Here is a 57,671-nt window from a genome sequence, read left to right as displayed (position 1 = left end):
ATGTCCAGCGGCGCGGTGCCTCCGGAGCTGGTGAAACGGTTACGGTCGAGGGTGAACAAACGGGTACTCATTACTATCCGCGGGAAAGCTTCCTGCATCGCCGCCAGGCACTCCCAGTGCACGCTGCAATCGAAACCATCGAGCAGTCCGGCGCAGGCCAGGGCCCAGCTGCCGGTGCACACCGCACCGAGACGGCAGGCCTTGCGGGCCTGGCTTTGCAGCCAGGATACGTGTTCACGGGTAACGGTGCGCTGAATGCCGACGCCACCGCAAACGATGATCATGTCCATTGGCGGGGCTTTGTGCATGGAGGCGTCAGGGGTGATTTGCAGGCCATCACTGGCCCAGACCTGGCCGCCATCGACGGTGAGGGTGGTCCAGCGATACAGCTCGCGACCGGACAACTGGTTGGCCATCCGCAGCGGTTCTACAGCGGACGCCAGAGAAATCAGCGTGAAATTGTCCAGCAGCAGAAAGCCGATGGATTGAGGCGCACGGTTCTGGGGTTGGGCCCCGGAGTTGAACGTCGTCATCGCGGTATCTCCTCACACAAAGCGAGTGATTGGCCTCAGGCAAAGGCTCTTTTTATTCTCCCATCCAAAAGTTGGTGGGTTTGTTCCTGTTCAACCTGCAAAGGTCATACCCAGTTACATATGTTTGAACGGATCCAAAAACGACATCATCCAATGTCTCTAAGCTGAGGGTTTGCAGGGAGGGAGCCATAAGGAAAACGCTTGAGTTTGTGCCTGCGCTCATCAACGCTGTGCACTTTCGTAGCATATACGCGAGAGATGTCTATAAACGACAACTTACTTGTCACCGACATCCACATGTCGGTTTTTGAATAAAATAATGACCAATGCCCCGATTTGGGCTGGCACAAGCGCCATGCTCGATAAAAGTGCTCTGTGACCGGGACAAGGCGTACCAGTAACTACGCTCGAGGAAAACCCTGACATACGCCGCGCCTGCTTCATGCTGGCGCGGCACACCCATGTCCTGTGCAATGGAGGTATCTGAGTTCAACGATTTGGCGGTGGCGGTGGCGGTGGCCGCCCGTGTCTCACCTCAACCGAGGAACATCCATTGATTGATGGCCCGAGAAAAGTCGCAGGGCTTCGAGATCGCCGACCTGTCCCTGGACACGCCGCTGCACGAACAGATCGCCGCACTGCCCGGCGAACCGGAAGTGGATTGCGCCATCGACGCCGTCGGCTTCGAGGCCCGTAGTCATGGTCATGACGGCGTGAAGCACGAAGCCCCGGCCACCGTGCTCAACTCGCTGATGGGCGTGGTACATGTGGCAGGTATATTTCAAAGTCCGAAGGGACTGAGCCACCATGCGAAGGAAATCTAGTCATGTTGATAAAAGTCGAAAGACTGAGCACATCGGACGACTGCAAAGTTCAGGAAAGTTTCAAATTTAGACTTAGCTTGCAAACTTACCTCACTCAGCACGTTAAAAATTTAAGCCAATTTAAAGCAACTCAAAGTTAAACGTCTTGTGAGGCAAAAAGTGACACGAGGTACGTTCGACGCCACCACTTTTTAACTTACCTTGGCAGGTAAGGATTATGCATTAGAGCGGCTTGAGCTAACGTACTATCGACATATGGGATGTGACCTAAAGGTACTTTTTGAGTGATATGGTTCACCCCGTGGGCGACATGATTCACCTGAATGTTCGGTTTGTCAGCATAAAAATCGAGAAAAACCACATGACGGGTCTACGTACGACCATTGGTCGCATTCGCTGATGACAGGTAGCAAAAGATCAGAAATCCGCTATTACATTAGTAACTGCAACTTCATTCATTGCACATCGTCAGAGGAACGCCCCGCGATGCGAAACTCACTTAAGCATTCGAGACTTCGTTTTGGCTTTTTATTTACTGTTATCTCAATGGGGCTGACTGCTTGCACCAGTAACGAAAATATTATTACACCTGCCAAAGAAATTACTCGACCACCTATCGATGATAGCGAGACTTCGTCTGTGCGTGTCACTACTAGCTGGATACAACACTCGCTTAGCCAAACTGACTGCCTGAAGCACGCCGGAGCGGCTCTTACAAAAGCGAGATATTTTGTTGATGCTGGAGACAGATCAGTCTTTGGGTTTCGTGAAGGTATGACTTTTTCGATCCGCTGCGACTACGAAGGAGTTGCTTTTTTAGCAGTGGCTTATCGCCACAGACCAAGTACTCAAATCCAGGATCGGGTCTTGAATGAAATAACCAGGTTATTTTAAGGACTAAGGCTAGAGGTCTAGGAGCTCGTCCATAGCAAGATCAAATGCCAGTTCTCTTTTCTGAGGTAAAATCTTGGCTTACCCATCTCCCACCTATGCCACCAAATTCAAGGCGGCCAGTGGTGCTGTGCATGACTGCAATCAGCTGGAGGTCGTGCCGCCGCACCGTCGGAGCATCAAATACCGAGAGCCAGACGATATTTCTCCGACTTCCCCCTTGCATCACTTCCTGATCGGTTGAATCCACCGTCGATGGCCCCCTTCACAACAGGCAGCAATGAGCTGTGCAGTCATTCATTGTGAATGAAATCAGGGGCGATTTAGTCTTGGTGGCCTCCGATGCAGGTTTTGGTTTCTCTGTGTCTGCTGCGATAGCCTGGGTGGCTACTGCGATTGCCGCTACCAGGGAGCAGATAACCCCCTGCCATCCTGAGAGGCCGATACTCGGGTCGTTCTCTGACGGTCGTGGCAGGCCGCAATCAGCCAAAAGCGGCCGGTGGTCGTTGCGATACGACTGTCGCCAGCATTTGGCTAAGCTTAATAAATCAGGACGAACTGAAACCTAAAGTGATTGCGGCCATCAACGGATCTGGATTGGCACCAAGGCGGCACTCCCAAGGGAGACGACTATGTATGCGGTGATAAGAACCTACCTGGGTACTGGAGCGAAGCAGTTTTTCGAACTGTTGGAAGAGCGCAATGCCGACGTCGAAGCTACCCTGCGGACAGTGCCTGGCCTCGTCAGCTACACACTGTTGAATACGGGTGATGGTGGCACGTCGGTGACTGTTTGCACGGACAAGGCCGGCAGCGATGCAAGCCTGAAAGTCGCGCGTGAATGGATTCAGAAAAATGCATCGAATATCCACGCGAACCCGCCAATCGTGACGGAAGGTCCGGTCATTGTGCAGATCAGCTAGCGACCGGTATGCAGGATGGCGAGTGCTATACTTTTTTCAAATTGCACGGGGTGTGCAACGTTCCCCACAGTACAACTACCAACTGCTGCCGGACAGAGGAGGTCTACAGCTAACCCGAGACGGGAGGTGTGGCATGAACCGGCACTATTACATCAGTGACAATCTCAACGATCTTGAAACCGTTGAATATGAATTGGAAGCCAGCGGCATCAATTCCGAACAGATTCATGTACTAAGTGAAAAAGTCGCTGATGTAGAAGAACATCACCTCCACGAGATCAGTTCACTAATGGAACAGGATGCTGTTCACTCTGGTGAGATTGGTGCGGTGATCGGTGTGCCACTCGCGGCGTTGGTCCTGCTTGGCGCCTATTGGATGGGTTGGACCGAATCCCCCGCAGGCTGGATGCCCTTTATCTTCCTTGCCATTGTTGTATTGGGCTTCTGCATCTGGGAAGGCGGTTTTTTCGGGTTCCAGGTGCCGAACACTCACTTCCGCAATTTCAAGCAGGCAGTAAAAGAAGGCAAACATATCTTCTTCGTGGATGTTGAACCGAATCAGGAATCGGTACTGGACCAGGTCATCAATCAGCATCCGAAGCTGAAGATCGCCGGCACAGGAGCGGCAGCCCCGCACTGGACAGTGGCCTGGCAGCACAAATGGCATCAGTTCAAGCGAGTGATATCGGGTTAGTGCCTGGAGACTCAAGGCCATCCGAAAAGCTGCTTACTGGCCAAAGAAAATGACCCGGCTGAGGAAGACATAGTCTGCCTCGGTGGCCATCAGCCCGATGAGCACCAGTAAACACAGAGGCGGCACCAGTATGGCGTAGACCATGGCCAGGCGCTCCCATGCCATATGCATGAAGATGGAGACAATCAAACCTGCCTTCAACAACATGAAAGTAATAATCAGGGTCCACCGAAGGTAACCATGGAAGTGGAAATAGTCGACAAGGTACGACAGCGTGCTGAGGACGAATAACAGCCCCCAGATCTTAAGGTACAAACTGATTGGATGTTGCTGACCCTGAGCATGTGCCATCACCCGTGCTCCTCTACCATAAATAGAAGAATGCAAAAATAAATACCCACACCAGATCCACGAAGTGCCAGTAAAGCCCGGCTATCTCGACGTTCTGATAGTTCCCGGAGCGCTCATAATCTCCGCGCCTTACTTTCAGCGCCACAATGCTGAGGTAGAGGGCGCCGATTGACACATGAAGTCCGTGAAAACCGGTAATCATGAAAAAGCAGGCGCCAAATTGCGCCGCGCCCATGGGGTTCCCCCAGGGACGCACCCCCTCTGCGATGAGCTTGCTCCATTCGAATGCCTGCATGCTGACGAAAGTCACCCCCAGGGCAGCGGTCGCCAGCATCAGGGCCGTGGTTTTCGCGCGATCACGGCGATAGGCGAAATTGACGGCCATGGCCATGGTGCCGCTGCTGCTGATCAGCACAAAGGTCATGATGGCGATCAGGATAAGCGGGATTTCCCTGCCGCCGATCGTCAATGCGAACACTTCACTGGGGTTCGGCCAGGCGCTGGTGATGGTCATGCGTACCGACATGTAGCCGGTCAGAAAACAGGTGAATATAAACGTATCGCTGAGCAGGAAAATCCACATCATCGCCTTGCCCCAGGGCACCTGCTTGAAGGCCTCTTTATCCGAGGACCAATCGTTGGCGATGCCCTGCCATCCCGGTGCAGGCAGCGAACCTGGTGGATTGGATGAACTGATCTCGGCTTGGGCTTGGGCTTCGACTTGCGGGAGCAATGCCATGGATGTTCACCTCAGGCCGCAGAATCTGGCGATGACGTCATAGGTTTGTGGCGAGCTGGCCAGCAGCGCGAACAGCACGAACCAAAGGCCCAGCAAGTAATGCCAATAGATGGCACAGAGCTCTACGCTGGCGCTGAGTTGCGCCAGTGGCACATGACGCAGGAACTTAGCGACGATCCAGCACCAGGCGATCAGCCCGCCCAGCAGGTGGAGCCCATGCAGACCGGTCAACAGGTAGAAGAAACTGTTGGCCGGATTGCTGGCGACAAAGTAGCCCCAGGCGACAAACTGCTGCCAGACCCAGAGTTGCCCCGCCAGAAAGGCAATGGCAAAGACACCCCCCAATGCAAAACCAATGACAGTTGCGCCCAACCGAGCCTTTCGGGCGGCCATACGCGAGCACTGCAGTGCGATGCAACTCAATACCAGAAAAGCCGAATTCAGCCAGAGCGGTCGGAGATTGCCTAACGGCGCCAAAGGCTCTGTCAGGGGTAGCCAGTCGGCCATTTGTGAACGGGCGACAAAGGCGATCAGGAAGAGGAAGAATAACGAACTCACCACCACCAGAAACAAGCGCAGGCCTATCCTTGCGGTTTGCCTTCTATCGGCACCCTCGCCGGCCTGAATACCCTCAGGGTCGCGACTCCAGCTGCCGCCAGGATCAGCGCCGTCGGCGTTTCTCAATAGCAGCCTGTTCATGGCTTGACGTCCGCTATCTTGGTCCCGGCACTGAGTTGCCGCATGTGCTCCAGCTCCTCGGCGGAGACCGTTTGCGGCACGAAATCCTGCTCTATCCCCGGCACACTGTAGTCATAGGCCCAGCGATGCACGACCGGCAACTTCTCTCCCCAGTTACCGTGTTTCGGCGGGGTGTCCGGCGTTTGCCATTCCAGGCTGGCCGCGCCCCAGGGATTGCTGCCTGCGGGCTTGCCCTTGAATGCACTCCAGGACAGGTTGAACAGGAACAGCAACTGGGAAACGCCGACCGTCAATGCGACCACCGTAATGAAGGCATTCAAGTCTTGCGCGGACTGCGGGATGAACGCGTAGTTTTCATAGGCGTAGTAGCGACGTGGCATGCCCTGGAAACCCAGGTAGTGCATGGGGAAGAAGATGGCGTAGGTGCCCAGAAAGGTAATCCAGAAATGCAGCTTGCCCAGGGTGTCGTTCCACATGCGCCCGGTGATTTTCGGGAACCAGTGATAAATACCGCCGAACACCACCAGGACCGGTGCAACCCCCATGACCATATGAAAATGGGCCACGACGAAATAGGTGTCCGAGAGCGGGATGTCCACAATCACATTGCCAAGGAACAACCCGGTCAGACCGCCGACCAGGAAGGTGACGATAAAGGCCAGGGCAAACAGCATCGGCACGGTCAAGTGGATGTCGCCCTGCCACAGGGTCAGCACCCAGTTGTAGACTTTCAGCGCGGTCGGCACCGCGATGATCAAGGTGGTGACGGCGAAGAAAAAGCCGAAGTACGGGTTCATTCCGCTGACATACATATGGTGCGCCCAGACCACAAAGCTGAGTACGCCAATCGCAATAATGGCCCACACCATCATTCGGTAGCCGAAGATGTTTTTACGCGCATGGGTACTGATCAAGTCGGAGACCAGGCCAAACGCAGGGAGAGCAACGATATAGACCTCCGGGTGGCCGAAGAACCAGAACAGGTGCTGGAACAATATCGGGCTGCCACCCTGGTGATCGAGCTGCTGCCCCAGCGAGATCATCGCCGGCATGAAGAAGCTGGTGCCCAACAGTTTGTCGAACAGCATCATCACCGCACTGACAAACAACGCCGGGAACGCCAACAAGGCCATGATCGAGGCCATGAAGATGCCCCATACCGAGAGCGGCATGCGAAACAGGGTCATGCCGTGGGTGCGCGCCTGCAACACTGTGGTGACGTAGTTCAACCCGCCCATGGTGGCCGCGACAATGAAAATCGCCAGTGAGACGAGCATCAGGACAATGCCCCACTCGACCCCCGGTGTCCCCTGGGAAATGGACTGTGGCGGATAGAGCGTCCAGCCGGAACCTGTGGGGCCGCCAGGGACAAAAAAACTGCTGAGCAACACCAGTACCGCCACCAGGTAAAACCAGTAGCTGAGCATATTGACGTAGGGGAAGACCATGTCGCGGGCGCCCACCATCAGCGGGATCAGATAGTTGCCGAAGCCACCCAGAAACAAGGCCGTGAGCAAGTAAATGACCATGATCATGCCGTGCATGGTCATCGCCTGATAATAAGTACTGGCGTCCATGAACGCCAAACTACCGGGAAAGCCTATCTGCATGCGCATCAAGCCGGACAATACCAGAGCGATAAGCCCCACGAAGATGGCCGTCAACGAATACTGAATGGCTATGACCTTGTGGTCCTGACTCCAGATGTATTTGGTCAGGAAACTTTTGGGCTCGTGCAGTGCTTCTGTTTCGGCTTGCTCCGCATAGGCCATCACGTCATCCTCCTGCCGAAGTTTCAGTGTATTCCTGGCTGTTTTACGGCTACTTCCCTGGCTCCGCCTTGTTCGAATCAGCGTCAGCATTCGCTTTGGATTTGATAAAAGCGATCAGTGCATCCAGCTCCTTGTCACTCGGAGCCAGGGCCGGCATGACAGCTGCATAGCCCTTGACGATTTTGGCATTGGGATGAAGAACCGAATCTCTGATATAGCCCTCATCGACCTTTACGCTCGTATCGTCGGCAAAGGTTTCCGTCTTGCCATACAGGCCCAGCCAGCTGGGGCCGACTCCCTTGTTGCCATCGACACTGTGGCAGGCCAGACAGCCGAGCGACCCGGCCAGTCGCTGTCCCTGCGCCACCAGGTCTTCACCCGGGCTCGACGCTTCGCCGGTCGAAGGTTCATCGACTTGCCCCGCAGCACCCAGTGATTTGATCAGGGCGATGACAGCACCCAGCTCATCGTCCTTGAGAGTATAGGCCACCATGACCGGCGGGTAGCCCTGTACCAGTCGGGCCTTCGGATCGAGAATCGACTCTTTCAGGTAGGCCTCGTCGACCTGCACACGGGTGCCATCGGCAAGCTGTTCAGTGCGGCCGTACAACCCCTTCCATCCCGGTCCGAGACTGGCACCGCCATCCTGGCTATGGCAGGCCTTGCAGCCGAGTTGTTCGACCAACTGGCGGCCTTTTTCCAGCACGCTGTCTCGACCGGGTTTGGCAGCTGTCGTCAATGTCTGCGCAAAAGTCGGCTGACCTTTGAGCCATTGATCGAAGACGCCCTGCTCTTCCACGATCATATGGCCGCGCATGTTGTAATGACCTACGCCACAGTATTCAGCGCAAAGGACTTCGTATTTTCCGGTTTTAGTCGGCGTAAACCAAAAGTACGACACCATCCCTGGCACCATATCCATCTTGCTGCGAATTTGCGGCACATAGAAATCGTGCAGGACATCTTTAGCGCGCAGCAAGACTTTCACCGGCCGATCGAGCGGAAGGCGAACTTCATTATTCATTACAAGCACATCGTCCTGCCCTGCAGGATCCTTGGGATCAAGGCCGAGGGGGTTGGCGGAATCAACAAACTTGATATCCGACTTGCCCAACTTCCCGTCCTGGCCGGGAAAACGAAAGGCCCACTGCCACTGCTGGGCGATTACTTCAAGTTCGTAAGCCTCTTTAGGCACCCGGACGAAATCGTTGTAGACAACCAGCCCTGGCGCCAACATCCCGGCAATACCAATCGAGGTAACGATAATCAACCATAGTTCCAGCTTTTTATTTTCTGGCTGGTAGGCCGCCCTGGCACCCTCCTTGTGACGATACCGCATCACCGCTACTGCCATGAATACCGTGATGGCAATGAAAAATATTCCGCTGATGATCAAGGTGATGAACAGGGTGGTGTCTATGGACCCCCAGTTGGAAGCCGCCGGTGTCGCCTGCCAAGGCGCAAGTATGTGGAATAGCACTGATGCAATAACGATTAGTATCAGGATAATTGCTACTGCCATTTCCTCTTCATCCTATTCCTGTTGTTCATTGGTTATGCAAACGCATCGCCACTGACGTCCAAGCAGGGCAGACAAATACCACCCATCCGGGCGGCAAAGTCAGTAGGAAGTATAGAGCCCATCCGGTTTACCGTGAGGTTGGCAGGTGAGGCCCGGCGACCGGCTATACTGAATTTTTGATGACGGACACCAGGGATTGGCCAGAAGCGGCGCCAAAAGTCGAACCCTGCCCTTGTGCAGTCATCAAACATAAGTGAAGGCATTGAGAAGCAACGATAGCTACCGATTCCAACAATCCACATGGGAGGTTTCGTCATGAGTGCCCTGACGATCGAAGGCTGGTGCAAAACCAGCGGCGCCCAAAAGTCCACCCCGATGGGGGAAGTCCATTTCTACGTCGACGGACCTCTGCATGTCCGTCTGGAGCAGGCCGAAGAGCGCTTGCAGAAGACCCACGAGCGTGAAGCCATGGTCGATGTCGATATGGACTCGATGGACTTGATCATGCCCGAGGGATACGCCCCCTTGTCCGACTGCCAGATGCGTGTCTATTTGCACGACGAGCGCGGTCAGTTTCATCTGGTCGGGCACCGAGCGAGTGACGGCAGTTTGATCTACACCAACGCGGTGTTGATTGATCAACTGCTTGAGTAGCGGTTACTTAATTCCCGGCATCGGAGTTTCTCCGCGGGGTAATGTGCGGTGCCGAAAACTCACTGGTCTTTTAAACAGAATTCGGTGTGTTGCTTCGACCGATTGAAACTACAGACAGAAGCGGCCCTTCCCGCCCCGTTATATCCACCTTGCCTCAGGGGCAAGTAGCCCCTGCCAAAAGCGATCGGTGAAACAGGGCCGCGACTCTCTCCATAAATGGGGTACTACACCCACCCAACCAGTCGTTTGCCACCAAATTTGAGGAACATTCCCCCTCCCCCCTTTTCTCGCTTGAAACCCTCAGACGCAGCTTGTTAATTCATTTGAGTTTTTTCTTCGCTCTATTGAAATGGCTCATTAGTTGCACCGCACCTGATACCCGCAACAGCTGTCGTCCCGGACATCATGGAAACGGCGGGGCTCGCCAGATTAGGCATGACGCGAGGGGTGAAAAATGAAACGAGCGACACCACCATGCAGTTCCATCGCCTTGTTGCCCAGGTCAAGCCTGTGGTGCGTGTTCCACGCAAACGTGAGGATGGGGTGATGGCTTCCACTAATAGATCAATGGCTCGAATCACGAAACGGCCGATGCCACTTTATAAGCAGCTCGCTGAGTTGAGTCTGATGTTTATTGTGTTGGTGATGACGCTGGCGTTGTCCGCTGTACTGGCGATGGAGTTCACCCTTGGAGTGTTCTGACAAATGCGTCTTTCACTCAAATGGCTTGATGATTGCGGTATTGCTCGTGCGAGCGCCCATTTACCAGGCCCCCCCTGTAAAAAAAGCGGTTATGGGAGGTGTGTCATGTGGAATCAGCCTCTGATGATTGTGGCGATCTACCTTGCTATCACCCTCTGCATCGGCTGGCTGTGGTCCGCAGCTACCCTGTATTGGCTTTGATCCAATGGAAAAAGTGAATCACCACCTGATTTTGTAAACACACATGACCGGCAGCCATGTGTCGGTCAGTTCGGAACTGAAGGTCAACCGGTCAAATGTCCCATGGGGGCGCGGGGATGAACTTTGACTCGATCCATTGTTTGAAGGCGACGACCACCGCGCCCGGAAACCTGGCCGATGGCCTGACCAGATAGACCCCACCGGCGGAATCCAATTGCCAGTCGGGAAGGACATGCAACAGCCTCCCGGCAGCAATATCACGACTCATCAACCAGTCACCTGCCCCCAGTATTCCCGCATCGGCGCGGGCCGCTGCCAGTAATGATTCGCTGTCATTGGCCGTCAGGTTTCCTTTGGGAGAAATCGTCTGCAGCTCATTGCCGCGATGGAGTCTCCACTGGGGAAAAGACGCAAGGCCGCTGAAGCGAAGGCAGTTGTGCCTGATCAGGTCCTGTGGCGTTTCGGGCATGCCGTGCTGCCTGATATAAGCAGGCGAGGCACAGAGTATCCGGCGATGGTCACTCAGTTTTTTGGCGATCAACCGGCTGTCTTCCAACTCTCCGATTCGGATCGCCGCGTCAAAACCTTCATCGATGATGTCGACCAGACGCTCGCTGTAGTCTGCAAGGATCGAGACATGCGGATGAGCCTTGAGAAACTCCGGCAGCATCGGGCCAAGCCAACGCCTGCCCATGGCTGCCGGCAATGCAAGGCGCAACGTACCGCGGATTTCGCTGGCGCCCTCGGACGCTTGCTGCTGCGCTTCATTCATCAATTCGATGGCCGAGCGCAGGCGCTGCTCCAACCTGGCGCCTGTTTCAGTCATTCGAACCTGCCGGGTGGAGCGCTCCACGAGCCGAACGCCGAGGCGTTTTTCCATTGCGGCGAGTCGCTTTGAGACGACGGTTGGGTGTCGCTGCAATAGCCGGCCAGCCCCGACAAATGAGCCTTGCGAGGCCACGGCCAGAAACGCAGCGATTTCGTCACTGTGCTGATTGTTCAGAACATCAAGATTCATGGTTTTAAAATGATCGCCCCCGATGAACGCCCCGACTCCAGGTCCGCATGCGCCAATGCTGCATCCGCCAGAGAGTAGCTTGCCCGGACCGAAGGTTTGATAATACCCGCACCGATGGCGGCCAACACATCCTGTGCTCGCTCCTGGTACTCGGAAGCGCTCGCCGTATGGGCTGCCAACGAAGGACGAGTGAGGAACAGAGAGCCTTTGGCATTGAGTGTCGACAACTCCACGGCTGACGGCGCACCCGATGAAGCGCCAAACGATACCATCAGACCCCGTGGTCGCAAGCAATCCAGGGATGCCTGGAAAGAAACTCGCCCTATCGGGTCATAGACGACGTCGACCATTTTACCCTCGGTGATACGAGCGACTTCGCAAGCCAGGTTGTCAGCATCGAACACCAGCACTTCATCGCATCCCGACGCCTGGGCTTTCTCGACACTGGCCTGCTTTGAAACCACGCCGATCACGGTGGCACCCAAGTGTTTTGCCCACGGCACCATGATTTCCCCCAGTCCTCCAGCCACACCGTAGAGGAGCATGGTTGTGCCGGGCCCTACGGGATAGGTGGTTTTCAAAAGGTACTGCGCAGTGATGCCCTTGAACATGACGGCTGCGACATCATCGAACGACAGCGAATCCGGAATTTTGACCAGCCGCTCTGCCGGATAAATCCGGGCCGAAGCATAGGAACCGATAGGGCCGGTGACATAGGCCACGCGATCCCCTACTCGTACGTTACTGACACCCGCCCCCACAACTGCGACACGCCCAGCGCCTTCCAGCCCAAGCCCGGATGGCAACGCTATGGGCACCGCCCCCTTGCGCTGGGTAACGTCGATAAAGTTGACACCTACAGCCTCTTGCTCAAGCCAGACCTCGCCCTGGCCTGGCGTTTGTTCGCTCAACGTCTCCAGGTTGAGTACTTCAGGGTTGCCGAACTGGTTAAACCGGATCGCAGATACCATGGTCATTTCTCCTTCAGTCAGAAGCCGCTATCAAACAAGTGGCCTCAGTGTGAGAACTGACCTGCTGATGAACAAGATGGGGTGATTGCAGGACATTAATGCACTGATTGCAGCAATGTAATCGCGAATGGCAGGCGTCAGTACGTGGAGCATGCTGGGATCATTGTGATTATTGAGAAAACAAGGGTTGTCGCCGTGAGTCTGCCTGGCTTGGTGGCTGCCTTTCGTGACAGGCAACAAACGGCCAGAAGCGGTCATGGGGACGCGACTTCTATTCAAAGAAAGTAAGCCCCCAAAATCCCCGCAGCAACGAACCAAACAAATACAACGATTACCGCAGCAAACCTGTTCGCTGGCGGCCTCACTTGGCTTTTCTCCCACTCACTCGCTTTGACCTGACACTCCTCGAGCACCTGCACAGGCATCAAGCGAATAGCGAGCAGAATGCCAAGCGGCAAGATGATCACGTCGTCCAAGTATCCAAGCACAGGAATGAAATCAGGAATGAGGTCGATTGGACTCAGCGCATACGCCACGACAAAAACCGAAATCCATTTGGGTAACCAGGGTGTCTGCGGATGCTGATAGCAAAACCAGAGAACCATGGTTTGCCGTTTTAGCTTTCTGGCCCAGACGCGTAAACGATCAAGTATGCGTTTCATGTCGTAATTGTCAGTACCTGAAGGAGCGTGCCTGCGAGCGTAGCGCCTTGGGTGATTGACTGCTATGGGTAGTGGATTCAACCGGTCGTGACAGGCAGCAATCAGCCAACAACGGTCATTCAATATCTTCAAGATCAGGGGTGACATCAGTAGATGTCCCGACCAGGAACGCTCCCCCCGCAGCCCTGCCATACTGTTCAACATGACCAGTGCAACTTTCCGCTTCTTTGATGAGCTCAACGATTTCCTGCCGGCCGAACGACGGCGGCAGCCCTTCACCTGCCAGTGCGCGCAAGGGGCCACGGTCAAGCACATGATCGAGGCGCTCGGAGTGCCGCACACCGAGGTCGAACTGGTGCTGCTCAACGGCGAGTCGGTGGGCCTGGAGCGGGTGATCCTCGACAGTGACCGGTTGGCGGTGTATCCCAAGTTCGAAGCGCTGGACATCAGCCCGCTGCTGAAGGTTCGCGCGCAACCTTTACGGGTGCTGCGTTTCGTCGCTGATGCACACCTTGGCGGGCTGGCCAGCCTGCTGCGCATGAGCGGCTTCGACACTCTCTACGACAATGGCTTCGAGGATGGCGAGATCGCCGAGATCGCTGCGCAGCAAGGGCGCATCGTGCTGACCCGCGACCGCGAACTGCTCAAGCGGCGAATCATCAGCCACGGCTGTTATGTGCATGCCCTGAAACCGTCGCTGCAGCTGCGCGAATTGTACGAGCGCCTCGACCTGGCGCGTAGTGCGCGGCCATTCAGCCTGTGCCTTCATTGCAACCTGCCGCTGCACGAGATCAGCCTGGAACTGGCCCGCACGCAGGTGCCGCCACGCATTGGCGCCCTCTATTCGCACTTCCTGCGCTGCGACGCCTGCCAACGGGTTTACTGGGAAGGTTCGCACTGGCGCGGTATGTGTGCATTGCTGGCACCGCTGCTGAACCGATAGCCGCCAGCCCTTGGCGGGCAAAAAATAACAAAATTGCCATGTGCTCCCTCCGTTCCTTCTTGCGTCGCACTGTTCATTGCCCGTTTCCGTACGTCTGGAGTTTCCCCAATGCCCTCGCCTCATTCCTTGCCCGCTGCGCTGCTGGGCCTGGCCCTTGTTTGTCCGGCCATGACCGAGGCTCAGGGCCTGGAGCTGGGACAGGTGCTGATTGGCGCCGAGGACCAGAGCGACGAAGATCAGGGGATCGAGGACGCCAGGGCCCGGCTGGCCCAAGTGCCCGGCGGCACCAACGTGGTCGACATGCGCCGCCCGTTGCAAGGCCGCGTGGCCAGCAACCAGGATGTGCTGGCTTACCAGCCGGGGATCTATGCCCAGTCGGCGGGTAACGAAGGGGTGAAAATCTCGATCCGCGGGTCAGGTATCAACCGCGCACCGGGTGCCCATGCCTCGGGGCTGTACACCCTGCTCGACGGGCTGCCGCTGACCGGCCCCGGCGGCACGCCCTACGAATTGCTGGAACCGCTGTGGCTCGACCATGTGGAAGTGCTGCGCGGCGCCAACGGTTTCGACTGGGGCGCCCTGGCCCTGGGCGGGGCCATCGATTACGTCAGCCATACCGGCTACGACGCGCCGAAGTTGCAGGTACGCTACGCAATGGGCAGTCACGGCTATCAGCAGCGTCAGGTCAGCTCCGGACAGGTGCTGGGTGACTTCGATTACTACGTGGCCATGACCGACGCCAACGCCGACGGTTACCAGGACCACACGGCCAGCGAGAGCCAGGGGGTCATCGCCAACTTCGGTTATCGCTTCAACCCGAACCTTGAAACACGCTTCTACCTGCGCCACCGCCAGACCGACAACGACCTCGCGGGACGCGTGACCAAGCACTCCATCGAGCATGACCCACGGGCGGCCAACCCGGCCTATGTGGCGCGGGACGACCACCGCGACGAACCGGGCAGCACCTTTATCGGCAACAAGACCACCTACTACATCGATGACGATTCGAGCATCCAGACCGGCCTGGTCTACCACGACTATCCCATGGACTTGAGCGAGGGCCCCAACCGCCTGAAGGTGGCGTACACGGACGTCAGCGGCACGTTCGACTACAAGCGTCGCGACACGCTCTGGGGTCTGCAAAGCCAAAGCACCCTGGGCCTGCGAATGACCAAGCACCTGCCCAACGCCGGTGCCAGCGAGTTCGTGCGCATCCCCACCGGCAACACCGCCGGTTACGCACCGGGCACGCTGATCCGCAACTTCACCTACCAGGGCTCGGACACGGTCCTGCATGCCGGCAATGACCTGGAGATCGCCGACGACCTGTGGCTGACCACCGGCCTCGCCGCGATCTACACCCGCCGTGAAAGCGATGTCACCTACCCGCAAAGTGGTGGCAAGACCAGCCTGCACGACTGGGACTACGCCCCGCGCGTGGGTCTGCGCTACCAACTGACTCCGGACCTGCAACTGTTCGGCAATCTCAGCCGCTCGGTCGAGGCACCGCACCCGTGGTCGCTGATCTATAGCTCGAACATCCGATTCCCCGCAGGCAGCGGCGTTGCCACGGGCGCCCAGCGCGAACCGGTCACGCTGCAAAACCAGACCGCCACCACCCTGGAGATCGGCGGCCGCGGTGACAGCACGCTGGGGCAGTGGAGCCTGGCCTGGTACTACGCCCAGGTGCGCCACGAATTGCTGTCGGTGCTGCCGGACGCCAACGCCACCACGCCCTACGAACTCAACGCCAGCCCTACCGTGCACCAGGGCGTGGAAGCCAGCCTGCTGAGCCCCCTCTGGTCGCCGGACGATGGCGGCCTGTTGAGCCTGCGCCAGAGCTATACCTTCAGTGACTTCCACTACCGCGACGATGAGCGCTTCGGCGACAACCGCCTGCCGGGCCTGCCGATGCACTATTACCAGGGCGAACTGCGCTACGACTGGCCACAAGGCTTTTTCGCCGCGGTCAACACGCAATGGGTGTCCAAGGTGGCGGTCGATTACGCCAACAGCTACTACGCCGATCCCTACGCCATATTCGGCGCCACACTGGGCTACAACGCGCCCAAGGGCGACTGGCAGACCTGGCTGGACCTGCGCAACCTGACCGACAAGCACTATGCCGCCACGGTCACGCCGGGCTACGACGACAAAGGCCTGGACGCGGCACGCTCCACCCCTGGCGAGGGCATGGCGATGTACGTCGGGGTGTCGTGGAGTCTGCTCTGAGGCCGGGTTTACCGGTCGAAAGGCAGGTTCACGGGGAGAATCGATTCACCTGAATAATTCCGCAAATATAGATAGCTGACTAATCACAAGCTCAACTATGATGAGCTAACTCCTCCGCAGCAGATTTCACCATGACCGACGCATTGACCCTTGGTTTTGCCCTGCATGACAGCGCCCGGCTGATGCGCAAGCGGTTTGAACAACGCGCGCGGCATGTCGGCCTCACCCGCTCGCAGTGGCAGGTGCTGGCCATGCTGTCGACCAACGAGGGCATTCATCAAAAAGGGCTCGCTGACTTACTGGAGTTGGAGTCGATCACCCTCGTGCGTCTGCTGGACAAGATGGCCGAACGCGGTTTGGTCGAGCGACGTCGCCACCCTACGGATCGACGCCTGTCCCTGCTGTTTTTGACGGAGCAGGCTCATCCGCTACTGCAACTCATGCGTGACATGGGCCGAGTGACTCGCCAGGAAGCCACGCGCGGATTCTCTGCCGAGGAGGAACAACTGCTGCTGCAGATGATGAAGCGGATGAGGTCCAACCTGATCGAAGCTTGCAGTCTTCCCGTTGAAGAACAGGAGCATCGTCATGATTGAGAGACGGCAACTCGTGCGCACCACGCTCTTCGCCTTGCTACCCATCGCGCTGGTGCTCGGCGGCTATCTGTATGTCTCGGGCGGGCAGGTCATTTCCACCGACAATGCCTACATCCAGGCCGATCATGTCGGTGTCTCCACCGATGTCTCGGGGCTGGTCGCCTCGGTTGAGGTCAATGACAACCAGCGGGTGGTCAAGGGCCAGGTCCTGTTCACCCTCAAGCCGGAGCCCTTTGAGATTGCGTTGGCCAGTGCCAGGGCGCAGTTGAGCAATGTGCGCAACCAGATCCTCAATCTCCAGGCCAATTACAGGCAAGCGCAGGCCGAAATCGACCAGGCGCAAATCGACCTCGCCTACTACCAGGCCAGCTTCCAGCGCCAGCAAACCCTGCTCAGCGTCTCTGCGGTTTCCAGAACCAACTACGACGATGCCAAGCATGCGCTGGACAGCACCCGGCAAAAAATCACCGTGGCCAGGGCCACTGCGCAAATGGTGCTGGCGCAACTGGGCGGAAGTATCGAAACCCCCGTCGAACAACAGTCCACGTATCTGATCGCCCGGGCCGCTGTCGACGAAGCACAGCGCAACCTGGACAACTCGGTGGTCAGGGCTGCGTTTGACGGTGTCGTGACCAACGTTGATTCGTTGCAAGTCGGCTCCTACCTGCAACCACCCCAATCGGGCATCAGCCTGGTGTCGGCCGAACACCTGTGGGTCGCGGCGTCGCCGAAGGAAACCGAACTGACCCACATGAAGCCCGGTCAGTCCGTCGAGATCAGCGTCGACAGCTACCCCGGCGTGCAGTGGCACGGCACCGTCGACAGCATCAGCCCGGCGTCGGGTTCGAGCTTCTCGTTGCTGCCCGCGCAAAACACCACGGGCAACTGGGTCAAGGTCGTGCAACGGATTCCCGTACGCATCAGCATCGATGACGCCGGAGAAAAACCACCGCTGCGCACCGGCATGAGCGTGCAGGCCGAGATCGACACCGGCTCGGCCCGTGGCCTGCCGCACCTGTTCTCGGGGCTGCTGGCGAGCAAGGCCCCGGCCCCGGCTCTGGCCCATGAATAACCCGGCACCGACCGAAGCGGTGGCCCATCGCGGGATGATCACCGCTTGCGTCGTGCTCGCGGTGATCATGCAAGCGCTCGACACCACCATCGCCAACGTCGCCCTGCCCTACATGCAAGGCAGCATCTCGGCCAGTTCGGACCAGATCAACTGGGTGCTGACGTCCTATATCGTCGCCGCGGCAATCATGACGCCGCCGTCCGCCTTTCTGGCCAGGCGCTTCGGGCGCAAACGCGTGCTGCTGTGGGCGATTGTCGGCTTTGTGGTCTCGTCGATCCTTTGCGGCCTGGCGCAGTCGCTGGAAGAAATCATCCTCGCCCGCCTGCTGCAGGGCCTGGCGGGCGCGGCGCTGGTGCCTCTGTCCCAGGGCATTCTGCTGGACATCTACAGCCTCAAGGAACGCGGCTCCGCCATGGCGCTGTTCGGCGTATCGGTCATGGTCGGCCCCGTACTGGGGCCGATGCTTGGCGGCTGGCTGACCGAGAGTTTCAGCTGGCGCTGGGTGTTCTTCATCAATTTGCCCATTGGTTTGCTGGCGCTGGCCGGGATCGTCTATTACGTCAGCGAAACCACCACCGACACCTCGACCCGCCTGGACTGGCTCGGCTTCGGTTCGCTGAGCGTGGCGATCATGGCCCTGCAACTGTTTCTGGACCGGGGCGAGCAGCTGGGCTGGTTCGCTTCCGGTGAAATCCTCGTCGAAGCGATAGTGGCCGCTGTCGCCCTGTACGTGTTCCTGGTCCACACCTTCACCACCGACAGTCCCTTTATCAGCCCGAAGCTGTTCAAGGATCGCAACTTTGCGATCAGCGTCGTCTTTATCTTCATCGTCGGCATCACCTACCTGGCCTCACTGGCGCTGATGACCCCCTACCTGCAAACCCTGATGGGCTATCCGGTGCTGACCGCCGGCATGGTGATGGGCCCCCGTGGCCTGGGCACGATGCTGACCATGTTCCTCGCCGGCCGACTGTTGGGCAAGGTCGATACCCGCCTTTTATTGTTGTCGGGCCTGGGCTTGTCGGCGCTGTCGATGGGGCTGATGACCGGCTGGACGCCTGACGTGTCGATGCAGACCGTCATCTGGGTCGGCTTCATCCAGGGCACCAGCCTGGGCATGCTGTTTGTGCCACTGACCACGGTTGCCTTCGCGACCCTGCCCGCCTCCTTGCGCGCCGAAGGCACCGGGCTTTACAGCCTGTCGCGAAATGTCGGTTCCAGTGTCGGGATCTCCATCGTGACCGTGCTGCTCACCCAGAACATCCAGGCCAACCACGAACAGATCGGTGCCTACATCACGCCCTTCAACCGGGCCTTCGACGCAGGGTCGATCAAGAGCTACCTGGACCCGATGGCCGCCTCCGGCCGCGCCACCCTGGACGCGCTGGTCAACGTGCAGGCCAGCTGGATCGCCTACGTGGATGACTTCAAGCTGCTGATGCTGCTGTCACTGGCGGTCATGCCGTTGTTGCTGATTATCAAGACCCCAAAAACCCAGGCACATGAAGAACCGGCAGCGGTCATGGAGTAGTCCCGGATCGACACACAACCGCGCGAGACGACTAAGCTTTTGTAACGTCACTTCGTCCCTCAAGGAGAACTCCATGAGCGCCGCCGACCTGTCCGAACTCGATGCCGCCCTACCCGGCTTGACCCGCAAGATCCGCGTGCTCGATGCCCTGTCCTGGCCCGATGGCGTCGAGGAAGACTTCCTGGCGAAATGGCGCGGCGGGCGTGCCGAATTACCCAGGGTCGAGTTGCAGCCTCGCGACCACAGCGCCGACATCGCCGCCCTGGAAACCTTTATCAGTCAATGCGATGTGGGGCATCCGGCCGGGAATTACCTGGCCATGACCGCCCGTAGCTATGCCACGGCCGGGCACATGCTGGGGGCCATTGGCACTCCCGCCTTTACCCAGTATTCGTCGGCGCTGTACCGGCGCCCGGATTTCTATTACACACGCCTGCAACTGAGCATGCTCGACGCGGCCCGGTTCTTCCTCAAGACCACCGACGCCCTGCTGGGCGGTGCGCGGATTCCACCCTGCCCGGCCGAGATCCCGGCCAAGGCGTTCGCCGCCTGGATTCAACCGGAACTGGACCGCTTCTTCGGCGTCGGGCAGATCACGGTCGTGCTCGATCCGAACCTGGCCGCCAAGGCCATCGCCGGATCGAGCCGCATTCGCCTGCGGGCCAGCGCGCTGTTCTCGGAGCTGGACAAGCAACAGCTGTTGCAACACGAGGCCTTCGTGCATGTCGCCACGGCACAGAACGGCGCGCGCCAGCCCAACCTCACAAGCCTGGGCCTGGGGGCGCCCCGCACGACCCAGACCCAGGAAGGCATTGCCACCCTGGCCGAACTGTTCACCGGCAGCATGGACATCAATCGCCTGCGTCGCCTGGCCCTGCGCGTGCTCGCCGTCCAGCAGGCGCTGGAGGGTGCCGATTTCATCCAGGTGTTCGAAGGTTTTCTGGCGGCCGGTCAGACAGAAGAGGAATCCTTCCGTTCAACCCAACGGGTGTTCCGCGGCGCCGACCTGCGGGGTGGTTCGGCCTTCACCAAGGATGCCGCTTACCTGACCGGGTTGCTCGGCGTCCACACCCTGCTGCGTATCGCAATTCGCGATAACCGGCCGGAACTGGTCGGGCATTTGTTTGCAGGGCGCCTCAGCCTGGGTGACACCGTGCGCCTGGCGCCCCTGTTCGAATCCGGCTGGCTCAAGGGGCCGGTCTATCTTCCGGCCTGGGCCAGCGACCTGCGCCTGCTGGCCGCCAACCTGGCCTTCTCGGCGTTCATCGCCCAGATCAAGCTGGATGTGCTGGACCTGGATGTGTTCATGGCATTCGCCGAAGAACACGAAAGCGATGCCAGCGCCCAGTGATCGAGGGGCAATTTTACAGGCAGCCTTGACTCTTCGAATCAACTGCTACCATTAGGAAGCGGTGTCGAGGCCGGGCTCTGTGGCTTGCAATGTCGGCTTCACCTGCCAGGGATCGATCCACTCATTTCAAGCCTGCCTGACCCCATGGGGGGTGCAATGCACAATCCATTACTTTACGCGTTGTCGGCTGTACTGCTCTTGAGCGGATCGTCCTGCCTGGCACTGGGTACGGATGGGACCGCTGCCGCACCGGCCCCGGTTCCGGCACCGGCAAGCGCGGCCACTACCGCGCCCGCCGCGCCGGTGACCAAGGATCCGGTGTTTACCCAGGAACAGCTGGATCAGATGCTGGCGCCCATTGCGCTATACCCGGACCCACTGTTTGCACAGGTGCTGATGGCCACCACCTACCCCGGGGAAGTCGGCGAGGCAGTCAACTGGTCCAAAGCCCACCCGGACGCCAAGGGTGACGATGCGGTCAAACAGGTGGCGAACCAGCCCTGGGATCCGAGCGTGCAGGCACTGGTCGCCTTCCCGCAGGTTCTGGCACTGCTTGGGCAGGACCCTGTCTGGGTCCAACGCCTGGGTGATGCCTTCCTGGCGCAGCCCGACGATCTCATGGAAAGCGCGCAACGCTTGCGTCGCCAGGCACAGGCAGCCGGCAATCTGCAGAGCAACCAGTATCAGAACGTGACGATCCAGAATGTCGCGGCGCCAGCACCGGCGACCACGAACGCGGCTCCAGCCCCTGAAGCGGCCCCGGCCAGCAACTCCACCATCATCATTCAGCCTGCCGATCCGCAGGTGGTGTACGTCCCCACGTATAACCCGACAACCACCTACGGCACCTGGCCCTACCCGGCGTCGCCGCCCGCGTACTATCCACCGCCACCGGCCTATTACCCTGGCCAGGCGCTGATGGCCGGGCTCGCGTTTGGTGCCGGTGTGGCGATCGTTGGATCGTTGTGGGGTGAATGTGACTGGGGCAATAACGACGTCGACATCGACGTCAATCGCTACAACAACATCAACGGCAACAACCGGATCACCAACAACAAATGGCAGCACAACCCGGTGCACCGCAATGGCGTGCCCTATCGGGACAATGCGAGCCGCGCACAGTACGGCCGGCAACTGAACGGAGCCAATCAGCGCGAAGCCTATCGCGGGGACAATGCCCAACGCACCCAGGCCCGTGAAAATGCCCGCACCTCAATGGACAAGCACGGTATCGAACGACCAGCCACCAGCAACCGCGAAGCCCGTGATCAAACGCGCAAACTCCAGTCCGGAACCGCAGGCGGCGATCGGCTGCAGGCCGGTGCAGACAGACCAAAGACGGCGGACAGAAGCCAGGGCACGGCCAGAAACACCCGGGAGAATCAGCAACCCAGGAGAGAGACCCAGCAGGCGAGGAACCAGAGCGCCCAGTCGAATCAGCGCAGAGAAGGCTCCGCGCAGACGCGCCAAGCGACCAATAATCGGCCCGCCGCCAGTGCCGGCAGTGCCCGCAACAATGCGTTCGCCGGCGCACGCTCGCCGTCACAGGCCAACGTCCAGGCCAATCGTGGCCGGGCCAGCCAGGCATCCGCCCAACGCCCCAGTGCCTCGCGCTCAGCCGGTCACCAGGTCAGCCGGCCGTCCAATCCACCAGCGCGTCAAAGGGGGGGCCGCCGTTGAAAAACCATCCTCGATTGAAGGGACTCACGGGTTTGCTCCCTCATGTCCTGGTTATAGCCGCCGGCTTGTTGTGGTCGTGCATGGCGACGGCACAGCAGGCCTTTCCAACGCCAGAAAAGGCAGCAGAAGCCTTTGTCGAAGCACTGGGTACCGAACACTCCGACCAGGCACGCCTGACCGAACTGCTGGGCAGCGATTGGCACAGCTACATCCCCCGCGAAGGCGTGCAGCGCGAAGATGTGGATGCGTTCTTGCAGCAATACCGCGAGCAACACCACATTGAAAACACCAGCGACCGCAAGGCCATCCTGGCGGTTGGCAGTGAGAACTGGACGCTGCCCATCCCCATGACCAAGGCCGCGGACGGTTGGCGTTTCGACATGAAGGCCGGCAGTGCCGAAATCCGTACCCGTCAAATCGGCCGCAATGAACTTGCCGCGGTGCAATCGGTACTGGCCTATCACGACGCCCAGATGGACTATGCGTCGGTGGATCGAGACGATGATGGCGCCCTTGAGTATGCGCAGAAAATCGTCAGCAGCCCCGGCAAGCACGACGGACTCTACTGGGCCGAGGACGACAGTGGCCAGATCAGCCCGTTGGGGCCTTCGTTCGGCAAAGCCATTGCCGACGAAGAGTGGCACGGCTACCGCTTCCGCATCCTTCATGGCCAGGGTCCTTCGGCACCGGGCGGTGCCTACAGCTACCTGATCGGCGACAAGATGAGCCGGGGCTTTGCGCTGATCGCCTGGCCAGCGAAGTACGACGACACCGGCGTGATGAGTTTCATGATCAGCCATGAAGGCCAGGTGTTCGAAAAAGACCTCGGACCCGATAGTGAAAAACTGGCGCTGGCGATGAAGCGCTTTGATCCGGATGACAGCTGGAAAGAGGTGCCTGAAGATCAGGAGTAGCAGGCGCGACCTGCTACAAGCCTTCAGAACGGTTGAAAGCAGTTATCTGATCGACAGGACGAATCGCTCTTCGCCCCCGGTGTTGTCGTTACAGGAGGGTTGCTCAAGCTTGAATCCGCACCGATCCAGTACTTTTCTGGAGCCGGCGTTTTCCTTGAAGGCAAACGCAACCAGTTGCGAAAGTCCCCAGCGCATCCGTGCCTCCTGGATCAGGTGCCTCAGCGCCAGTGTTGCCAGCCCTTGGCCACACGCGCGCTGAGCTATCCGATAGCCCACCTGCGCAGAACCCGTCGAAGAGTCGATGCTTTTCAGATTGGCTCGACCGACGATCCTCTGACTGCAATCCTCGATGACAAACGGGTGCCAGGCGCCGAGGGCGAAATCGGACAAATAGCTTTCGATATGATTGGCGACACCCTGCAACGAGTAAAAAGAAGGCGCGCGCGCATCAATATGGGATTCGAACCATTCACGGTTCTGGATTTCGAAAGCCAGCAACGCTTGAGTGTCAGTCACTTTCAGCTCGCGTACGCTAAATGATTCCATTCATCACCTCTGCTGTGCCTTGTGCCGAATTGGCTCGAGTCTATCTCATACCTGAACAACCTGGCCGGGCCGAGCCTTCCCCTTCTCGAGCCCGAGCGGCTTGCATAATACATATGGAAAATCGTATATTCGAATAACCATATGTATCGAGCCGCGCCAATGCTCAATCCTGCCGCCGTATTCAAATGCCTGTCCGACGAAACCCGCGCCCGGGCCACCTTGCTCATCACTCGTGAAGGCGAGTTATGCGTGTGTGAACTGGTCTGCGCCCTGGACGACAGTCAGCCTAAAATTTCCCGCCATCTTGCCCAGCTTCGCGGCTGCGGCCTGCTTCTCGACCGCCGCCAGGGGCAGTGGGTGTATTACCGGCTCAACCCTGATCTGCCCGCGTGGGTTCGCGACGTTCTCGAGACAACCTTGCAGGCAAACGCCGACTGGCTGGCGAACGACAGCACTCGCCTTGCCGCGATGGGCGACCGTCCGCTCAACACTTCCGCCTGCTGCTGACCCTTCACTCATCGAGACTTCGCATGCTTACAGCGTTTAGCATTTTCCTGCTCACCATGGTGTTGGTCATCTGGCAACCCAAGGGCCTGGGCGTCGGCTGGAGCGCCTCCCTGGGCGCCGTCCTGGCCCTGCTGGCAGGCGTCGTGACACTGAACGATATTCCACTGGTGTGGCACATTGTCTGGAACGCCACCGCGACCTTCATCTCGCTCATCATCATCAGCCTGCTGCTCGATGAGGCCGGGTTTTTCCAGTGGGCCGCACTGCATGTGGCGCGCTGGGCCAAGGGTGACGGGCGGCGCCTGTTCGTATTTACGATACTGCTGGGGGCCGGCGTATCCGCTCTGTTTGCCAACGACGGCGCAGCCCTGATCCTGACCCCCATCGTCGTTTCAATACTGCTCGCACTGCGTTTTTCGCCAGCCTCTACCCTGGCGTTCGTCATGGCGGCCGGTTTCATTGCCGACACGGCGAGCCTGCCTCTGGTGGTGTCCAATCTCGTCAACATCGTTTCGGCCGACTACTTCGACCTGGGCTTCAGCGAGTACGCCGCCATCATGGTGCCGGTCAACTTCGTTGCCGTGGCGACCACGCTCGTGGTGCTGTACTGGTTTTTCCGGCGTGACATCCCCAGGCACTACTCGCTCGATGACGTGATGGATCCGCGACGCGCCGTGCGTGATCCCCTGACCTTCCGCGTCGGCTGGGTTGTCCTGGCTCTGTTGCTGGTCGGGCTGTTTGCCCTGGAACCCTTGGGCATTCCCATCAGCGCCATCGCAGCGGTCTGTGCCGCGTTGCTGTTCGCCGTAGCTGCGCGTGGACATGTGATTTCAACGCGACGGGTGCTGCGTGAGGCGCCCTGGCAGGTCGTGATCTTTTCGCTGGGCATGTACCTGGTGGTGTACGGGCTGAAAAACGCCGGACTGACAACCTACATGACCATGGCCCTGAACCGCTTGGCCGAATTCGGCATCTGGGGCGCCGCGCTGGGCACGGGGCTGATCACGGCCTTGCTGTCATCGGGCATGAACAACATGCCGACGGTACTGGTGGGTGCCCTGTCGATTCAGGCCAGCGACGCCACCGGTGTGGTGCGTGAAGCCATGATCTACGCCAATATCATCGGCTCTGACCTGGGCCCCAAGATCACCCCCATCGGCAGCCTGGCCACCCTGCTCTGGCTGCATGTCCTGGAGCGCAAGGGCATCCGCATTACCTGGGGTTACTACTTCAAGGTCGGCGTGGTCCTGACGCTGCCGATTCTGTTCATCACCTTGTCTGCCCTGGCCCTGCGCCTGAGCGTTTAACCCTGTGCGACTGCAAAGAGGAGTCACCATGCGCGTTCTGTTTATGTGTACCGCCAATAGCTGTCGCAGCATCCTGTCCGAAGCCATGTTCAACCATCTCGCCCCTGAAGGTTTTGAGGCGGTCAGTGCCGGCAGCTTCCCCAAGGGCCAGGTGCTGCCCCGCAGCCTGAGCACGTTGCAAGAGGCCGGCATCGCCATCGACGGCTTGAGCAGCAAAGGCAATGAGGCTTTCGAAGCCAACCCACCGGACATCGTCATTACGGTCTGCGACAAGGCCGCCGGCGAGGCGTGCCCCGTGTACTTCGGGCCGGCACTGAAAGCTCATTGGGGCCTGGAAGACCCATCGGACATCAAAGGCGATGAAGCGACGGTATCGACGGCGTTCCACTCAACCCTGGCGCACATCGAAACGCGCTGCCGGGCATTCCTCGACCTGCCTCTTGCACAACTTGACCGCGATGCGCTGAAGCGAGAACTCGACCGCATCGGCACGCTTTGACCGGAGCCCCCATGACCCATCCCCTGCCCAATCTCGACACGTCACTGACCCAGCCCATCGCCCATGGAGGCGACGATCAGCACAAGCCACGCATCCTGCTGCTATACGGCTCGACCCGTGCGCGCTCGTTCAGTCGCCTGCTGGTCGAGGAAGCAGCCCGTTTGCTCGAACACTTCGGTGCCGAGACACGGATCTTCAATCCATCAGGCCTGCCGCTACCGGACGACGCGCCCTCCGATCACCCGAAAGTCCAGGAACTGCTCGAACTGATGCAGTGGTCCGAAGGCCAGGTCTGGTGTTCGCCAGAGCGCCACGGCTCTATGTCTGCGGTGTTCAAGGCGCAAATCGACTGGGTGCCGTTGGCGTTGGGCGCCGTTCGCCCGACCCAGGGAAAAACCCTCGCGGTCATGCAGGTCTGCGGCGGTTCCCAGTCCTTCAATGCGGTGAATCAGCTTCGTGTGCTGGGGCGCTGGATGCGCATGTTCACCATCCCCAATCAATCCTCCGTGCCAAAGGCTTTTCTGGAGTTTGACGAGGCCAATCGCATGAAGCCCTCGTCGCTGTACGACAGGGTGGTGGACGTCATGGAGGAACTGGTGAAGTTTACCCTGCTGCTACGGGATCGCCCCGATCTGGTAGACCGCTACTCGGAGCGCAAAGAGTCCGCAGAGGAACTGACTCAGCGCGTGAATCAGCGGTCGATCTGACTGTAGAAATGTTCCCCCAGGCTCGAAAGCCGAAAAAAAGTCGCAAACCCCACGACGCTTCAGGGCTTGCGACTCTTTGCCGATACGTCCCTCAAGCTCCCGGGACGTTTTCTACGGTATGCCTGCCGTGTTCATTGCGAACGTGCAGGTTCAGTTCTCGACCTCAACCGCGTCGAAATCCGGGGCGTCCGCCACATTCTCTCTGGCGTCCTTCGCCTCAACTTTGGCGGCCTCTCTGGCCTCCTTCGCCTCGGCTTTGGCCGCGTCCCTCGCGGCATCCGCGGTAGCCCGGGCAGCATCCCTGGCGGCATCTGCGTCGGCCTTGGCCGCGTCCCTCGCTGCATCTGCAGCGGCACGGGCAGCGTCTCTGGCGGCGTCTGCGTCATCGTCCGCTACGCCAGCAGCTTTTGCGGCATCCCGGGCGGCGTCCGCGTCAGCCCTGGCGGCGTCCCGGGCGGCATCTGCAGTGGCTTTTGCCGCATCACGGGCTGCATCCGCAGTCGCTCTGGCCGCATCACGGGCTGCATTGGCATCAGCCCTCGCAGCGTCCCTGGCTGCATCGGCGGCATCGTGATCAGCGTCGTCAGCGTCGTTGTCATGGGCATTGCCCGGGCCTCTGTTCCCGGCCACACCACCATGGTCAGCATCGCCGCGCCCCGGACCTCCATGACCGTCGCCGTCATGGCCTGCAGCGCCATGATCGCCACCCTCTCCGCCATGGCCGCCAGCACCGTGACCGCCACCGCCGTCACCACCGTGACCACCACCTCCAGCGCCGCCACCGCCACCGTGACCTCCACCGCCTCCACCGCTGCCGCCATCCTTGGCATACACGCTGGAGAAACTACCGATGTAATCAGGCACCAGGACAGTCGATGCCGACAGGACTCCGCCGATGGCCAGAGCCAACAAACATTTCTTGAGCAGCATGATGCACCTCCGCATGGAGTTGCGTACTCATCTCCGTATCGAACGCAATGTCCAGTGAGTTCCCGGCCGCCCATTGGAGCAGCCGGCCAACCGGCACGGCCATCAATCTGCAGCATTATCGAACCACTGCGGTATCCGCACGATCCCTGAAAGCCAGTTGGCATCGTTGCGCGGGAAACATTCCCACATTTTTTGGATAAGTGCGTTCAGCCCGAGTTCAAAAAAACAGAATCAGGATCTGACGCATGGGTTGGGCAACAACTTCAACCTGACCCATTTGGAGCATCATCACGCCTCAATCTGACATGTTTATTTTCAGTTATCTTGCATATTGATTTTTATTGTGTCATTTATAGCCTCGCCGATCACAGGACTGATCCACCGCGCCAACCCGGATGGCGGGCATCCGTTTCCCCCAAATGCCTCCAGGGAGTCAACAATATGAACAAGACAGAACTTCTAGGTGCTCTGGCGCTATGCGCTTTCAGCCTCCTGGCACATGCCGACGAAGACAGCCTGCGTATCGGTATCGAAGCCGCCTACCCGCCCTTCTCCTTCAAGACACCCGAAGGCAACGTCAGCGGGTTCGATTACGACATCGGCAACGCCTTGTGCGAAGAAATGAAGGTCAAGTGCGAGTGGGTCATTCAGGAGTTCGACGGCATGATCCCGTCGCTCAAAGTGCGCAAGATCGATGCCGTGCTGTCGTCGATGTCGATCACCGAAGACCGGATGAAGTCCGTGGACTTCAGCAAAAAGTACTACCACACGCCGGGCAAGTTCGCGATGAAGGCCGGCAACGTGATCAATGACCCCTTGGTGGACCTCAAGGGCAAGAAAGTCGGGGTGCAACGCTCCTCGACTTACGATCGTTTTGCCACCGAGCAACTGGAAAAAGCCGGCGTCGTCGTGGTGCGCTACGGCTCACAGAATGAAGCCTTCCTCGATCTCGCCTCGGGTCGTCTGGACGCCACCCTCGCCGACATCGTCAACACCGATGAGAGCTTCATCAAGACACCCGCCGGCCAGGGCTTCGCGCTCACAGGGCCCGACATCAACGACCCGAAATATTTTGGCCGAGGCGCCGGGATCGCCGTGCGCAAAGGCGACAGTGCCAACGTTGCGCGCCTGAGTGCGGCGATTGACGCCATTCGCGCCAATGGCAAGTACCAGCAAGTGATGGCCAGGTACTTCGCGTTCGATATCTACGGCGAGTAAGCCTTACCCCTGACCCAAGACCCGGCGCCGGCCCATTGCAGGCGTCCCTTGGGGCTTGTCTTGCGCGCCTCGCGGCGCTCGCTTGAGGAACTTCATCATGCTTCACGGCTACGGATCGAGCATTCTCGATGGCGCCTGGCTGACCATAAACCTGGCCCTGACGTCCATGTCCATGGCGATTGCCCTGGGCCTGATCGGCGCGGCCTTTCGCTTGTCACCGCTCAAATGGCTGGCCCTGCTCGGGGAAAGCTACACCACCCTGATTCGCGGCATTCCAGACCTGGTGCTGATCCTGCTGATCTTCTACGGCGGCCAGGATCTGGTGAACCGAATTGCCCTGGCGCTCGGTTACACCCGCTATATCGACATCAACCCCTTTATTGCCGGCGTCTGCACCATGGGCTTCATTTTTGGCGCCTACCTCTCGGAAACCTTTCGTGGCGCCTTCATGGCGATCCCCAAGGGTCAGGCCGAGGCTGGCGTGGCCTATGGCATGGGCGGTGCGCAGGTGTTCTGGCGAATCCTGGTGCCGCAGATGATTCGCTTCGCCATCCCCGGGTTCACCAACAATTGGCTGGTGCTGACCAAATCCACTGCGCTGATCTCCGTGATCGGCTTGCAGGACATGATGTTCAAAGCCAAGAACGCAGCGGATGCCACACACGAGCCATTTACGTTTTTCCTCGCGGTGGCAGCGCTGTACCTGATGCTCACCAGCCTGTCCTTGCTGGTGCTGCGCTATCTGGAAAAACACTACTCGGTCGGCATCAAAGCCGCCGAATTGTGAGGGGGAGCCACCCATGATTCTCGACTACAACCTGATCTGGGAAAACCTGCCGCTGTACTTCAATGGCGCCTTGTTGACCCTCAAAGTCCTGCTCATTTCCCTGGCGCTGGGTCTGGTATTGGCGATGCCACTGGCGCTGATGCGAGTGTCGCGATCGCCGCTGATCAACTTCCCGGCCTGGCTCTATACCTACGTGATTCGCGGCACGCCGATGCTCGTGCAATTGTTCCTGATCTACTACGGCCTGGCGCAGTTCGAAGCGGTGCGCCAAAGCGTGCTCTGGCCTTACCTGTCCAGCGCCACCTTTTGCGCCTGCCTGGCCTTCGCGATCAACACCAGCGCCTATAGCGCCGAGCTGCTGGCCGGCAGTCTGAAAGCCACCCACCCTGGCGAGATCGAAGCCGCCAGGGCCATGGGCATGTCACGCCTGACCCTGTATCGCCGCATTCTCATGCCATCGGCCTTGCGCCGGGCATTGCCGCAATACAGCAACGAAGTGCTGATGATGCTGCAAACCACCAGCCTGGCCTCCATCGTCACCCTCGTCGATATCACCGGGGCCGCGCGCACGGTCAGCTCACGCTTCTATCTACCGTTCGAGGCGTTCATCACCGCCGGCCTCATCTACCTCGCACTGACCTTCATCCTGGTGCGCCTGTTCAAGCTGGCCGAGCGCCGCTGGCTGGCGTACCTGGCACCGCGCAAGCACTAAGGAGCTGCTATGGAGCACATTCAATACCTGTTGCCGTGGAGTGCCTCGGGCACCGAGCGAACGCTGTCACTGTTTCGTTTTGGCAGCGGACCGCGCAAGGCCTACATCCAGGCGTCACTGCATGCCGACGAATTGCCGGGGATGCGCGTTGCCGTCGAGCTCAAGCGCCGTCTTCTGGAACTGGAAACCCAAGGCCGCCTGAGCGGGGTGATCGAGTTGGTGCCCATGGCCAATCCGATCGGTATCGCCCAGATGTTCCAGGCCACCCATCAGGGGCGCTTCGAGTTCTCCAGCGGCAAGAATTTCAATCGCGACTTCCCGGTGTTGGTCGATGCCATTGCGCCACTGCTGGAAGGCCGATTGGGCGACGATGCCGATGCCAACATCGCACTCATCCGCCGCGCCATGATCGATGCCCTGGTCGCCATGCCGGCACCGACCTCGGAACTCGACGGCCTGCGCCGCCTGTTGCTGCAGCATGCCTGTGACGCCGATGTGGTGCTGGACCTGCACTGCGATTTCGAATCGATCATGTTGATGTATGCGATGCCACAAATCTGGCCACGCTTGCAATCACTGGCCGCTCGCCTCGGCGCGGGGGTCACGTTATTGGCCGAAGATGCGGGCGGCAGTGCCTTCGACGAAGCCTGCGCCATTGCATGGTTACGCCTGGCCGAGCTGTTTCCCGAAGCCAATATTCCCCTGGCGTGTGCGGCCACCACCATCGAATTGCGGGGCATGGCAGACACCGAACGCGAGCAATGCCTCGACAGTGCCCAAGCCATTCTCGGGTATCTCGCCGAACAAGGCCTGATCAGCGGTGAATGGCCAGCGGCACCGCCGAGCCATTGCCAGGCCATGCCATTCGCCGGCGCGCAGTACGCCTGTGCGCCCCACCCGGGTGTGGTGAGTTTTCTGCAACCGCTGGGCGCCCGGGTCAAGGTCGGCGATCCGCTATTCGAAGTCATCGACCCGCTGACCGACCGCCATAGCGTGGTGAGCGCCAGCACCGACGGCATTCTCTATGCCCGCGAACGGCTGCGCTTTGCCCAGCCTGGATTGTGGCTGGCCAAGGTTGCAGGCGTCACCCCCATTCGCCAGGGTCGCTTGCTCAGCGACTGACTCCAGAGAGTTCAAACCATGTACAAACTTGAAGTTCGAGACCTGCATAAAAGCTACGGCGCGCATCAGGTGCTCAAGGGCGTTTCCCTGCAGGCACAGGCCGGTGACGTGATCAGCATCATCGGCTCCAGTGGCTCTGGTAAAAGTACGTTCCTGCGCTGCATCAACCTGCTGGAGCAACCCAATGCGGGCAATATCGTGCTCAATGGCGAACCGCTCAAGCTGGTGGCCAACAAGCTCGGCGGACTGAAGGCGGCCGAACCCAAACAGTTGCAACGCATGCGCTCGCAACTATCGATGGTGTTTCAGCACTTCAACCTGTGGTCACACATGAGCGCTCTGGAAAACGTCATGGAAGCGCCAGTGCATGTGCTGGGCCTGGGCCTGGGCAAGAAAGAGGCACGGGAAAAGGCCGAGCACTACCTGGACAAAGTCGGTGTGGCGCACCGCATGAACGCCTGGCCGGCGCATATGTCCGGTGGCGAGCAGCAGCGCGTGGCCATTGCCCGCGCACTGGCGATGGAACCGCAAGTGATGCTGTTCGATGAGCCGACGTCGGCCCTCGACCCCGAACTGGTCGGCGAAGTGCTTAAAGTCATGCAGGATCTGGCGCAGGAAGGCCGCACCATGGTGGTGGTGACTCACGAAATGGGCTTTGCCCGCGAGGTTTCGAACCAACTGGTGTTCCTGCACAAGGGCATGGTCGAAGAGCGCGGCGACCCGCGTGAAGTGCTGGTCAACCCGCAGTCCGAACGCCTCCGGCAGTTTCTGGCCGGGAGCCTGAAGTAACGCCGCCCCCCACCCATGCACTGCTCGGCGCTGCCCAGACAAGGTTGGCTTCGGATACACTCCGGCCAACCTTGTCAGGGCATCAGGCACAGCCCTTCTCTCACCTTCAGGAAATGTTGAGCCGGATATGCCCACCCCATCGAAAGACACCACTGTCTATGCCGCGCCGGTCATGCGCAAACTGACGGAAATCGTTTCCGATCTGCCGCCGTCACTGCGCAAGGTCGCGGACTTTATCCTGCGTCACCCGCTCAAGGCCGCGACGCTGACCATCGAGGAGATGGCTCACGAAACATTGACCTCACCCGCCGCCGTCAACCGTCTGGCCAAAGCCCTGGACCTCGGTGGCTACAGCGGCATGAAGGCCGAGCTGGTCGCAACGTTGCAGCAGATGGTGTCGCCGGTCGACAAGCTGCGCAACGAACTTGCCCATCGCCCCGGCGGCGCGTTTGGCCTGCATGAACAACTGCAGAGCGCCAGCAGCAACCTGGCCACTGCGGCGAGCAACAACCACGCCGACACCTTCGAAGCATTCGTCACTCGCCTGATCAAAGCGCGCAAAATCTACATCCTGGGCTTTGGCAACAGTGTCTACTTCGCCGGCCTCGCCGCGTCGACCCTGATGCCCTTCTGTGCGGACGCCACGGCCATCAGCATGGAGGGTGGTAACGAAAACGCCGCTTACCGCCTGGCCGCAATCACCGACCAGGACGTGCTGCTGGCGATCGCCCTGCCGCGCTACTCCCTCGACACCCTGCAACTGGCACGCTTCGCCAATGAACGCGGCGCATCGGTGCTGGCAATTACCGACTCACCTGCCTCGCCGCTCACCGGCATTGCCCAGCACACGCTGTTTGCGCCTTGCGATCACCCGGTGCTGACCAGTTCCAACATCGCCGTACTGGCCTTGATCGAAGGCCTGGTCGCCGGCGTGATGGCGCGCAATAAAGAAGCGGTCAAACTGGCAACCGAACTGACTGAAAGCGTGATGTCGTACCTGCACATCCCTGCCAGCGGCAAACCAGCAAAAAAGTGAGCGATGGGCATCCAACGCCCGCTTCTTGCTGATTGCGGTCTGGTGCGACCTCCAGCGTGAAGATTCGTGCAAAAACCTCAGGTAACCGTGCGGTCTTTCGCACAAACCACCATGGATAGGCTGGATTGCGGCAGGAAATTTCAACGCATGTCGCTTGTGGGTCATTGCACCTGCTGCGTAAACCCTCTGTCAGCGATAATGCTGGCTTAATACAGATACGGTGATATCGCCTGAGTCAGGGCCTTCGGCAGGCTGTGAGAACATCCATCCAATTGTAAGAGCCCATTTCAGCCACTACACTCCAGCCCATGAAACGCTACCTGCGGTTTTGCCTCATTTTCGTGATTAGCCTGGTGCTTCCCCTCAGCGGGATGGCGGGTGTTCAGGCGCCCACAGAACCGTGCCCGATGAAGACAATGGGCATGGCGATGATGGATGACATGGGAATGGACTGCTGCAACGACATGAAAAGCCCGACAGAGCATGGCAAGCCCTGCAAGCCGGGCCAGGAATGCAAGACTGGCGGCATGCTGCAAGTCTCGATCCTCAAGCCTCCTGTCACCGTGTTCAGCCCCGTAGTGGTTTCCTTCTTCAGTGATTCCCTGCCCGTACAAACCTCGTCCGGGGTATGGCGACCGCCTCGCGTTTGATTCCTGTCCAACATTGAGCCTCATTCCGCATTAGCGGGATGGACTGGCTGCGCGCATGTCTTTTTGACGCGTGCAGTGGATGATCACAGGAATCGTAAACATGAACTCCAAGTGCTATTGCACAGGTTGGTCCCTCGTGGCCGGTCTGGCGGCAAGCGTACTGGCATTGCCGAGCTTCGCTGCCGCATTGACACTCGATGAAGCGCTGCGGCTGGCCGAAAACAATGCGCCGTCGCTGGCTGCTCAAGATGCAAAGATTCAGGCTGCCAGCAGTGCGGCTATTCCAGCGGGTGAATTACCCGACCCCAAGTTACTGGCAGGTGTGCAGAACTACCCCATCGGTGGCCCGGATCGCTGGAGCATCAACGACGACTTCATGACCATGCAAATGGTCGGGGTCAGGCAAGAGATGCCCAACGGTGACAAACGCAAAGCTCGCATCGAGGTCGCCAACGCCGCCGTTGATCGCGCTGCCGCCGAGCGTCGGGTTGCACGACTGAACGTGCGCCAGTCCACGGCATTGGCCTGGATCAGCAGCTACTCGGTCGAGCGCAAAGATGCGTTGTTCCAGGACTTCTACAAAGAAAACCGTCTGCTGACCGATACCGTCCGGGCCCAGATTGCCGGTGGCCGCGCTCAACCCGCCGATGCGGTGACGCCCAAGCAAGAAGCGGCTCGACTGGCGGAGCAACAGGACGATCTGGTTCTCCAGAGAGCGCAGGCCCGAGCGGCCCTCAAACGCTGGATTGGCTCCGCCGCCAACGACAAGCCTGTGGGCAGCTTGCCGCAGTGGCCTGTCGATTCCTCAAGCTACACCCATAAACTGCAACACCACCCCGAGTTGGCCGCGTTTGCGCCGATGACCCGCGAAGCGCAAGCCAAGGTTCGTGAAGCCGAGTCGGAGAAAAAGTCAGACTGGAGTTGGGAGCTTGACTATCAACATCGCGATCGCCAGTTCGGCGACATGGTCAGCGTGCAATTGTCCTGGGACTTGCCGCTGTTTCCTGACTCCCGGCAAAACCCCAAAATCGCAGCCAAACAGGCTGAACTCAACCAGCTTGAGGCTGAGCGCGAAGCCCTGTCACGCGAGCACACTCAGCAACTGGAAAACGAACTGGCTGACTATGAGCGCCTGAATCGTGCGGTAAGCCGCAACCAGGAAAGCCTGCTGCCGCTGGCCAGGGAAAAGGTCGATCTCAGCATGGCCAGCTACCGTGCCGGCAAGGGCGATCTAAACGCCGTTGTTGCCGCCCGACGAGAACTCATCGAAGCCCGACTCAAACAGATCGATGTGGAGGAGCAACGAGCCCTGACCAGTGCGCGTCTGTTTTTTGCTTATGGGGAGTCCAGCCAATGATCCTTGAAAAATGGAACCGGGTATTGCTGGTTGGCATCTCGCTGGCATTGGGTGTTGCCGGTGGCTACTGGCTCGCTCACCAGCGCATGAGCGAAATACCAAGTACCGCCCCGGAGCAGAGCCTCAATTCACCGGATGAACGCAAGGCTCTGTATTGGTATGACCCCATGTACCCGCAGCAAAAGTTCGATAAGCCGGGCAAGTCGCCTTTCATGGACATGCAACTGGTCCCCCAGTACGCCAGCGGCGTCGGGGATCGTGCGACCGTCAGTATCGATCCGGGTCTGACCCAGAATCTCGGTCTGCGTTTTGCGACTGTCGCTCGTGGAAATTTTGAGTCCAGCCTCGACGTGACCGGTGTCCTGGCGTTCAACGAGCGGGATGTCGCGGTGATTCAAGCTCGTACAGCGGGCTTTGTGGAGAGGGTCTATGCCCATGCACCCGGTGACCTGCTCAACGCCAATGCGGCACTGGCGGATATCCTGGTGCCGGAGTGGGCGGCTGCCCAGACAGAGTTCCTTGCCCTCAAGCGCAACGGTGATGCCGATCTGTTGGCTGCGGCCCGTCAACGACTGCGGCTCACAGGAATGCCGGTTGCGCTGATCACCCAGGTAGAGCGCAGTGGCAAAGTCCAACCGAACCTGACCCTCACCAGCCCCATCAGCGGCGTGCTGCAAGAGTTGAACGTACGTGCGGGTATGACCGTGGCGGCTGGCGAGACTCTGGCACGCGTCAATGGCTTGAGCAGTGTCTGGCTGGCCGTGGCCGTTCCGGAATCGGATGCCGGAGCCATCACCATGGGGCAGGCAGTCGAAGCGCGCTTGCCAGCCTTTCCAGGGGCAACGCTCAGTGGCAAGGTCAGCGCGATTTTACCCGAGACCAATCCGGACAGCCGCACCCTTCGCGTACGTGTCGAGCTACCCAATCCGGACGGACGCCTGAGACCAGGTTTGACGGCGCAGGTCCGCCTGAATCGTGCAACTGAGCAAAGTGTGTTGTGGGTGCCGAGCGAAGCGGTGATTCGCACTGGCCGCCGTGCCCTGGTGATGCTCGCCGAAGACGCCGGTCGCTACCGCCCGGTGGAGGTGCAACCCGGGCAGGAAAGCGATGGCAAGACGGCGATTTTGAAAGGTCTGGAAGAAGGCCAGAAGGTGGTTACGTCTGGCCAGTTCCTCCTCGATTCCGAGGCCAGTCTCAAGGGCATTGTTGCTCGTACGGAGGAAGAGTCGCCACCCAGTGGAGCAGCCGCCGGTTTGCATGAGGCGGATGGGCAGATCGTTGAGATCAATGAAAAAGAAGTCACGCTCGCCCACGGCCCTTTCAAGACACTGGGCATGCCTGGCATGACGATGACGTTCCCACTCGCCAGTCCGGCGCTGATGCAGGGCCTCAAGGCGGGTGACAAGGTTCGGGTCGCAGTGAGCCAGACCGACGATGGCTTGCGTGTCGAGCGCCTGGATAAATCGGGGGGCCAGCCATGATTGCTGCCCTCATTCGTTGGTCTGTGGCCAACCGGTTCCTGGTGCTACTGGCGACGTTGTTCGTTACGGCTTGGGGTATTTGGTCTGTACAGAGCACGCCCATCGATGCGCTGCCAGATCTCTCGGATGTGCAGGTGATCATCCGCACCCCGTATGCAGGACAAGCGCCACAGATTGTCGAGAATCAGGTGACCTATCCGTTGGCCACCACCATGCTCTCGGTGCCGGGCGCCAAGACCGTGCGTGGTTACTCCTTCTTCGGTGACAGCTTTGTCTACGTGCTGTTTGAAGATGGCACTGACTTGTACTGGGCCCGCTCGCGGGTGTTGGAATACCTGAGTCAAATACAAAGTCGGTTGCCGGCCAGCGCCAAGCCAGCGTTGGGGCCGGATGCGACGGGAGTGGGCTGGATCTACCAGTACGCACTGGTGGATCGCAGTGGTGGACACGACCTGGCGCAACTGCGCGCGCTTCAGGACTGGTTCCTCAAGTTCGAACTCAAGACGCTGCCGAACGTTGCGGAGGTGGCCACGGTGGGTGGCATGGTCAAGCAGTACCAGGTACAGCTTGATCCGCTGAAGCTGGCCAGCCTCGGCCTTACTCAGGCCGCGGTGACCGAGGCTATCGGCAAGGCCAATCAGGAAACCGGTGGAGCCGTGCTGGAGATGGCAGAGACCGAGTTCATCGTGCGGGCTTCCGGTTACTTGAAGACGCTCAATGACTTTCGGGCGATTCCACTAAAACTGGGTGCGGGTGGTGTGCCGGTGACCCTTGGCGATGTCGCCACGATTCAGTTGGGCCCGGAAATGCGCCGTGGCATCACCGAACTCGACGGCGAAGGCGAGACCGTCGGTGGCGTGGTGATTTTGCGCAGCGGCAAGAATGCTCGCGAGACCATCGCAGCGGTCAAGACCAAGCTCGACGAACTGAAAAGCAGTCTGCCGGCCGGGGTGGAAATCGTCACCACCTACGACCGTAGCAAGCTGATCGACCGCGCGGTGGAAAACCTCAGCCACAAACTGATCGAAGAGTTCATCGTCGTCGCGTTGGTCTGCGGGATCTTTCTCTGGCACTTGCGCTCATCGCTGGTGGCGATCATTTCGCTGCCGGTGGGGGTGCTGATTGCCTTCATCGTCATGCGCTACCAAGGGATCAACGCCAACATCATGTCCTTGGGCGGGATTGCCATCGCCATCGGCGCCATGGTCGATGCCGCCGTGGTGATGATCGAGAACGCCCACAAGAAGATTGAAGCGTGGCACGTGGCCAATCCTGGAGAGGAACTGAAGGGTGAACGTCATTGGCACGTGATGACCGAAGCCGCGGCTGAAGTGGGACCAGCGCTTTTCTTCTGTCTGTTGATCATCACCCTGTCGTTCATTCCGGTGTTCACCCTGGAAGCTCAGGAAGGACGGCTGTTTGGCCCATTGGCTTTCACCAAGACCTACGCCATGGCCGCAGCGGCGGGATTGTCAGTGACCTTGGTGCCGGTGCTGATGGGCTACTGGATTCGAGGACGAATTCCCAGTGAACAACAGAACCCGTTGAACCGGTGGTTGATTCGAATCTATCAGCCGGCCCTGGACGCGGTTTTGCGTCGACCGAAGATCACGCTGCTGGTCGCGCTATTGGTTTTTGTCAGCGCGCTATGGCCAATGTCGCGCTTGGGTGGCGAGTTTCTACCCCCGCTGGACGAGGGCGACCTGCTCTATATGCCTTCTGCCCTGCCGGGATTGTCGGCGCAGAAAGCGGCGCAACTGCTGCAACAGACTGACCGTTTGATCAAGACCGTGCCAGAGGTCGAACACGTCTTCGGTAAAGCCGGTCGTGCCGAAACCGCCACCGACCCGGCACCGCTGGAAATGTTCGAAACCACCATCCAGTTCAAGCCACATGAGCAATGGCGCGCCGGTATGACCCAGGAAAAACTGGTGGAAGAACTGGATCGCGTGGTGCGCGTGCCCGGCTTGACCAACATCTGGATACCGCCGATTCGCAACCGTATCGACATGCTGGCGACGGGTATAAAGAGCCCGATCGGTGTAAAGGTTGCCGGCACCAACCTGACGGAAATCGATGCGGTCACCCAGGCGGTCGAGCGAGTGGCCAAGGATGTACCCGGTGTCAGTTCGGCCCTGGCCGAGCGGCTGACTGGCGGCCGCTATATCGATGTCGATATCGACCGCAAAGCCGCCGCCCGCTATGGGCTGAACATCGCCGATGTGCAGTCCATCGTGGCCGGTGCCATTGGTGGTGAAAACGTCGGCGAGACCATTGAAGGTCTCGCACGTTTCCCGATCAACGTACGTTACCCACGGGAGTGGCGCGACTCGCTCGGCGCCCTGGAGCAACTGCCGATCTACACCCCGTTGGGGAGCCAGATCACCCTTGGCACGGTAGCGAAGGTCAAGGTCAGTGACGGCCCACCGATGCTCAAGAGCGAGAACGCACGGCCTTCAGGCTGGGTGTACATCGATGTGCGCGGCAGGGACATTGCTTCTGTGGTCGCCGATCTACGCCGGGTCGTCAATGAACAGGTCCGGTTGCAGCCAGGCATGAGCCTCAGTTACTCAGGACAGTTCGAGTTTCTCGAAAGGGCCAACGCACGGCTCAAACTGGTGGTGCCTGCCACGCTGCTGATCATCTTCGTGTTGCTTTACCTGACTTTTGCCCGATTCGATGAGGCCCTGCTGATCATGGCCACCCTGCCATTCGCACTGACTGGGGGGGCATGGTTTCTCTATCTGTTGGGCTTCAACCTGTCGGTCGCCACCGGGGTCGGCTTCATCGCCTTGGCCGGTGTTTCCGCCGAGTTCGGCGTGATTATGTTGCTCTACCTGAAAAACGCCTGGGCCGAACGTGAAGACCTCGGTGACAGCACTGAACGCGGGCTGGTTGCGGCGATTCGTGAAGGCGCTGTGCAGCGCGTGCGCCCCAAGGCCATGACTGTGGCGGTGATCATTGCCGGTCTGCTACCCATCCTGTTGGGCAGCGGCACCGGCAGCGAAGTCATGAGCCGTATCGCCGCGCCCATGGTCGGCGGCATGGTTACGGCACCCTTGCTATCCCTGTTTGTCATTCCGGCAGCGTATCGCCTGATGCGCCGCCGGCACCTTCTGCTTGTACCCACCACACCTCAAGGAAAAGTCGTATGAAACTCACCCTGATTGCAGTCGCAAGCACCGTATTCGCGCTATCACTGTCTGCCCACGCGCAGGACATGCCGGGCATGAAAATGGATGGCATGGAAGGCATGCAGATGAAGCAGGAAACAAAACAGGCTCCGGTCTCCAATGCCGAAGGTACGATCAAGGCTATCGATACTACGAAGCATACGGTGACGATCGCCCACGGCGCCGTTCCCGCCCTGCAATGGCCGCCGATGACGATGGCCTTTTCCGTGACGCAAGATCAGTTGTCGGGGTTGGTGCCTGGAGACCGGGTATCGTTTTCCTTCCGGCTGGAGGGTAACAGCGCCTCGATTGTGTCCATTAACAAGTAAATTCCGGTGGTGGAAGTGTCCGGCACATTTTGTCGTGCCGGACTAACCCATTACATCCGCTGGATCAGGAAAAAGGAGGGTTTGGGGTTTTGTGAACGGCTGGCAATTGCTTACCCGTCCAGTTCCGTCTCCTCCACCGTCATCCTCGTCAGTGTTTCGGACCTGCGACAGATTTCGAAAAAAAAGTCGCAAGCCCCGCGATTCTTCAGGGCTTGCGACTCATTGCCGATACATCCTTCAAACTCCCGGGACGTCATCGACGGGTATGCCCGTGGTGTTCGTTACCGAACGTACAGGCCTAGTTCTCTACCTCAACCGCGTCGATATCCGGCGCGTCCTGGGCATCCGGGGCGTCCGCTACATCCTCTTTGGCCTCCCTCGCCTTGGCTTTGTCAGCCTCTTTGACTGCGTTCGCCTTGGCCTTGTCAGCCTCTCTCGCTGCGTTCGCCTTGGCTTTGTCAGCCTCTCTCGCTGCGTTCGCCTTGGCTTTGTCAGCCTCTCTGGCTACGTTCGCCTTGGCTTTGGCTGCGTCCCTGGCAGCATCTGCGTCGGCCTTGGCGGCGTCCCGGGCTGCATCCGCCTTAGCTCTGGCGGCGTCTCTGGCTGCATCTGCATCTGCGCGCGGTACGCCAGCAGCTCTTGCGGCATCCCGGGCTGCATCCGCCTCAGCTCTGGCGGCGTCCCGGGCTGCATCCGCCTTAGCTCTGGCGGCGTCCCGGGCTGCATCTGCATCAGCCTTGGCCGCGTCTCTGGCTACATCAGCGTCATTTCTCGCAGCGCCTCTGTCTTCCGCGGCTTCCCTGGCAGCGTCACCCGCGTCTTCTGCGGCTTCCCTGGCTGCATCTGCGGCGTTATCCGCGTCGTTGTCATCGTCGTTGTCACGCGCGTCGTTACGCGCATTGCCTGGGCCTCTGTTCCCGACCATTCCACCATGGTCATCGTCGTTGTCATGCGCATTGCCCGGGCCTCTGTTCCCGGCCATACCACCATGGTCAGCATCGCCACGCCCAGGGCCTGCATGACCGTCACCACCATGGCCGGCTGCACCATGACCGCCTCCGCCGTCACCACCGTGACCACCGCCTCCGGAGCCTCCACTGCCGGAGCCACCACCACCTCCGTTGCCGCCACCACCGTGGCCGCCTCCGCCGTCACCGCCGTGACCACCGCCTCCGGAGCCACCACCGCCACCGCCTCCAGAACCACCACCACCTCCGGAACCGCCGCCACCACCGTGACCACCGCCTCCGGAACCGCCGCCACCGCCGTGACCGCCACCGCCTCCACCGCCGCTGCCGCCGTCTTTGGCATACACGCTGGAGAAACTGCCGATGTAATCGGGCACCAGAACAGTCGATGCAGACAAGACCCCGCCTATTGCCAGAGCCAACAAACATTTCTTGAGCAGCATGATGCACCTCCGCTTGGAGTTGCGTCGTCACCTCCATATCGAACGCAATGTCCAGTGAGTTCCCGGCCGCCCATTGGAGCGGCCAGCCAACCGGCACAGCCATAAATCTGCAGTATTAACGAGCCACTGCGGTTTCCGTACGATCCCTCAGAGCCAGCCGGCATCGCAACGTGGGAAATATTCCCACATCACTTAGATTAGTCCTGTCAGCCCAAGTGTCAACGACCAGATATCAGGTCCAGGGCACGCGCTGAGCAATTGACCAAAAACAGACAGAGGACGCAGCAATAACCAATGAGTAGCTATGCTTGGTTTGTTGCCAGGCTCTCTTGGCAACATCGTGAAAGGAGGTGTTTGAAATGCAACTCATCACGTTGAAAATCGAAAAGCCGGATGCGACGAACTTCATTCTGGGTCAGACGCACTTCATCAAATCTGTCGAGGACATCCACGAAGCGCTGGTCAATACCGTGCCAGGGATCCAGTTTGGCGTGGCCTTTTGTGAAGCCTCTGGCCAATGCCTGGTGCGATGGTCTGGCACCGATAGCTCAATGATTGAACTGGCACAGAAGAATGCGAAAGCCATCGCCGCAGGCCATAGCTTCATCATCTTCCTGGGTGACGGTTTCTATCCGCTGAACGTGTTGAACACCATCAAAATGGTTCCAGAGGTATGCCGTATTTTTTGTGCAACAGCCAATCCAACCGAAGTGATTCTCGCCGAGACGCAGCAAGGGCGAGCAATCCTGGGCGTAGTGGATGGATTTTGTGCCAATGACATCGAAGGTGATGAAGACATTCTGTGGCGCAAGAACTTGCTGCGGCAGATTGGCTACAAGCTGTGAATTGCAGGGCGAGCATTTCGCCAAAGATTTTCCTTTGGCTTCATTTTCTCTGTGCCAGAGTGCTTTTCTGCGATTTGCCCATCACGACCTGGCACCAGGACTGATGCCATACCAACGGCGAAAGGCCCGACTGAAGTTTGATACCTCTCGATACCCCACTCGTTCAGCCACTTCACTCACTGTCAGCTCAGGGTTCGAGAGCAAATCGCGCGCTACGTACCGTCGTTGAATTTCAACAATAGCGTTGAATGTCCAGCCTTCGCGCTGTAATGCCCGATGCAATGTGCGCGAGGTTATGTGCAAACGTTCGGCGGTTTGATCCAGGCCAGGCGCGTGCGCCAGATCAGCCAGCACGATGTTGGCCACCGCTTCAAGCACCGATTCACGGCTGGTTTGCGTCGCATAATTCTTCAACGAGTTCGCCAGGGCATTGCAGACGGCCGGACTGCCGGCTGGGCGTGGCTCACGCAAAGCGTCCATGTCCAGAACCACCTCATCGCGTGGGGCATCGAACTGCACCAGGTCTGCGGCAAGGTTCAGCCAGGGCTCCGGGTTTTCTGGTCGCGGACGCCGAAGGCGTAATTCGCGAATGGCATTGGTGGTACCCGGCAAACCTTTAAGGTGCTGGATTTGCAGCGCGCCCCAGAAATCCAGTTCTTCAACTGCTGGCAACAAGGCATGACCGGGTAGCAAGGCAACGTGCAACAGCCCGTTTTTTTCCTCGATGTGTAATGCCATGTGCCCGGTCCACAGTGGCCAGTAGCGCGACAACTCTTCCAGCGACGCAAACCGGCTGGGCATCAGTTGCATCAGATAGGCCAGACCAAGCATCTGTCCCGGATCACTCTGGCGAGCGGCGGCAAGGCCGATGGCTGGATCACCACTGAGTTCGCGTGCCACTTCCCAGAAGCGTCGGGCAAGAAACGCCGGCAGGCGCACATGGGGCTGGCGCAGGCTGGTCAAACTCACGCCCCAGTCGGCTTGCAATCGCTGCAAGTCCAGACCGCGAGCCTCCAGTTCCTGCACCCCCGAGTTGATTATGCAGACGCATAACGACGGTCTATTTCGATGTGAAGGGAAACGATTTGTCGGCCAATGATTAACGTTTTTCAAGCAAACCCTCCCATCGTTGTCGTCCAGGCGGAGCAGCGTTTTGCACCGTCGCAAGCGCGACATAGTACGGACCTGGCAGCCAACCGCCAGCTCAATGCGCGCTTCAACACACTCACCAATACAACAAAAACAGGTGATTTAGCGCATGAAACGACTCGCCCTTTCTCGCAATCCCACACCGCGCCGATCACGGTTGCGCCCAAGCCTGTCAGTGGCAGGTATCACCCTGGCAACATTGACTGGCCCACTGGCCGCCCAGGCCAGTACCTGGCAAGTGAATGACGACTGGAGCCTGACCAGTAACACCACACTGACCCTGGGCAGCAGTTGGGCCCTGCGCAACGCCGATCCGGATCAACTGACCGTCGCCGATGCCCGGTCAATCGGCAAACGTGGCGCAGGCATCAACTATAACGCCGATGATGGCAAGCTCAACTTCGACAAGGGCGACGCGATCTCGCAGATTTTCAAGGGGCTCACAGAATTCGATCTGAACGATGGCGAACAAGGCGCCTTCGTGCGTGTGAAGTACTGGTATGACCATGCCTATGAAACCGGCAACGGCGACTTCACCCGGTTCGATGACAGCGGCTGGCAAGACCTTGCAAAATTTCAGGGCTTCGAAGTGCTGGATCTTTATGCGTGGAAGAACTTCGAGATCAACGATCACCAACTCAACGTCAAACTGGGCAAGCAGGTATTGTCCTGGGGCGAAGCGCTGTTCCTGCAAAATGGCATCAACGCCATCAACCCGCTGGATGCTTCTGCGTTCAACCGCCCTGGCGTGGAGCTCAAGGAAGGCCAGTTGCCGGTCGAGATGCTCAGTTTCAACTATGACCTGGCCGACAGCCTGAGCCTCGAGGGGTTCTATCAATACAACTTCCGGCCCTCGGTACTGGACGGCTGCGGCACCTTCTTCTCAGTCAGTGACAACACTCAGGAAGGGTGTCAGATGACTCAGGTCATCGTGAATCCAGCCGGCAACCTGACCACTGCGCAGGCGATTCGCGCGCGCGCCTACGAGAGCCGTGGCGCGACTGACTGGCCAAAGGATGGCGGGCAATATGGCCTGGCCCTGCACAAGACGCTTGAATCACTCAATGATGCCGAGCTGGGTCTTTACTACGCCAACTACCACAGCCGCACACCGAGCCTGAACGGGTCAGTGCGCACCAGCCTGGCCGCCGGAACGTTGCCTACCGGCACGTACAACACTGTCTACCCGCAAGACATCCGCCTGTTCGGCATAAGCCTCAACGGTGTGGTCGGCAGCACGGCCGTATTCAGCGAACTGAGCTACCGACCCAACCAACCGCTGTCCTACAACGCCTCCGATGTGGTGGCGGCCATCGCCGGTGCCGGTGCCAGCACGCCGATTTTCGACGGTGTCGCACCGGCACTCGGCAGCGAGGTGCAAGGCTACAAGCGCAAGAAAGTCTGGCAATACAGCCTGGGGGCTACCGACAACATCAGCAACGTGCTGGGTGCCCAGAAACTCACCTGGGCCGCGGAAGCCGGTGCCAACTGGATCGACGACATCAATCTGGAGGAAGAACGCCTGGGCCGCGCCAGTGTGTTCGGTCGGGTGCAGAACAACGGGGCAGCCTGCTTCGTGCCTGCGGTCGGAGGCTTGAGTGCCGCACAAGCGGCCGAAAAGAACGCCGACTTCTGCAACACCCACGGCTTCACCACCGGTTTCTCCTGGGGCTATCGCCTACGGGCGGCACTGGCATTCGAAAGCCTGATTCCGGCCACGGTAGTGACACCCTCGCTGAACTTTCGACATGACGTAGAGGGCTACGGCCCTAACTTCCAGGAGGGGCAAATGGCCGCCGGTGCGGCGCTGACCTTCGACTACCGGAACAACTACTCGCTGGAGTTGGCTTACAACGACTTCTTCGGCACCAACAAATTCTCCACCCTCGATGACCGCGACTTCGCCTCGGTCACCCTCAAGGCCAGTTTCTGATGATGAACCTAACCATGACCGGATTTCCTTTCGCCCTTTCCCTGATCACCGTGTTGTGCTGCAGCCCGGCACTGGCCAAACAGAGCGATGCCACTCGACTGGACAACACCTTGACGCCCATCGGAGCCGAACGCGGCGCCAATGCCGACGGCAGTATTCCGGCCTGGAGTGGCGGCCTCAAACCCGGTGCCGCAGCCGTCAGCAGCGACGGTAACTACGCCGACCCGTTTGCCGGGGAGAAGCCTCTGTACACCGTCGACAAGAGCAACCTGGCGCAATACAAGCCCCAGCTCAGTCCCGGTCAGCAGGCCATGTTTTCCCGCTATCCCGAATACCACATGCGGGTGTTTGCGACCCACCGTACCGCGCGCCTGCCGCAGAAGTACCAGGAGCAAACCCGCGCCAACCTGGCCACGGTGTCCCTCGAAGAAGGTGGCTATGGCCTCAAAGGCTACCAGTTCGGCGTTCCGTTTCCCGAACCGACCGATGCCCTCGAAGTGTTGTGGAACCACCTGACACGTTTCCGTGGCGGTGCCGTTCGGCGCGAGTTCGCCTCGGCCGTCGTGCAGGCACGGGGCGACTCCACGGTGGTCACATACGATGCGATGAGCGCCTTTCGCGAGAACGTCACAGACATTGAACCGGACGCCAACGTGCTGTTTTTCAACCGGGTGTTGACCCTGACACCCTCGCGTTACTCCGGCGAAGTGACCCTGATCCAGGAACCGCTGAACCAGATCACCGAACCGCGTGCGGCCTGGCAGTACATCCCGGGTCAGCGTCGCGTGCGTCGCGCGCCTACAGTGGCCTATGACAGTAGCGCACGCTACAGCTTCGGCCAGGTGGTGTCCGATAGCGTAGACGGCTACAACGGTGCCCCGGATCGCTACGACTGGAAGCTGATCGGCAAGCAGGAAATGCTGGTCGGTTACAACGCCTTCCAATTGGCCAACAAGGCACTCAAGTACGCCGACATTCTCAAGCCTGGCTACCTCAATCCGGATCTGGTGCGCTATGAAAAACACCGCGTCTGGGTGATCGAGGCGTCTCTCAAGCCCACTGCCCGGCACGTCTATGCCAAGCGTCGCTTTTACATCGATGAGGACTCCTGGCAAATCATGGCCTCGGACATCTACGACAGCCGCGGCGAGTTGTGGCGCAACTACGAGGCGTACTTGACCCAGCAGCATGACATCGAGCTGCCGATCACTGCGGTGGAGGCTACCTATGACCTGATCTCCGGCGGTTATGCGACCAACTACATGACCAACGAAGTACCGAAGAAAATGGACGTCGGTTTCACCACGCAAAAAGCCGAGTTCACTCCAGCCCAACTCAAGCGCCTGGGCAAGTAAGCCCGCCAGGCTCCCCCGCCTGCTCATCGCTTCGTATTCAAGGACACGCTGATGGACGATTTGAACGATGTAACCGAACTGTTCGAGCAACGCCGGCACCTGCTCAAAGGCTTTGCCGTCGCCGGTCTGATCGGTGGTCTGGGCGCCCTATTGCCTGGTGCGCGCCTGCTGGCCGCCGACAATCGAGAGGAACAGGCCTACCAGTTGGGGCTCGCCGCATACGTGTATGGCTACCCACTGATTTACTTCGCCCGCCTGCGTTACAAGCGAATGATGGAAGGCGATCCGATGGTCGGTGAAAAGCACCGCTATGGCGCCTTTATTCACCGCCGGCAGACGGTGACTCCGGCAGTGCCGGGCATGCCGCAGACCGATACCCTCTACTCCAACTTCTGGGGTGACCTGCGGCAGGAGCCACTGCTGCTGCGCATTCCGGCGATTGCCTCGCGATACTGGAGCGTTCAGCTGTGTGACCTGTTTGGCGTAGGCTTTGGTGTACCCAATCACCGGGAGTTGACTGGCGAGACACTGATCGCGATGGTCGGCCCGCAATGGCAGGGCACGCTGCCAAGTGAAGTGGCCAAGGTTTACCGGGCGCCTTCGCCGTTGGTGTTCGGCGTGTTGCGCCTGTACTTCACTGACGAGGCGGATCGCCAGCAAGTGATCGCGCTTCAGGAGCACTTCAAGCTGTGCCCATTGAGCGCGTACGGTCAACCCGACTGGCAAGCGCCGCCTGCCCAGGTCTTCCAACCGACAGACGTGCAAGCGGACGCGTTGGCCGACTTCAAGACCTTGCAGCTGATGTTGCGAGAATGCCCGCCCCCGCAACATGACGGCAGCCTGCTGTCGACATTTACCACCATTGGCCTGGGCGCCAGCCAGCCATCAGACTTTTCCACACTCGACGAGGACATTCTCCGAGGTCTGTTGCGGGCCGAAATCGATGGTCGCGCCAGGGTGACTGCCACCACCAAAAACCTGCCCGGCAATCTGTCGAGCAATGGCTGGTTGTACCCGCTCAAGCACATAGGCACGTATGGCGACGACTTCCGCTATCGGGCTGGCATGGCCTTGCTGGGTACCGTGGCATTGCCCATCAGCGAAACCATCTATCTGATGTACCAGAAGGATACGACTGGCCACTTGCTCGACGGCAGTGCCCGTTATCGCGTGACATTCCCCGCCGGCAAACTGCCCGAGGCTCGGGCGTTCTGGTCCATCCACCTGTACCGCTACGAAGGCTATACGGTGATCCCCAATCCGTTGAACCGGTATTCCGTGGGCAGCCGTTCGCACTTATTGCCGTCCCCCGACGGTTCGATCACCCTGTACCTGCAAGCCAATGATCCGGGCGATGATAAAACCGCGAACTGGCTGCCGACCGAGGCCGGCAAGCCGTTCCTGATGATTTTGCGGGGTTATGAACCTACAGGTGATTTTGCTGCCCTGACCTGGCCAGGCCCCTTCGTTAGCCGCGCCTGACTTTGATTGCTGCTCAGCCACATCGACGCTTGGGGCCATGCCCCCTTGAACCGCCCCGGACTTAAGCGTCGGGGCGTTTTTTTTCGCGCCTTGCACAACCCGGGACCGCCAGCCATCCTGTGTCATTCACTTTCGATTGCGCCAAAGCCATGAGCCATGCCACAGCCGCCTCCCCAACGCTGGCCCAGTCAACATTGGCCACAGTGGTCAGTGCTATCGCCGGCACACTGCGGGGTGCCTACGCAATCGATCCGGAGCCTGTGCTGTTGAGTGTCGGTATCGACCCTGCGGTGATGCTCGACAGCGAGCTGCGACTAACGATGACGACACTCAGTCCGCTCTGGCTTCGCTGTGTCGAGTTGACCGGTGATGAAGCGTTTGGCTTGCGCGTGGCCCGGTACTTTCAGCCCGCACAGTTCTATGGCATTGACCTGGCACTCTGTACCAGCGCCACCTTTGGCGAGGCCTTGCAGCGCCATGTACAGATTATTCGCGTGTTGACCACTATCGCACTGCCTCAACTCTCGATAGATGCCAATGGAGACTGTCGCCTGGAAATCCGTCGGCACGGGCCGCAACGTCCTACCGATGCTGCACTCGACTGCTTCTTCCAGGCTTTTTGCATTCGCCTGTTCGAGCGTCAGACCGGCTTGCACGCGCGGCAGTTACTACGTCGCCTGGAATTGCCCCGCCCTCCTCCCAAGGACCCTACGCCCTGGCGGGCACTGGGATTGCCGGTAACGTTTGGCTGTGCCTGTGGTGCGATGGTTTTCAAGTTTGAAAGCCTGGCAATGCCCCTGCCCGGAGCCAATCCGCATCTGCTGGCTCAATTGGAACAACCCATCCTGCGATATCTGGCGCAACTTGGACTACCGCTGCCCCCCAGCGCGCTACGTTCGCGCCTGGCCGACATGCTCACCGAAACTCCCGATGTCCAGCAACTGGCGACCGAGCTGGACATCTGCCCGAAGTTGCTGCGTCGCAACTTGACAAGCCAGGGCCTGACCTTCAGCCAGTTACTCGATCAGGCACGCGAGGCTCAAGCGCTGGTGCTTCTGGCCAATCCGGCACTGAGTCTGGAACAGGTTGCCAGCAAACTGGGATTCAGCAGCACCAGCAGTCTGGTGCGCGCTTTTCGACGATGGCAAAACAACACACCCATGGCCTATCGACGCCAGGCGCTTGGTTAGTTCACAAAGCTCAAAGGTGCCCATGAGCAGCGCCAAGCGTGAGTGCATTTACCTGAGCTTGAAAACTCAGCACACTTAAACGGCCCAAGGACTTTGGGCTTGCGCACATACACAGGACGTTTTTATGCAACTCAAGCACCCATTCATTCGCACCACGCTTGCCGCATCCCTGATGCTTACACTAGGCCAGGCACCGTTCGCTGAACCGGCAACATACAAAATGACCACGCCCATTCCAACCGAGATCCAGACGCCAGACAGCGTCGATACGTCGATTGGTGAACTGAAGTTCTTCGATGGCGTACCCACCAGGGAGACCTCCAGGAAACTCTACGACCACCTGGACTTTCTGCGTGGTGTCGAAGTCTTTCTGAACGGCATTCCTGGCGCTTCCATGGTGGCGATCCGTACCGGATTGCGAGAAGTCGGCGCGGAAAATGGCACTGTCGGGATCTTTGAAAACCTGATGGATTCACGGTCGCTGTTTCTGACCGCCAATACCGAGACTATTTACTTCTGGAGCTGGCTGGACCTCAAAGATGGTCCGCTCATTATCGAAACCCCGCCCAATATCCTCGGGGTCATCGACGACTTCTGGTTCCGTTATGTAGTCGACCTGGGTAACGCAGGTCCGGATAAAGGCAAGGGCGGCAAATATGTACTCGTCCCGCCAGGCTATGAGGGCAAGTTGCCTGAGGGGTATTTCGTGGTGAAGTCCCCCACCTACGGGAACCTGCTGTTTGGCCGTGCATTCATGGAGAACGGTGATACCAGGCCAGGTGTAGCGAGCCTGAAAAAAGGTCTGCGCGTTTATCCACTGACGTCGCTCAAGTCGCCACCGCAAACCAGGTTCATCAGCCTCTCCGGCAAACAGATGAATACCATCCACGCCAATACCTTCAAGTTCTATGAAGAGCTGAACCAGATCGTCCAGGAAGAACCTGCAGGTGCCTACGGTCCGGACATGACCGGGCTCATGGCCGCCATCGGGATGCAGAAAGGCAAACCCTTCGAGCCTGATGCACGCATGAAAAAAATCCTGACTGACTCGGTCGCTGTCGGGAATGCCACGGCACGCTCAATCGATTTCGATAACCGCAATCCCATGGCGCTGATCTATCCCGACCGTCACTGGACCACTCCGTTCATTGGCGGCAGTTATGAGTGGTTGAATGACGGCGCCCGAAATTTCGATGCGCGCACCATGTTTTTCTATGCGGCCACGGTCAATACCCCTGCGATGGCCATCGCCATGCCAGGTATCGGCTCGCAATACACGGCAGCCAACTTCGACAATGAAGGCAACCCTTTTGATGGTGCGAAAACCTATCGGTTAAGAGTACCGGCCAATGTCCCCGCCAAAGACTTTTGGTCAGTCGTGCTGTATGACACCCAGACCCGCTCGATGCTCCAGACAGACACCCAGTTCCCAAGCTTGAGCAGTGCCAAGGGCCTGAAAGCCAACGTCGACGGATCGGTTGATCTCTATTTTGCGCCGAGCAAACCGGCCAACGCCGAAAACTGGATTCAAACCATACCGGGCAAAAGCTGGATGACCATCTTCCGCCTGTACGGTCCACTGAAACCCTGGTTCGATAAGAGCTGGCAATTGAATGACATTGAACCGGTCAAGCAATAGCCAAACGAGCGGCTCACGAAAGCTTGTCGGGCACAAAGCCCATGGGGAGCACCTGATGTGGTCGCTCCCCCTGAAAATGAATCGCGCGCACGCATGCTTAACCGGCCCATCTACGCGGCGCGTAATGCCCGACGCAAGAGCGGCTCACACCGTCCCAAGACGCTGGCCTGTCCAGCCTCATGATGTAACGAATCAAGTCAAAATGTTTACCTGCAGAGCAGATCCTTATACGATGAACTCCGTTTCTACTGCTCTCCGTCGGGCCTGAGCAGGCCTTGGTTATTATGCATGACAAAGCGACTTAACAAATTGTGCTCTATGGCCACGCAAGATTTTGCGCAAAAAACATTCAAGAACTGTATACAGGTTCAATCATTCGTATAACCAAATACAAAAACATTGAGCACCTGAACGATGAACAACCCTGATTTACTGGCCGAAAGCTCCAAAGCCTTCAGCATAGTTATAGTAAATTACAAAACACCAGAAATTACCAAGATATGCCTGGACTTATTGCACCAGCATTTTGGCAGCAACAGCGTCCCGGTATGGGTGGTTGACAACTATTCCGCCGATGAGAGCACTGAGTACTTACGAACTCTTGACTGGATCAATTTGATCGAGCGCTCTGTTTCCGCACCAGAAGCGGGCCATATTGCACATGGCAAGGCACTTGACCTGGTTCTGGAACGAATTGACACCGATTATTTATTCCTGATGCACACCGATACATTTGTTTTCGACAAGAATGTTTTTCCGATGATGCTGAATAAATGCTTGAAAAATCCAAAGGTCGCGGCCGTCGGTTGTGTCGAGCAATTAAACCGCGGTACCACGCGATCTGTCTGGCGCTATAGCTCACGACTGTTCAAACATCACTTCAGACGTCTGAAAATCTCCATGGGATTACGTTCCAGAGAACCAAAACCGTACAAAGAAGTCTATTTGAAAAGTTTCTGCACGCTATGGAACTGCAAACTTGTCAAACAGCACAATATGCACTTTTCGATGGATGATCGAGTGCCAGGCTATACACTCCAGGACCGCATGATCGAGCTGGGTTATGTCGTAGAAATGTTATCACCGGGTAAAATCTTCAGTTATCTGGATCACATTCAGGCCGGCACTGTCGCAGCGGCTGGCGGCTATGATAAAACTCATAGACGAACCAAAATGTACAACAACATCCTTAAGCGTCTGAACAAGGACGACAGAAAAAATTAAGCTACGAACAGACGCAACGAGCAGTGCGTTCAACGCTGTTTCAAGTCACCCAAAAGTCGTTTTATCAAGTTACTGGAGCGGTAATGGCACCCATCACTCAAGCACTACCTATCACCCTGTCCCCGGAGCTTGATTTCGACCAAAATGCCGCCAGCGCCTTTGGTGCCTCGTTGACCGGCAGCTATGTTCAGGCTACGCCATTTCCGCACATAGTCATCGACAACTTCTTGCACGAAGACCTGATTGCGAGCATCTGCTCGCACTTCCCGGTCGAGCCAACCAACAACGAAATGCTCTACGAGCGCGGCTATAAAGGTCAACGCAAACGTCAAATCAGCCCCAACGAATGCGACGCCTATTTGAAGACTGTTTTCAACGCCTTTAACTCGGCCCCCATGTTGCAGTTTCTTGAAAAGCTCACAGGCATCGAGGGATTGATACCCGACCCCTACTTTAGCGGTGGCGGCCTGCATGAAACGAAAAGCGGTGGTTTCCTGGGGGTGCACTCGGACTTCAGGCTCAACAAAAAGCTTAATGTCGAGCGCAGACTGAACATCATCATTTATCTGAATGAAGACTGGCAGGAGGAATACGGCGGCAACCTGGAACTTTGGGATGTCGGCATGAAGACCTGCCTTAAGAAAGTCCTGCCCATTTATAATCGCTGTGTCATTTTCAACACAGACAAGGACAGCAATCATGGGCACCCGGAGCCTTTAACCACTCCGGAGCACATCACCCGCAGGTCTATCGCGCTTTATTACTACACTGCGGGAACCATGGCGATCGATCCGGCACAAAGAAACAAAACCCACTACAAACCAAGGCCCAAGGATCGTTTAAGCCTGAAGTACTACATCAATAAACTGATCAAGAAGAAAAACTGAACTGCAAAGCGCCCGGAAACGGACAATGGCGTCATACCGCGGACCAGCAGGAATTGTCCCGGTATGTCGATACCGAACAGGGCGCGCAGCAGGTAACGGCCAGGAATCAGTAAACGTGGCTGAGCAACAGTCCGGCCTCACCATCCGGGCTGGCGTCAGAAAATCCCTTGACGGCATACAACTGAAACTTCCATTCCTGATTGAGCTTGTGCGTGAGGAAGAGCGTGATTTCCTTGATCTCGTCGCCCGTGGAAACAACCTTCTGCCGCCAGTCGTAGGACACGCCCGCCGTGGTGCGCGCGAACACAGGCATGGCGAAGCCCAGGCCGGCGAATATCGGGTTGTCGAAGTTGGAGCCCGACGGGTCACCGAACTTTTTCCAGCCTAGGGTAGCGAACCCGGTCACAGGACCGAAGGCTTTGGCAACATCGACCTGGGCGGAATAGTCGGTTTTGCCGGTGCCCAGGCACTTGTCTTCGTCGGCGGTGGGCAACTTGACCTTGCCGATCAGGTCCACGAACAGCCCGCTAACGCTGCCGTCGAGTACGGCATAGTCGGCACCGGCAACGGTGTCGCCCAGACCGCTTTCCACCTTGCCGCAACCGCCAGGCAGTGGCTCGCCGTCAGGGCCGACCGAAGGATTGGTGATGCGTAGCCAGGGCACAGTGAGCTTATAGGTCATGGGACCGGTTTCGTACCTGCCCACCAGCGGGACGTACCAGGTTTCGGACGTAGTACCGGTGCCATAGTCGCCTCGCGAGTAGTCGGTTCCGATTGAGGTCGTGAAGGTATCGGCCAAGGCCGGCAAGGCCAGGCTGGCAAGCCAACCGACGAGCAGGATGCGCTTGGGGTCCATGTTCACCTCGTGTCTGGCGTCATCGAAGTTCACACGCATGTTTTGTTGCGTGACTTACCCAGCCTAGTTACTTATGACGAAAGTGCATCATGGCTGCACTGTTTAACCCGACCTGCCGGAGTGATCGATTTTCTCAACCGGCTCAACCTTCTCGACTTTTTCTACCTTCTCAACTTTTTCTGGCCGATCAACCTTCTCTACCTTCTCTGGCCGATCAACTTTCTCGACTTTCTCCGGACGTTCTACCTTCTCTACTTTCTCTACCCGCTCTACCCTCTCCACTCTCTCGACTTTGCCGGATTGATCGACCTTCTCGACTCGCTCTGACTTGCCAGACTTGTCCACGTCAACGCGCTCTATATTGTCGCCACCGCCATGACTGTCACTGCCCCCGTGGCTAGTATCGTCGATGACACTGCCCGCGCTCTCGGAGCGACCGCTCCTGTCACTGCCCGAGTTCCCCGAATCCCCCGAACTGCCAGAGTTGCCAGAGCCGCTCGAGTTGCCCGAGCCACTTGAGTTGTCGGTGTCTTGCTCGCTGGAACCGAGTCGTCCGTGCCGGTTACTTGTTGGCGAATCGGAGCGCTCGCGAGGCAATTCGATACGCGTTGCCTGCACCTCCCGCGCGCCGGTGAACACGCCGTTGATCCGCACGCGTCGATCCAGCGTCAGCTGCGAAGCCTGCACACCGACAAACACGGTGTCGCGTGCCAGCGTCACATTAAAGCCACCCACCACCAAATGGCGGTCCTGCCGGCTCTGTACCAGGCCCTCGATCACCGCATTGTGTGCCCGGCCAATGAAAGGCAGGCTCGGATCGGGGCGGCTTTGGTTCACGTCCAGTTCGCGACCGGACCAGTGGCCGCGCACCAGCATTTCCTGCGCCGGGCCTGGGTGATTGCTGAGTTTGATTCCCTGGAGATAGCCGCTGCGATCCACCGGGCCGATGGCACTGGCCTCCTTGAGGCCGGGCGCCCGGTCGATACGGCTGGCCACCACTTCGCCACGAGCATCGCGCAGCCCGCTGACCCGTACGGGATCACCCAGGCGCAGACCGGCAGTGACCTGGGCACCGTTGGCCAGGCGTACCGGTTGCCCCATGACGCGCATGGGCATGGAATCGCGTGGCAGGGCTGTCAAAGGGCCTTCGTAGGCGTGCAGGATAGAAATGCGCCCAGCCTCCAGACCGCGCCGTGAGTTGAACGCTTCCACGGCAACCACTTGGCCTATCGCCAGGCTGGTACTGGAGGTGGCAATGCCGTTCTCGTTGACCGGAACGTTTTTGTTGAAGTGCACTTCCACGCCATTGACGCAGATCGAGGCAAACCCGGTGATGGTGCCGACAATGCCGGTGCCACCGATTCCTCCGTTATCGTTGCTGATGCCCGTACCACCCACGCCGCCTGCAACGGCACCAGTGCCGCCAATGCCGCCAGGGCGTTTTTTCAGCGGTGCGCCGGTACCGCCGATCCCGCCGTTGTCGGTGTCGATGCCGGTACCGCCCATGCCGCCAGGCGCTGCGCCCGTACCGCCGGTACCTCCCGGCACCTGGATGAGCGGCACTTCGCTGGTGCCCGCGTCATTCTGGCTGACACAGGCTGGGGCGGCTTGCAGCACAATCGGAAGCCCGAGGCCCAGAGCGAGGGCGATTGCACGAATCAGGCGCAATTTGACGGTCATGATTCAGGAGCTTTTGGCGAATTGGGATCGGAAGCTTCAGTGTAGAAGTAAAGGCCGACCGTGATGCGCTGACGCGGTTCAAGGCTGGGCAGATCCCGAAATTCCAGTTCGGCGGCGAGTCGATTGAAGCTCAACAGGGCCTGCATTCCCTCGCTGGCCACGGCCTCGCGCAACGCCTCGACGCTCATCGGGGCCAGTGCGTCATAGTGGACGCTACGTTCAAAAAAGGCCGGGCCTTCGCTGCTCAGATTGTGTACCGCAGCGCAGGCATGATCGTGCAGGTTATGCCCCAGGTAAGCGGTTTTCTCATCGAAGCCCTTTTGTGGCACGAAGGCCTGGGCTTCAAGGTGCACACGCTCCTGTTCGTCGAGGCGCACGACCCCCAGGCGCAGCCATTCGTCCAACACCACCCGCGCCCTGATATCGGTGCTGACCTTCGCTACCAAGGCGTCAAAGGAACGGTCGCCGCCGACACTGGCCAATCGAGGCAGTGGCAGTGGCTGGCCGGCGTCGTTGCAGAAAGGCGCGCGGGCCCAGGCGTTGACCAGTTGCGCACCGAACGTGATGTTTTCCGGAAGCGTGGAAGCAGCCGGGTCGCCGGTATTGCGCAAGCGCCGTACATCCTTGCGATGCACACCGGTGAGCAGGCTGATGCGGCTGTCGCTCGGTGCCTTCTCGCCCAGGCGGAACTCACGGTCCGCCACTTCGACGAAAACCTCCTTGAGCAGGTCGGCAAATACCAGGTAGGTGACGCCTTTGCGCAGCATCAGGCGCACCAGCGGCTGCATGACATGCCGCAAGGCTTTGAGGAGCGAGGTGGGCAACGTGGACGATTGCATTCAGCGAATTCCTGGATAGATAACCCCAGTATAGCCATGTGGGAAATAATCCCATGAACCCACGTGCGTATTTTTTGCCGCGCCTCATGCAAAACCGGTCCCCAGGGTTTTGCATGAGCCACTAAACGCTTCAGATCCGGCTGTTGTCGTCGCCGGGTTAGCCGCCGGCATGGACGCCGCGGTCATCACCCGGCTCGCCGCCGACGTGGACACCGCGGTCATCACCCGGCTCACCGCCGACGTGGACACCGTGGTCATCACCAGGCTCGCCGCCAACGTGGACGCCGTGGTCATCACCAGGCTCGCCGCCAACGTGGACGCCGTGGTCGTCACCGGCCTCGCCGCGGGCGTGATTGCCGTGGTCGTCACCCGCTTCCGCATGGGTACCACCGCGACCGGAATTCGCGCTTCCTGGACCGGAATTACCTGAATTGCCATGGTCGCCGCTGCTGTGACCGCTGTTGCCACCGCTTCCACTGTTACCGCCGTGGCCACTGTTGCCGCCATTCCCGCTGTTACCGCCGTGGCCACTATTGCCGCCATTCCCGCTGTT

The 57,671-nt window shown here is 58.9% G+C and carries 52 protein-coding genes and 2 pseudogenes (1 of these 54 only partly in view); 37 read left to right on the top strand and 17 right to left on the bottom strand.

The window, feature by feature from the left end; translation table 11 throughout:
• Positions 1 to 533, bottom strand: partial view of a choline metabolism transcriptional regulator GbdR gene (gene gbdR / locus VC35_RS12975; protein WP_046040493.1) — the 5' portion only. It extends 571 nt beyond the left edge of the window; only the first 533 of its 1,104 coding nucleotides appear in the window; the start codon lies at positions 531 to 533; the stop codon falls past the left edge of the window.
• A 560-nt stretch (positions 534 to 1,093) separates the two neighbouring features.
• Between gbdR and VC35_RS12970 the strand changes: the two are divergent.
• From VC35_RS12970 to VC35_RS12960, 4 genes and pseudogenes are all read left to right on the top strand, one after another.
• A pseudogene (locus VC35_RS12970) lies at positions 1,094 to 1,309 on the top strand (formaldehyde dehydrogenase, glutathione-independent); the annotation flags it as partial.
• 534 nt (positions 1,310 to 1,843) lie between these two features.
• Positions 1,844 to 2,251 carry a hypothetical protein gene (locus VC35_RS29500; RefSeq protein ID WP_185754774.1) on the top strand — a complete coding sequence of 136 codons (408 nt, stop codon included), beginning with the start codon at positions 1,844 to 1,846 and terminating at the stop codon, positions 2,249 to 2,251.
• Positions 2,252 to 2,880: 629 nt separating this feature from the next.
• Positions 2,881 to 3,171 (top strand): hypothetical protein, encoded by a 291-nt coding sequence (locus VC35_RS12965; RefSeq protein WP_046040491.1) that lies wholly within the window; start codon positions 2,881 to 2,883, stop codon positions 3,169 to 3,171.
• 133 nt (positions 3,172 to 3,304) lie between these two features.
• Complete coding sequence (locus tag VC35_RS12960; protein WP_046040490.1) at positions 3,305 to 3,865, top strand: hypothetical protein; 561 nt, start codon at positions 3,305 to 3,307, stop codon at positions 3,863 to 3,865.
• 33 nt (positions 3,866 to 3,898) lie between these two features.
• Here VC35_RS12960 and VC35_RS12955 read toward each other — a convergent pair whose 3' ends face one another.
• Genes VC35_RS12955 through VC35_RS12935 form a run of 5 tightly spaced genes read right to left on the bottom strand, consistent with a single transcriptional unit; the run spans position 3,899 to position 8,948 of the window.
• A complete protein-coding gene (locus tag VC35_RS12955) occupies positions 3,899 to 4,216 on the bottom strand; it encodes a cytochrome C oxidase subunit IV family protein (protein WP_046040489.1) in 318 nt (105 codons plus the stop codon).
• A gap of 13 nt (positions 4,217 to 4,229) precedes the next feature.
• Positions 4,230 to 4,955 (bottom strand): heme-copper oxidase subunit III family protein, encoded by a 726-nt coding sequence (locus tag VC35_RS12950; protein ID WP_046040488.1) that lies wholly within the window; start codon positions 4,953 to 4,955, stop codon positions 4,230 to 4,232.
• Between the two features lie 6 nt (positions 4,956 to 4,961).
• Entirely contained in the window at positions 4,962 to 5,654 is a 693-nt protein-coding gene (locus tag VC35_RS12945) for a cytochrome c oxidase subunit 3 (protein WP_046040486.1), read from the bottom strand.
• Entirely contained in the window at positions 5,651 to 7,426 is a 1,776-nt protein-coding gene (ctaD, locus tag VC35_RS12940) for a cytochrome c oxidase subunit I (protein ID WP_046040485.1), read from the bottom strand. Before ctaD ends, VC35_RS12945 begins: the two co-directional genes overlap by 4 nt.
• A 49-nt stretch (positions 7,427 to 7,475) precedes the next feature.
• Positions 7,476 to 8,948 (bottom strand): cytochrome c oxidase subunit II, encoded by a 1,473-nt coding sequence (locus VC35_RS12935; RefSeq protein WP_046040482.1) that lies wholly within the window; start codon positions 8,946 to 8,948, stop codon positions 7,476 to 7,478.
• 315 nt (positions 8,949 to 9,263) lie between these two features.
• On the opposite strand from VC35_RS12935, the gene VC35_RS12930 reads away from it, so the two are divergent.
• Positions 9,264 to 9,602: a hypothetical protein gene (locus tag VC35_RS12930; protein ID WP_046040518.1), complete on the top strand. Its 339-nt coding sequence runs from the start codon at positions 9,264 to 9,266 to the stop codon at positions 9,600 to 9,602.
• A gap of 447 nt (positions 9,603 to 10,049) precedes the next feature.
• Entirely contained in the window at positions 10,050 to 10,304 is a 255-nt protein-coding gene (locus VC35_RS12925; RefSeq protein WP_185754777.1) for a hypothetical protein, read from the top strand.
• 292 nt (positions 10,305 to 10,596) lie between these two features.
• Here VC35_RS12925 and VC35_RS12920 read toward each other — a convergent pair whose 3' ends face one another.
• The 3 genes from VC35_RS12920 to VC35_RS12910 all read right to left on the bottom strand — a co-directional run bounded on the left by VC35_RS12920 (position 10,597) and on the right by VC35_RS12910 (position 13,303).
• Entirely contained in the window at positions 10,597 to 11,523 is a 927-nt protein-coding gene (locus VC35_RS12920; protein WP_046040480.1) for a LysR family transcriptional regulator, read from the bottom strand.
• A complete protein-coding gene (locus VC35_RS12915; protein WP_046040479.1) occupies positions 11,520 to 12,494 on the bottom strand; it encodes a quinone oxidoreductase family protein in 975 nt (324 codons plus the stop codon). The genes VC35_RS12920 and VC35_RS12915 overlap by 4 nt, the downstream gene beginning before the upstream one ends.
• A 275-nt stretch (positions 12,495 to 12,769) precedes the next feature.
• Positions 12,770 to 13,303, bottom strand: a complete 534-nt coding sequence (locus tag VC35_RS12910) for a YkvA family protein (RefSeq protein WP_404942356.1) — start codon at positions 13,301 to 13,303, stop codon at positions 12,770 to 12,772.
• Between the two features lie 55 nt (positions 13,304 to 13,358).
• On the opposite strand from VC35_RS12910, the gene VC35_RS12905 reads away from it, so the two are divergent.
• The 8 genes from VC35_RS12905 (at position 13,359) to VC35_RS12870 (ending at position 23,478) form a co-directional block, all read left to right on the top strand.
• Positions 13,359 to 14,099 carry a Mut7-C RNAse domain-containing protein gene (locus VC35_RS12905; RefSeq protein WP_046040476.1) on the top strand — a complete coding sequence of 247 codons (741 nt, stop codon included), beginning with the start codon at positions 13,359 to 13,361 and terminating at the stop codon, positions 14,097 to 14,099.
• A 108-nt stretch (positions 14,100 to 14,207) separates the two neighbouring features.
• The gene (locus VC35_RS12900) at positions 14,208 to 16,334 is read left to right on the top strand and encodes a TonB-dependent receptor family protein (protein WP_046040474.1); all 2,127 of its coding nucleotides are present in this window, start codon (positions 14,208 to 14,210) and stop codon (positions 16,332 to 16,334) included.
• Between the two features lie 131 nt (positions 16,335 to 16,465).
• Positions 16,466 to 16,930 (top strand): MarR family winged helix-turn-helix transcriptional regulator, encoded by a 465-nt coding sequence (locus VC35_RS12895; RefSeq protein WP_046040473.1) that lies wholly within the window; start codon positions 16,466 to 16,468, stop codon positions 16,928 to 16,930.
• Complete coding sequence (locus VC35_RS12890) at positions 16,923 to 18,002, top strand: HlyD family secretion protein (RefSeq protein WP_052960558.1); 1,080 nt, start codon at positions 16,923 to 16,925, stop codon at positions 18,000 to 18,002. Before VC35_RS12895 ends, VC35_RS12890 begins: the two co-directional genes overlap by 8 nt.
• Complete coding sequence (locus VC35_RS12885) at positions 17,995 to 19,533, top strand: DHA2 family efflux MFS transporter permease subunit (protein WP_046040471.1); 1,539 nt, start codon at positions 17,995 to 17,997, stop codon at positions 19,531 to 19,533. Before VC35_RS12890 ends, VC35_RS12885 begins: the two co-directional genes overlap by 8 nt.
• 73 nt (positions 19,534 to 19,606) lie before the next feature.
• On the top strand, positions 19,607 to 20,884 hold the full coding sequence (locus VC35_RS12880; RefSeq protein WP_046040469.1) for a peptidase MATCAP family protein: 1,278 nt from the start codon (positions 19,607 to 19,609) through the stop codon (positions 20,882 to 20,884).
• A gap of 156 nt (positions 20,885 to 21,040) precedes the next feature.
• A complete protein-coding gene (locus tag VC35_RS12875) occupies positions 21,041 to 22,564 on the top strand; it encodes a DUF3300 domain-containing protein (protein ID WP_046040467.1) in 1,524 nt (507 codons plus the stop codon).
• 80 nt (positions 22,565 to 22,644) lie between these two features.
• Positions 22,645 to 23,478 carry a DUF2950 domain-containing protein gene (locus tag VC35_RS12870; protein ID WP_046040465.1) on the top strand — a complete coding sequence of 278 codons (834 nt, stop codon included), beginning with the start codon at positions 22,645 to 22,647 and terminating at the stop codon, positions 23,476 to 23,478.
• A gap of 42 nt (positions 23,479 to 23,520) precedes the next feature.
• Here VC35_RS12870 and VC35_RS12865 read toward each other — a convergent pair whose 3' ends face one another.
• Positions 23,521 to 24,024, bottom strand: a complete 504-nt coding sequence (locus VC35_RS12865) for a GNAT family N-acetyltransferase (protein WP_046040464.1) — start codon at positions 24,022 to 24,024, stop codon at positions 23,521 to 23,523.
• A gap of 159 nt (positions 24,025 to 24,183) precedes the next feature.
• Between VC35_RS12865 and VC35_RS12860 the strand changes: the two genes are divergently transcribed.
• From VC35_RS12860 to arsH, 4 genes are read left to right on the top strand one after another with little or no spacing between them, the layout of a single operon-like run.
• Positions 24,184 to 24,531, top strand: a complete 348-nt coding sequence (locus tag VC35_RS12860; protein ID WP_046040463.1) for a metalloregulator ArsR/SmtB family transcription factor — start codon at positions 24,184 to 24,186, stop codon at positions 24,529 to 24,531.
• Between the two features lie 23 nt (positions 24,532 to 24,554).
• Positions 24,555 to 25,838: an arsenic transporter gene (locus tag VC35_RS12855; protein WP_046040462.1), complete on the top strand. Its 1,284-nt coding sequence runs from the start codon at positions 24,555 to 24,557 to the stop codon at positions 25,836 to 25,838.
• A gap of 28 nt (positions 25,839 to 25,866) precedes the next feature.
• A complete protein-coding gene (locus tag VC35_RS12850) occupies positions 25,867 to 26,337 on the top strand; it encodes an arsenate reductase ArsC (protein WP_046040461.1) in 471 nt (156 codons plus the stop codon).
• Positions 26,338 to 26,348: 11 nt separating this feature from the next.
• Positions 26,349 to 27,044, top strand: coding sequence for an arsenical resistance protein ArsH (gene arsH, locus VC35_RS12845; RefSeq protein ID WP_046040458.1), 696 nt, complete (start codon positions 26,349 to 26,351; stop codon positions 27,042 to 27,044).
• 150 nt (positions 27,045 to 27,194) lie between these two features.
• Here the strand turns inward: arsH and VC35_RS12840 are convergent, their stop codons facing one another.
• Positions 27,195 to 27,974, bottom strand: a complete 780-nt coding sequence (locus VC35_RS12840) for a hypothetical protein (RefSeq protein WP_046040457.1) — start codon at positions 27,972 to 27,974, stop codon at positions 27,195 to 27,197.
• A gap of 441 nt (positions 27,975 to 28,415) precedes the next feature.
• Between VC35_RS12840 and VC35_RS12835 the strand changes: the two genes are divergently transcribed.
• From VC35_RS12835 to VC35_RS12785, 11 genes are all read left to right on the top strand, one after another.
• Positions 28,416 to 29,192, top strand: a complete 777-nt coding sequence (locus VC35_RS12835; protein WP_046040456.1) for an ABC transporter substrate-binding protein — start codon at positions 28,416 to 28,418, stop codon at positions 29,190 to 29,192.
• A 97-nt stretch (positions 29,193 to 29,289) separates the two neighbouring features.
• Positions 29,290 to 29,979: an ABC transporter permease gene (locus tag VC35_RS12830; RefSeq protein WP_046040455.1), complete on the top strand. Its 690-nt coding sequence runs from the start codon at positions 29,290 to 29,292 to the stop codon at positions 29,977 to 29,979.
• Positions 29,980 to 29,992: 13 nt separating this feature from the next.
• Positions 29,993 to 30,691 carry an ABC transporter permease gene (locus VC35_RS12825; RefSeq protein ID WP_046040453.1) on the top strand — a complete coding sequence of 233 codons (699 nt, stop codon included), beginning with the start codon at positions 29,993 to 29,995 and terminating at the stop codon, positions 30,689 to 30,691.
• 9 nt (positions 30,692 to 30,700) lie between these two features.
• The gene (locus VC35_RS12820; RefSeq protein WP_046040451.1) at positions 30,701 to 31,813 is read left to right on the top strand and encodes a succinylglutamate desuccinylase/aspartoacylase family protein; all 1,113 of its coding nucleotides are present in this window, start codon (positions 30,701 to 30,703) and stop codon (positions 31,811 to 31,813) included.
• A gap of 18 nt (positions 31,814 to 31,831) precedes the next feature.
• Positions 31,832 to 32,602, top strand: coding sequence for an ABC transporter ATP-binding protein (locus VC35_RS12815; RefSeq protein WP_046040449.1), 771 nt, complete (start codon positions 31,832 to 31,834; stop codon positions 32,600 to 32,602).
• Positions 32,603 to 32,729: 127 nt separating this feature from the next.
• Positions 32,730 to 33,638 carry a MurR/RpiR family transcriptional regulator gene (locus tag VC35_RS12810; protein WP_046040448.1) on the top strand — a complete coding sequence of 303 codons (909 nt, stop codon included), beginning with the start codon at positions 32,730 to 32,732 and terminating at the stop codon, positions 33,636 to 33,638.
• A 308-nt stretch (positions 33,639 to 33,946) separates the two neighbouring features.
• Positions 33,947 to 34,288 carry a hypothetical protein gene (locus VC35_RS12805; RefSeq protein WP_046040447.1) on the top strand — a complete coding sequence of 114 codons (342 nt, stop codon included), beginning with the start codon at positions 33,947 to 33,949 and terminating at the stop codon, positions 34,286 to 34,288.
• A gap of 100 nt (positions 34,289 to 34,388) precedes the next feature.
• Positions 34,389 to 35,645, top strand: coding sequence for a TolC family protein (locus VC35_RS12800; RefSeq protein ID WP_046040446.1), 1,257 nt, complete (start codon positions 34,389 to 34,391; stop codon positions 35,643 to 35,645).
• Positions 35,642 to 37,126: an efflux RND transporter periplasmic adaptor subunit gene (locus VC35_RS12795; protein WP_046040445.1), complete on the top strand. Its 1,485-nt coding sequence runs from the start codon at positions 35,642 to 35,644 to the stop codon at positions 37,124 to 37,126. Before VC35_RS12800 ends, VC35_RS12795 begins: the two co-directional genes overlap by 4 nt.
• Entirely contained in the window at positions 37,123 to 40,281 is a 3,159-nt protein-coding gene (locus VC35_RS12790; protein ID WP_046040444.1) for an efflux RND transporter permease subunit, read from the top strand. The genes VC35_RS12795 and VC35_RS12790 overlap by 4 nt, the downstream gene beginning before the upstream one ends.
• Positions 40,278 to 40,628 carry a copper-binding protein gene (locus VC35_RS12785; RefSeq protein WP_046040442.1) on the top strand — a complete coding sequence of 117 codons (351 nt, stop codon included), beginning with the start codon at positions 40,278 to 40,280 and terminating at the stop codon, positions 40,626 to 40,628. The genes VC35_RS12790 and VC35_RS12785 overlap by 4 nt, the downstream gene beginning before the upstream one ends.
• A 298-nt stretch (positions 40,629 to 40,926) precedes the next feature.
• On the opposite strand, the gene VC35_RS29980 is transcribed toward VC35_RS12785, so the two are convergent.
• Entirely contained in the window at positions 40,927 to 41,553 is a 627-nt protein-coding gene (locus VC35_RS29980) for a hypothetical protein (protein WP_185754773.1), read from the bottom strand.
• A gap of 845 nt (positions 41,554 to 42,398) precedes the next feature.
• On the opposite strand from VC35_RS29980, the gene VC35_RS12770 reads away from it, so the two are divergent.
• Positions 42,399 to 42,884 (top strand): adenosine-specific kinase, encoded by a 486-nt coding sequence (locus VC35_RS12770; RefSeq protein WP_046040441.1) that lies wholly within the window; start codon positions 42,399 to 42,401, stop codon positions 42,882 to 42,884.
• 81 nt (positions 42,885 to 42,965) lie between these two features.
• On the opposite strand, the gene VC35_RS12765 is transcribed toward VC35_RS12770, so the two are convergent.
• Complete coding sequence (locus VC35_RS12765; RefSeq protein ID WP_080925305.1) at positions 42,966 to 44,060, bottom strand: helix-turn-helix transcriptional regulator; 1,095 nt, start codon at positions 44,058 to 44,060, stop codon at positions 42,966 to 42,968.
• An 82-nt stretch (positions 44,061 to 44,142) separates the two neighbouring features.
• On the opposite strand from VC35_RS12765, the gene VC35_RS12760 reads away from it, so the two are divergent.
• From VC35_RS12760 to VC35_RS12730, 7 genes are all read left to right on the top strand, one after another.
• On the top strand, positions 44,143 to 45,966 hold the full coding sequence (locus VC35_RS12760) for a DUF1302 domain-containing protein (RefSeq protein ID WP_052960555.1): 1,824 nt from the start codon (positions 44,143 to 44,145) through the stop codon (positions 45,964 to 45,966).
• A gap of 14 nt (positions 45,967 to 45,980) precedes the next feature.
• Positions 45,981 to 47,321, top strand: a complete 1,341-nt coding sequence (locus VC35_RS12755; RefSeq protein WP_223466848.1) for a DUF1329 domain-containing protein — start codon at positions 45,981 to 45,983, stop codon at positions 47,319 to 47,321.
• Positions 47,322 to 47,372: 51 nt separating this feature from the next.
• Positions 47,373 to 48,803 carry a DUF1254 domain-containing protein gene (locus VC35_RS12750; RefSeq protein WP_046040439.1) on the top strand — a complete coding sequence of 477 codons (1,431 nt, stop codon included), beginning with the start codon at positions 47,373 to 47,375 and terminating at the stop codon, positions 48,801 to 48,803.
• A 149-nt stretch (positions 48,804 to 48,952) separates the two neighbouring features.
• The gene (locus tag VC35_RS12745; RefSeq protein ID WP_185754772.1) at positions 48,953 to 49,993 is read left to right on the top strand and encodes an AraC family transcriptional regulator; all 1,041 of its coding nucleotides are present in this window, start codon (positions 48,953 to 48,955) and stop codon (positions 49,991 to 49,993) included.
• A 124-nt stretch (positions 49,994 to 50,117) separates the two neighbouring features.
• Entirely contained in the window at positions 50,118 to 51,632 is a 1,515-nt protein-coding gene (locus VC35_RS12740) for a DUF1254 domain-containing protein (protein WP_185754771.1), read from the top strand.
• A 414-nt stretch (positions 51,633 to 52,046) separates the two neighbouring features.
• The gene (locus tag VC35_RS12735) at positions 52,047 to 52,856 is read left to right on the top strand and encodes a glycosyltransferase (protein ID WP_046040437.1); all 810 of its coding nucleotides are present in this window, start codon (positions 52,047 to 52,049) and stop codon (positions 52,854 to 52,856) included.
• 83 nt (positions 52,857 to 52,939) lie between these two features.
• Entirely contained in the window at positions 52,940 to 53,743 is an 804-nt protein-coding gene (locus VC35_RS12730) for a 2OG-Fe(II) oxygenase (protein ID WP_046040435.1), read from the top strand.
• 106 nt (positions 53,744 to 53,849) lie between these two features.
• Here VC35_RS12730 and VC35_RS12725 read toward each other — a convergent pair whose 3' ends face one another.
• The 4 genes and pseudogenes from VC35_RS12725 to VC35_RS29970 all read right to left on the bottom strand — a co-directional run.
• Entirely contained in the window at positions 53,850 to 54,599 is a 750-nt protein-coding gene (locus tag VC35_RS12725) for a hypothetical protein (RefSeq protein ID WP_046040501.1), read from the bottom strand.
• 102 nt (positions 54,600 to 54,701) lie between these two features.
• A complete protein-coding gene (locus tag VC35_RS12720) occupies positions 54,702 to 56,279 on the bottom strand; it encodes a DUF5666 domain-containing protein (protein WP_046040434.1) in 1,578 nt (525 codons plus the stop codon).
• A complete protein-coding gene (locus tag VC35_RS12715) occupies positions 56,276 to 57,118 on the bottom strand; it encodes a DUF6502 family protein (RefSeq protein WP_046040433.1) in 843 nt (280 codons plus the stop codon). The genes VC35_RS12720 and VC35_RS12715 overlap by 4 nt, the downstream gene beginning before the upstream one ends.
• Before the next feature lie 157 nt (positions 57,119 to 57,275).
• Positions 57,276 to 57,671: pseudogene (locus VC35_RS29970) on the bottom strand (hypothetical protein); the annotation flags it as partial.

The sequence above is a fragment of the Pseudomonas fluorescens genome (assembly GCF_000967965.1).
Classification (GTDB): domain Bacteria; phylum Pseudomonadota; class Gammaproteobacteria; order Pseudomonadales; family Pseudomonadaceae; genus Aquipseudomonas; species Aquipseudomonas grandcourensis.
The sequence above is the reverse complement of the archived record's forward strand: the minus strand, read 5'-3'. Positions and strand labels throughout refer to the sequence as shown.

Coding starts and splice junctions, on each gene's coding strand:
- VC35_RS29500 (WP_185754774.1), top strand. CDS start 1,844: ATGCGAAACTCACTTAAGCATTCGAGACTTCGTTTTGGCTTTTTATTT.
- VC35_RS12965 (WP_046040491.1), top strand. CDS start 2,881: ATGTATGCGGTGATAAGAACCTACCTGGGTACTGGAGCGAAGCAGTTT.
- VC35_RS12960 (WP_046040490.1), top strand. CDS start 3,305: ATGAACCGGCACTATTACATCAGTGACAATCTCAACGATCTTGAAACC.
- VC35_RS12955 (WP_046040489.1), bottom strand. CDS start 4,216: ATGGCACATGCTCAGGGTCAGCAACATCCAATCAGTTTGTACCTTAAG.
- VC35_RS12950 (WP_046040488.1), bottom strand. CDS start 4,955: ATGGCATTGCTCCCGCAAGTCGAAGCCCAAGCCCAAGCCGAGATCAGT.
- VC35_RS12945 (WP_046040486.1), bottom strand. CDS start 5,654: ATGAACAGGCTGCTATTGAGAAACGCCGACGGCGCTGATCCTGGCGGC.
- ctaD (WP_046040485.1), bottom strand. CDS start 7,426: ATGGCCTATGCGGAGCAAGCCGAAACAGAAGCACTGCACGAGCCCAAA.
- VC35_RS12935 (WP_046040482.1), bottom strand. CDS start 8,948: ATGGCAGTAGCAATTATCCTGATACTAATCGTTATTGCATCAGTGCTA.
- VC35_RS12930 (WP_046040518.1), top strand. CDS start 9,264: ATGAGTGCCCTGACGATCGAAGGCTGGTGCAAAACCAGCGGCGCCCAA.
- VC35_RS12920 (WP_046040480.1), bottom strand. CDS start 11,523: ATGAATCTTGATGTTCTGAACAATCAGCACAGTGACGAAATCGCTGCG.
- VC35_RS12915 (WP_046040479.1), bottom strand. CDS start 12,494: ATGGTATCTGCGATCCGGTTTAACCAGTTCGGCAACCCTGAAGTACTC.
- VC35_RS12910 (WP_404942356.1), bottom strand. CDS start 13,303: ATGTCACCCCTGATCTTGAAGATATTGAATGACCGTTGTTGGCTGATT.
- VC35_RS12905 (WP_046040476.1), top strand. CDS start 13,359: ATGACCAGTGCAACTTTCCGCTTCTTTGATGAGCTCAACGATTTCCTG.
- VC35_RS12900 (WP_046040474.1), top strand. CDS start 14,208: ATGCCCTCGCCTCATTCCTTGCCCGCTGCGCTGCTGGGCCTGGCCCTT.
- VC35_RS12895 (WP_046040473.1), top strand. CDS start 16,466: ATGACCGACGCATTGACCCTTGGTTTTGCCCTGCATGACAGCGCCCGG.
- VC35_RS12890 (WP_052960558.1), top strand. CDS start 16,923: ATGATTGAGAGACGGCAACTCGTGCGCACCACGCTCTTCGCCTTGCTA.
- VC35_RS12885 (WP_046040471.1), top strand. CDS start 17,995: ATGAATAACCCGGCACCGACCGAAGCGGTGGCCCATCGCGGGATGATC.
- VC35_RS12880 (WP_046040469.1), top strand. CDS start 19,607: ATGAGCGCCGCCGACCTGTCCGAACTCGATGCCGCCCTACCCGGCTTG.
- VC35_RS12875 (WP_046040467.1), top strand. CDS start 21,041: ATGCACAATCCATTACTTTACGCGTTGTCGGCTGTACTGCTCTTGAGC.
- VC35_RS12870 (WP_046040465.1), top strand. CDS start 22,645: ATGGCGACGGCACAGCAGGCCTTTCCAACGCCAGAAAAGGCAGCAGAA.
- VC35_RS12865 (WP_046040464.1), bottom strand. CDS start 24,024: ATGGAATCATTTAGCGTACGCGAGCTGAAAGTGACTGACACTCAAGCG.
- VC35_RS12860 (WP_046040463.1), top strand. CDS start 24,184: ATGCTCAATCCTGCCGCCGTATTCAAATGCCTGTCCGACGAAACCCGC.
- VC35_RS12855 (WP_046040462.1), top strand. CDS start 24,555: ATGCTTACAGCGTTTAGCATTTTCCTGCTCACCATGGTGTTGGTCATC.
- VC35_RS12850 (WP_046040461.1), top strand. CDS start 25,867: ATGCGCGTTCTGTTTATGTGTACCGCCAATAGCTGTCGCAGCATCCTG.
- arsH (WP_046040458.1), top strand. CDS start 26,349: ATGACCCATCCCCTGCCCAATCTCGACACGTCACTGACCCAGCCCATC.
- VC35_RS12840 (WP_046040457.1), bottom strand. CDS start 27,974: ATGCTGCTCAAGAAATGTTTGTTGGCTCTGGCCATCGGCGGAGTCCTG.
- VC35_RS12835 (WP_046040456.1), top strand. CDS start 28,416: ATGAACAAGACAGAACTTCTAGGTGCTCTGGCGCTATGCGCTTTCAGC.
- VC35_RS12830 (WP_046040455.1), top strand. CDS start 29,290: ATGCTTCACGGCTACGGATCGAGCATTCTCGATGGCGCCTGGCTGACC.
- VC35_RS12825 (WP_046040453.1), top strand. CDS start 29,993: ATGATTCTCGACTACAACCTGATCTGGGAAAACCTGCCGCTGTACTTC.
- VC35_RS12820 (WP_046040451.1), top strand. CDS start 30,701: ATGGAGCACATTCAATACCTGTTGCCGTGGAGTGCCTCGGGCACCGAG.
- VC35_RS12815 (WP_046040449.1), top strand. CDS start 31,832: ATGTACAAACTTGAAGTTCGAGACCTGCATAAAAGCTACGGCGCGCAT.
- VC35_RS12810 (WP_046040448.1), top strand. CDS start 32,730: ATGCCCACCCCATCGAAAGACACCACTGTCTATGCCGCGCCGGTCATG.
- VC35_RS12805 (WP_046040447.1), top strand. CDS start 33,947: ATGAAACGCTACCTGCGGTTTTGCCTCATTTTCGTGATTAGCCTGGTG.
- VC35_RS12800 (WP_046040446.1), top strand. CDS start 34,389: ATGAACTCCAAGTGCTATTGCACAGGTTGGTCCCTCGTGGCCGGTCTG.
- VC35_RS12795 (WP_046040445.1), top strand. CDS start 35,642: ATGATCCTTGAAAAATGGAACCGGGTATTGCTGGTTGGCATCTCGCTG.
- VC35_RS12790 (WP_046040444.1), top strand. CDS start 37,123: ATGATTGCTGCCCTCATTCGTTGGTCTGTGGCCAACCGGTTCCTGGTG.
- VC35_RS12785 (WP_046040442.1), top strand. CDS start 40,278: ATGAAACTCACCCTGATTGCAGTCGCAAGCACCGTATTCGCGCTATCA.
- VC35_RS29980 (WP_185754773.1), bottom strand. CDS start 41,553: ATGGTCGGGAACAGAGGCCCAGGCAATGCGCGTAACGACGCGCGTGAC.
- VC35_RS12770 (WP_046040441.1), top strand. CDS start 42,399: ATGCAACTCATCACGTTGAAAATCGAAAAGCCGGATGCGACGAACTTC.
- VC35_RS12765 (WP_080925305.1), bottom strand. CDS start 44,060: ATGTCGCGCTTGCGACGGTGCAAAACGCTGCTCCGCCTGGACGACAAC.
- VC35_RS12760 (WP_052960555.1), top strand. CDS start 44,143: ATGAAACGACTCGCCCTTTCTCGCAATCCCACACCGCGCCGATCACGG.
- VC35_RS12755 (WP_223466848.1), top strand. CDS start 45,981: ATGACCGGATTTCCTTTCGCCCTTTCCCTGATCACCGTGTTGTGCTGC.
- VC35_RS12750 (WP_046040439.1), top strand. CDS start 47,373: ATGGACGATTTGAACGATGTAACCGAACTGTTCGAGCAACGCCGGCAC.
- VC35_RS12745 (WP_185754772.1), top strand. CDS start 48,953: ATGAGCCATGCCACAGCCGCCTCCCCAACGCTGGCCCAGTCAACATTG.
- VC35_RS12740 (WP_185754771.1), top strand. CDS start 50,118: ATGCAACTCAAGCACCCATTCATTCGCACCACGCTTGCCGCATCCCTG.
- VC35_RS12735 (WP_046040437.1), top strand. CDS start 52,047: ATGAACAACCCTGATTTACTGGCCGAAAGCTCCAAAGCCTTCAGCATA.
- VC35_RS12730 (WP_046040435.1), top strand. CDS start 52,940: ATGGCACCCATCACTCAAGCACTACCTATCACCCTGTCCCCGGAGCTT.
- VC35_RS12725 (WP_046040501.1), bottom strand. CDS start 54,599: ATGGACCCCAAGCGCATCCTGCTCGTCGGTTGGCTTGCCAGCCTGGCC.
- VC35_RS12720 (WP_046040434.1), bottom strand. CDS start 56,279: ATGACCGTCAAATTGCGCCTGATTCGTGCAATCGCCCTCGCTCTGGGC.
- VC35_RS12715 (WP_046040433.1), bottom strand. CDS start 57,118: ATGCAATCGTCCACGTTGCCCACCTCGCTCCTCAAAGCCTTGCGGCAT.